We start from the raw sequence: 54,208 nt of genomic DNA, 5'->3' as shown, positions 1-54,208 counted from the left end.
AATTGGATCTTCTTGACGACTGTTGGATCGTTGATCCGGCCGACCCGGAAATCGCCGTCGTTCGGCACCGGCTTCGCCAGCAGCTTCTGCTTCTCCGGGTCGGTGACGAAGAACCCGGTATCGACCATGCCGAGCGGATCGAGCAGCTTTTCCCGCATGATATCGATCAGCGGCTTGCCGGCCGCGATCTCCATCACGCGCGCCAGCACGTCGGTGGAATGGCCATATTGCCAGAGTGCACCCGGCTGGTTGTGCAGCGGCAGTTTTGCGATCCGCTCGGCGAACTCGGCAAGGTCGAAATCGCCGGCATAGATATTCGCCTCCCGATAGGCTTTTCGCACCAGGCTGTCGCCGTAGAAGCCATAGGTGATGCCCGAGGTGTGGCGCATCAGGTCGAGCACGGTCATCGGCCGGTTGGGCGACACCAGTTCGAGCGACCTGCTGCCGTCTTCGGCCTTCTTCTCGACGCCGACCTTCACATTGGCGAAGGACGGGATGTATTTCGCGACGGGATCGTCGAGCTTGATCTTGCCCTCCTCGACCAATTGCATCGCGACCACCGAGGTAATCGCTTTGGTCATCGAGAACAGGCGGAAGATCGTCTTATCGGTGATCGGGGCCTTGCTGACCACGTCCTGAACGCCGAACGCTTCGTGAAAGACCGGCTTACCGTGCTGCTTGATCAGCACGGTCGCGCCGGCGATCTTGCCGGTAGCGACTTCGTTCTTGAAGAACTCGCTGATCCTCGCGAGCTTGTCCTGGTTGAAATGCGCGCCGGCTGGAATCTCGTAAATGCCCTCCGCCCGCGCCAGCGACACGGGGCCAAGCGACATCAGCGCGCCGCAGACCAGCGCACGCAATCCTGATCGTGAAATCATATCCCCTCCCCGGAACATGGCCCGCGGAGTGTACCGACCGCGTTGTCAGGCACAAGGGCTGCCGTATCGCGCCAGAACGGCCGTGTGAAGAGCGGCGCTTCTCTCCGAGAAACAACAGAATATGACGCGGGTGACCGAGGGCGTGGCCGGCAGCGTGTCGATGGTCGTATGAACTGCAATCGTCGCGGCCTGGTCAGCCGGGAAACGATACACGCCGGTGGAGATCGCGGAGAAGGCCAGCGAAGTCAGCCCGTTGGCCTGACAGAGCTCAAGCGCGCGCCGATAGCACGAGCGCAGCGCCTCCGCCTCGCCGCGGCCCCCGCCGTGCCAGACGGGGCCGACCGCATGGATCACATGGCGCGCAGGCAGAAGATAGCCCTTGGTGATCTTGGCATCGCCGGTCGGGCATCCTCCGAGCGTCCGGCATTCGGCGAGAAGCTCGGGACCGGCAGCGTCGTGGATCGCCCCGTCGACACCGCCTCCACCAAGGAGAGACGAATTTGCGGCGTTGACGATGGCGTCAACGCCGAGCGTGGTGATGTCGGCAACGATGACCTCGAGCTCGGCGCCGCCGATCCGGCGCGTCAGCCGGGCCATGCATCAAGCCGCGACGACGACGCCCTTCTCGGAGAGGAGCTGCTGCAATTCGCCGGCCTGGAACATCTCGCGGACGATATCGCATCCGCCGACGAACTCGCCCTTCACATAGAGCTGCGGGATGGTCGGCCAGTTCGAGTATTCCTTGATGCCGTTGCGCAGCTCGGCGGATTCGAGGACGTTGAGGCCTTTATAGCCGACGCCGATGTGGTCGAGGATCTGGACGACCTGGCCGGAGAACCCGCACTGCGGAAATTGCGGCGTGCCCTTCATGAACAGAACCACGTCGTTCGACTTCACTTCGTTGGCGATGAATTCCTCGATGCTCATATCCGTGTCCTTCTGGGGCGGAGCCCTTCTTTCACGTCGGGCCGGCTCAGCCGATCTAACCCGATATCTGTCATATATGTAGCCCAAACCGTTGTGCATCCAAAGTAAAATGGCGGCGAACGGTCGGCGGCGGCCGGTCTGAACCGCGCCGGTCCATAGGCTGATGACAACAATATCATCGCCGGGGAGGACTTTCATACCGTAACGGAGCCCCTATCTAGGACGAACCCTGGTCATGGAACCGGGAAACGCGAACAACGTTCTCTTGTCCTGTCTGGAGAAAACCGTGACGAAACCAGCCTCCGCTACGGCCGCCCCCCAGCTTTCGTCGCTGTCCTCCGATCCGGGCAAGTTCGCCCAGCGGCTTCAAGACGCGTTTCTGACCGTCCGCGACGAGACCGAGCGCCGCGCCGCCCCCCTGTCGCCGGAGGACCAACAGATCCAGTCCATGCCCGATGCGAGCCCGACGAAATGGCACCGCGCGCATACCACCTGGTTTTGGGAGCAATTCCTGCTCGGCGAGCACTGTCCTGATTACCGGCCCTTCCACCCCGATTTCGCGTTCCTGTTCAATTCCTATTACGTCAGCGCCGGCCCGCGTCATGCCCGGCATCGCCGCGGCGATATCACCCGTCCCAGCGCCGACCAGGTCGGCGCCTATCGCAACTATGTCGATGCGGCCGTCGTCAAATTCTTCCGCGAGGCCGGCTGGGACAAGCTGCGCGAGATCGCACCGCTGGTCGAGGTCGGGCTCAATCACGAGCAGCAGCATCAGGAATTGATGTTCACCGACATCCTGCACGCCTTCGCGCAAAACCCGGTCTCGCCGGCCTACGATGCGAACTGGCGTTTCCCGGCCGCGACCCGGGGCGGCGAGGACTGGCTGACGCTGAACGAGGGCATCCACACCGTCGGCCACGTCGACGACAGCTTCCATTTCGACAATGAGAAGCCGCCGCATCGCGCCCTCGTCGGCCCGGTCAAGATCGCCCGCCATCTCGTCACCAACGGCGAATGGCTCGCCTTCATGCGCGCCGGCGGCTACCGGACCGCAACGCTGTGGCTGATGGACGGTTTTGCCACCGTGAGCAACGAGGGCTGGGACGCTCCGGGCCATTGGCGCGAGGTCGATGGCGCCTGGCACGTGATGACGCTGGCCGGCCTCAAGCCGATCGATCCGAACGCGCCGGTCTGCCACGTCAGCTATTACGAGGCGGATGCGTTCGCGCGCTGGGCCGGAAAGCACCTGCCGACCGAGATAGAATGGGAGGTCGCGGCCCGCACGGGCCAGCTCAACGATGCTTTCGGCATTGTCTGGCAATGGACCCGCTCTTCATACGCGCCCTACCCCGGCTACCGCGCCGTCGAAGGCGCGCTCGGCGAATACAACGGAAAATTCATGGTCAACCAGTTGGTGCTGCGCGGCTCCTCGCTTGCAACTCCCGAAGGCCACAGCCGTATCACCTATCGCAACTTCTTCTATCCGCACCACCGCTGGCAGTTCACGGGGCTGCGGCTTGCCGGCTACGAGTAAAAAAACTTCCGACGACAAATGCGCGCCGGACAGCGCGTTCAGGAGAGTATCATGAATGTGCACGCCAGCGCTTTGGCCGAAGCCCATCTCCCCGACGAGCAGACGACTGCCTTCGCCCGCGAGGCGATCGAGAATCTCTCGCAGCAGCCGAAAAAACTGTCGCCGAAATATTTCTACGATGCGACCGGATCGGAATTGTTCGAGGCGATCACGCGCCTGCCGGAATATTATCCGACGCGCACCGAGCTATCGATCCTGAAAGAGCGCGGCAGCGAGATCGCGAAGATCATCCCAGAGCATGCGGCCCTGGTCGAGTTCGGCGCCGGCGCGACCACGAAGGTCCGGCTGCTGTTGAACCACTGCAAGTTTGCAGCCTATGTGCCGGTCGACATCTCCGGCGATTTCCTGAAGGCGCAGGCGAACGGCTTGAAGCGGGATTTTCCCGCGCTCGGCATCCACCCGGTGGCGGCCGACTTCACCACGCCGTTCGAGCTGCCCAGGGCGGTCGCGTCCATGTCCAAGGTCGGCTTCTTCCCTGGCTCGACCATCGGCAATTTCGAGCCGCAGGAAGCCGAGGGCTTCCTGAAGAGCGCACGCAAGATCCTCGGCCGCGGCGCGCAGATGATCATCGGCGCCGATCTCGAGAAGGACGAGCGGGTGCTCTTTGATGCCTATAACGATGCCGCCGGCGTCACCGCGCGCTTCAACCTCAATGTGCTGGTCCGCATCAATCGCGAGCTCGGCGGCAATTTCGATCTCTCCGCGTTCACCCATCGCGCGATCTACAATCGCGAGCGTCATCGGATCGAGATGCACCTGATCAGCAAGAAGAGCCAGACCGTGCGCCTGCTCGGCACCAGCTTCTCGTTCCGCGCCGGTGAGAGCATCCACACCGAGAACAGCTACAAATACAGCCTCGAGCGCTTTGCTGCGTTGGCGCAAGACGCAGGCTGGCGCGTGCGCGACAGCTGGACCGATGCGGCCAAGATGTTCTCGGTGCACGCGCTGGAGGTCGCCGACTAGGCCTTCCGCGCTTAGGCCTCGGTTGCCGACCCGAGCGACACCGATTCCCACACCGCAACGACAATCATGATCACGGACGTCGCGACCGACAGCCAGAGCGGCGAGAGGTCGGCGGCGAACCACCACAGCACCAGCAGCAGGATGATGCCGATGCCGTGGGAGAGCTGAAGGAAGCCGCGAATGGCGTGCTTGAACAGGATGGTGCCGACCAGGAATACCAGCGGCCCGCCGATCGTGCTCAGGATGATCCGCAGGTCGGAATGACCAGTGGGATGCTTCAGCACCAGCTCGTCCGAGACCGCGGTCAGGATGATGCCGGCGACGATCGGCATGTGCAGATAGGTGTAGGCGAGCCGCGCCAGCCGCCCGGATTCGGTGGACTTGGAGATGCGCTCGGAGCCGGCCTCCGCGCCCTTGTGGAAATAGACCCACCACATCGCGATGGCGCCGACCAGGGCCGAGACGAAGGCGAGGATGTTGCCCGCGGTCCAGGTCAGCTCAGCAAAAGTGGCGCCGTTGACGACGACGGCTTCGCCAAGCGCGATGATGACGAACAAAGAGCAGCGCTCGGCCATGTGCGCGCCTTCGACGGCCCAGGCCTCGACCGACGAGAAGCCCAGCTTCGGGACCCAGAAGCGTGCGGCCGGCGAGATGTACTCCCAGGTCACTGCTGCGATCCACAGCCATAGCCGGGTGTCTCCCTCGGACAAGCCGCCTGCGATCCACAACACAGCGGAGAGCGAGAGCCAGGTCAGGATGCGAATAGCGTTGTGCCGCACCGCGGTGCGATGATGCGGGGTCGCGAACAGCCAGAACGCCGTGCGTCCGACCTGCATGGCCGCATAGGCAATCGCAAACCACAGGCCCCGGCCCTCGAAGGCGGTTGGGATGGTCGTCGACAGCACGAGGCCGCCCAGCATCATCGCAAACAGCAGGATGCGGACCGGCGTCAGCTCGGGATTTAGCCAGTTGGTGACCCAGGCGGTGTAGACCCACACCCACCACACCGCCAGAAACAGCACCGCGACATGGACCGCGCCGAGCGGCGTGAAATGGTGCAGCAGCGTGTGGGAGATTTGCGTGACGGCAAAGACGAAGACGAGGTCGAAGAACAGCTCGGCATTGGTGACGCGGCCGTGCTGGTTCGGACCGATGACGCGAAACATTGCGCCGCGCGGGTTGTCCGCAGCCATCATCGTCCCCCGTCGCGCCGAGATCAGGTGCCGTTCAGATCAGGTGCCCGGCGCCCCGGGTCCGCCAGGTACCCCGGTTTGCAGCGCCAGGGCGTGCAGGACGCCGCCCATCTGCCCGCGCAGGGACTGATACACGATCTGGTGCTGCTGGACGCGGGACTTGCCGCGGAAGGATTCAGAGATCACGGTCGCGGCATAGTGATCGCCGTCGCCGGCGAGGTCTCGGATGGTCACCTCGGCATCGGGGATCGCTGCCTTGATCATCGCCTCGATATCGTGGGCGTCCATGGGCATTTCGGGTCTTGCTCCTTCTGGTCTCGAATCGCTTGCCGGGGTCCCCTCACCGGCACGGCCAAACTTAGCGTGGACGGCCTTCACCGTCACGCCGTCCGGCACTATATCCCTGATCGCAACAGGAAGGCACGACAAAGTGCCGCGCGCGGCAGGTTGATCGAAAAGGCGTGACATCATGAAGCTTCCAGGGCCCGACCACCCCATCACCATCACCCAAAATCCCCGGCGCGTCCGCGTCACGGCCGGCGACATCGTGATTGCCGAGACCAGCAAGGCGCTGACTCTAAAGGAGGCCAAATATCCGGCGGTGCAGTATGTACCGCGGGAGGACGCCAATATGGCGCTGCTCGAGCGCACCGACCGCGTCACCCACTGCCCGTACAAGGGCGACGCGAGCTATTACAGCATCAAGGCCGATGGCAAGACGCTGGACAATGCGATCTGGACCTACGAGACGCCCTTCCCCGCGATGACGGAGATTTCCGGCCATCTCGCCTTCTATCCGGACAAGGTGAAGATCGAGGAAGTGGGCTAGCCCTGGCTAGACGCCGCCGTCACGGCCGGGCTCGTCCGGCCATGACGAGTGTAAGCATGGATGCCGCGGGGCTACGCCCTGAAGATCGTGAGCCCCAATATTAGCAGCACCAGGAAGATCACGACGAAGACGTAGAACAGGAAGCGGGCGATATCGGCGGAGGCGGCCGAAATGCCGGTGAAGCCGAGCACACCGGCCACGATCGAGACAAGTAAGAAGATCAGCGCCCACTTCAGGATCGTCATCGCCGCCTCCGAATTGGTGCCGCCCCCTCGCGGCCCTCACACCTTTTTCGCGAACGCTAACTTCGCTGCGCGGAACTGGTTCCTATGACTGGGGGCGGCCCAAAGGGCCCTTGATGAATCTGGTTCCCGGCGGCACAGTCCGCACCGGGAGCGGGAGCGCGGGGCAACGATGATCACGATGTCACATTCAGCGACGATCGGCGCGGAGGCGCATGCTGCGCCCAAGAGCAAGGCGCGCAATTTGTCGCTCGATCGCGCCCGCACCTTCCTGACGCTGGTCGTGCTGCTGCATCACGCGGTGATCCCCTACACGCATTTCGGTCACACCGATCCGGCCTCCTGGGCCGGCTTCGACGTGATCGTGCTCGCCACTGACAGCTTCTTCATGGCGATGTTCTTCTTCCTGTCGGGACTGTTCACCTGGCCGGGCATCGCGCGCAAGGCGCCGTCAGTCTTTCTCCGCGACCGCCTGTTGCGCCTCGGGCTGCCGTTCGTGATCGCGGCCTTCACCGTCATTCCGCTCGCTTATTACGCGATCGCGCTGCGGCAGGAGCCGGAGCTGACCTTCGCTTCGTTCTGGTGGAAGACGGTGACGGCGGGCCCGTGGCCGAGCGGCCCGATCTGGTTCGTCTGGGTGCTGCTGGCGTTCGACCTGACGGCGAGCCTGCTCTACCGGGTCTCGGCGCATCTGGTCGATCCGGTCAACCGCATCTCGGTGCGCGGTTTCGAGCAGCCGGCCCTATTCTGGCTGCTGCTCGCGGCCATCAGTGTCATCGTCTACGTGCCGGCGCTGGTCTATTTCGGGGCCAACAAGTGGTTCGAGTTCGGGCCGTTCTCGGTGCAGGCGAGCCGCATCCTGCTCTATTTCGCGTATTTCTTCATAGGCGTCAGCGTCGGTGCGGCGAACTTCGACCGCGGTGTGCTCAGCGCCGAGGGCCAGTTGCCGAAAACCCGCTGGCTGTGGGTGGTCGTCACGCTGATCCCCTACTGCCTGATGTGGGGCATGATCTATATCAAGCGTGAGATCCTCGGGAATCCGGATCGGCTGCCGCACTGGTATCATGTGTTCTACGGCACCTTCGTCGTGCTGTTCTCGGCCTCGATCCTGCTCGCGATTCTCGCCTTCTTCCTGCATTCGAAGGCGCCGGGGTCGACCCTGCTCGACCGCATGCAGGCGGATGCCTACGGCATGTTCCTGGTGCATTATCCGATCGCGCTGTGGATCCAGTACGCCCTGTTCGACTATGCGTGGCCTGCGATCGCGAAGGCGGCGATCGGCTTCGTGCTCACGGTGATCCTGAGCTGGGGCCTGACTGCGGCGTTGCGGAAGATTCCGGGCGCGTCGCACGTGTTGTGAGGCGTAATCCGGGTCTGAGTATGCGGAAGCCGCTCAGGCCACCTTCCCGCCCATATACTCCGGCAGCCAGCGCTCGAACGACTGACGCAACACGTCGATCGCCACCGCCGCTTCACCTGAGATCGCAACCGCATCGCCACCAGTGGTGCCGATGCGCACGCAGGGCACCTCGCAGCCGCGCATCTTGGCGAGCACGCGGCCGGCCTCCGTTTCCGGCACGGTGACGAGATAGCGCGCCTGGTCCTCGCCGAACCAATAGGCCTGCGGAACGAGCGCGGTCGGTGCTGCGAGCAGTCTTGCGCCGATGCCGCTCGCCATCGCCATTTCGGCGAGCGCGACCAGCAGACCGCCATCGGAGAGGTCGTGCACGGCCGTCGCGGTGCCCGCATGGATCATGCCGCGCACGCAATCGCCGTTGCGCTTTTCGGCGCTAAGATCGACCGGCGGCGGGGCGCCCTCCTCGCGACCGCAGATGTCGCGCAGGTACACCGACTGGCCGAGCCAGCCATGGGTCTCGCCGATCAGCAGGATCGCTTCGCCCTCGGCTTTGAAGGCCAGGGAGGCAGACTTGGTGAAATCGTCGAGCAGACCGACGCCGCCGATCGAGGGTGTCGGCAGGATCGCCCGGCCGTTGGTCTCGTTGTAGAGCGAGACATTGCCGGAGACGACCGGGAAGTCGAGCGTACGGCAGGCTTCCGAGATGCCCTGCAGGCAGCCGACGAACTGGCCCATGATCTCGGGCCGTTCAGGATTGCCGAAATTGAGGTTGTCGGTGATCGCCAGCGGCTTGCCGCCGACCGCGGTGATGTTACGCCAGGCTTCCGCCACCGCCTGCTTGCCACCCTCGAACGGATCGGCCTCGCAATAGCGCGGCGTGACATCGACAGTGAGCGCCAGGCCCTTCGGCCCGTCCTGCACGCGCACCACGGCGGCATCGCCGCCGGGACGCTGCATGGTGTTGCCGAGAATGACGTGGTCGTACTGCTCCCAGATCCAGCGCTTGCTGCACATGTCCGGCGTGCCGATCAGCTTCTCCAAGGCCGCACCGAGGCCCATCGGCGCCGGCACGTCGCGGGCGTGCACGATCGGCAGCGCGGCGGAGGGGACATGCGGGCGGTCATAGACCGGCGCCTCGTCGCCGAGCTCCTTGATCGGCAGATCAGCCATGACGTCGCCGCCATGCTTGACCACGAAACGCTTGCTCGGCGTGGTGTAGCCGACGACAGCGAAGTCGAGCCCCCACTTCCTGAAGATCGCCTCGGCCTCTTTCTCCTTCTCGGGCTTGAGCACCATGAGCATGCGCTCCTGGCTCTCCGAGAGCATCATCTCGTAGGCGCTCATGCCGGTCTCGCGCGTCGGCACCGCATCGAGATCGAGATCGACGCCGAGGTCGCCCTTGGCGCCCATCTCGACCGCCGAGCAGGTCAGGCCCGCCGCGCCCATGTCCTGGATCGCGATGACGCAGCCCTTCTCCATGATCTCGAGGCAGGCCTCGAGCAGCAGCTTCTCGGCGAAGGGATCGCCGACCTGCACGGTCGGGCGCTTCTCCTCGGATTTGTCGTCGAACTCGGCCGACGCCATCGAGGCGCCATGAATGCCGTCGCGCCCGGTCTTGGAGCCCAAATAGACGATCGGCATGTTCACGCCGGAGGCAGCCGCATAGAAGATCTTGTCGGCATCGGCGAGGCCCACGGCCATCGCGTTGACGAGGATGTTGCCGTCATAGCGGGTGTGGAAGCGCACCTGCCCGCCGACCGTCGGCACGCCGAAGGAATTGCCATAGCCGCCGACGCCAGCCACCACGCCCGAGACGAGATGCCGCGTCTTGGGATGTTCCGGCGCGCCGAAGCTCAGCGCATTGAGGCAAGCGACCGGACGCGCGCCCATGGTGAAGACGTCGCGCAAAATGCCGCCGACGCCGGTGGTCGCGCCCTGGTACGGCTCGATGTAGCTCGGGTGGTTGTGGCTCTCCATCTTGAAGACCACAGCCTGCCCATCCCCGATATCGATCACGCCGGCATTCTCGCCGGGCCCCTGGATCACCCAGGGCGCCTTGGTCGGCAGACCACGCAAATGGATGCGTGAGGACTTGTACGAGCAATGCTCGTTCCACATCGCCGAGAAGATGCCGAGTTCCGTGAAGGTCGGCTCCCGCCCGATCAGCTTGAGGATGCGCTCATACTCGTCGGGCTTGAGCCCGTGGGCGGCAACCAGTTCTGGGGTGATCTTGGGTTCATTCTTCATGGATTGGGGCTTTCGGCAGCGTTTGGCCGTTCTTAGGAACATCGGGGGCTCACGAAAAGCCCTTTGTGGCGCATTTTCCCGCTGTCCCACGTTTTGCGGCAGGCGACCTGCGGGAACAGGAATTGCACGGCGCGGACGGATCGGATTTAAGGGCTAAAGACCCGCAATTGAAGGCCCACGTCCTTGCACGAATTGACCAAAGCCCCTCCGCCCCGCCGCCCCGACCTCCACGTCGCCACAGACGGCGAATTCAAGGGCTGGCGGACCTGGATTCGCGACAGTTTTGAATCCCATGTCGGCCCCTTCTGGCACCGGATCGAGGCGGACGGCAGCGTCCGCTGCGCCTTCCGGGTGGAGAGGAAGCACCTCAACGGCTCCGGCAACGTCCATGGCGGCTGCTTCATGGCATTCGCCGATTATTGCCTGTTTGCAATCGCCACCCATGAGCTGGATGGGCCTGCCGTGACCACCAATTTCGCCTGCGACTTCCTCGATGCAGCACGCGAGGGCGAGTTGATCGAATGCGTGGGCGAAGTGTCTCGCGCCGGCGGCTCGCTGATCTTCCTGCGTGGCAAGCTGGCCTCCGACGGACGGCCGCTGTTCACTTTTTCCGGGACGATCAAGCGGGTGAAGCGGAAGCCGCAGCCCCAGCCAAACGCATAGCTCGACGCCTTCCCTTTTCACGCTCCCTCGCCCAGAGTTGGTCAAGCGCTTGTGCGCCGGGGAGCAAGAACAAGGTGCCGCAGAGCACATCGGAGGCGGGTCGCACGACGGCGTCCGCATCAACGCCGTTGCCGTCAATCGCCACCACCGGGGCACGCAGCTGGCGCGACTTCGCGCTGCTGCTGGCGCTGGCCTGCTGCTGGAGCTCGACCTATCCGCTGGCCAAGCTGGCGCTGGACACGATCCCACCCATCACCTTCATCGCGGCGCGCTCGCTGATCGCGGCCGCCTTCCTGTTCGCGATCCTGTGGATGCGCGGCGTCACGATCCCGACCGACGCGAAAGCCTGGAAGCTGTTCGCGACCCAGCAATTGATCAACTCGACCTTTCCGTTCCTGATCATCACCTGGTCGCAGCAATATGTGCCGGCGTCGAACACGGTGGTGCTGGCTTCGACGACGCCGATCTTCGCCTTCCTGATCACATCGCTGATCACGCGGCACGAGCCGGCGACGCTGCTCAAGCTCGCGGGCGCGATCCTCGGGCTTGCCGGCACGATTCTCATCGTCGGCCTCGATGCGCTGCGCGGGCTCAGTCGCGAGATCATCGCGGAGGTCGCGATCCTCTTCGCCACCATCTCGTTTGCCTGCGCCACGATCTTCGGCCTGCGCCTGTCCGATTACGACCCGATGGTGGTGGCGGCCGGTTCGCTGCTGTTCGGCGGCATCATCCTGCTGCCGCCCTCGCTTCTCATCGACCAGCCCTGGACGCTGCACCCGACGCCGACCGCGATCACCGCCACCATCGTCATGGGCATCGTGTCGAGCGCATTGGGCTTGATGCTGTTCTATGTCTGCCTCGGGCGGCTCGGCACGCTCACGACGAACGCCCAAGGCTATTTGCGCATCCCGATCGGCGTCGGCCTCTCCGTGCTGCTGCTCGGCGAGAGCGTGCCGTCGAACCTCGCGCTGGGTCTGCTGCTGGTCATGGCCGGTGTTGCGGCAATGACGGTGCCGACCGAACGGCTGAAGCTGCGCTAGAGCGGGATGAGATGGGGCGTAGCGGCCGCCACGAGGAAGATGCGCCCCCTTCTTCCGCTCCATTTTTGTGACGAGCCCGACCCCTCCTGATTGAGCTGACTTTCGGTCAGGCGCTAGTGATGCGCAACCATAGCTGCGCCGCCTGAAACAAATGAATGATTGTCGATCGAAGGCTGGCCGCTACTTGGCCTCGTCCGCGAGCATTTTCCGGTATTTTTCCACGTCGCGCGTCACGAGCTTTTGCAGCACTTCCGGCGTGTGCTCGTCGGGATCGGGCGCAACGGTCGAGAGGTCAGCGAAGCGCTTCTTCACCGCGTCGGATTCCACAGCCGTGCGCGCGGCGGCATTCAGCTTGGCGATCACGGCCGGCGGGGTGCCCTTGGGCGCGAACAGGCCGTTCCAGCCCTGCGCCTCGAATTCGGCTAGGCCGGCTTCGGCTGATGTCGGCAGATCGGGCAAAGAGGCCAGCCGCACGGTCGAGCCGACCACGAGGCCCTTTACCAGCTTGTCGTTGATTGCTTGCGAGACGGAGGCGGCCGCATCGCAGACGCCGTCGATCTGGCCGCCGATCGCATCGGTCAGCGCGGGCGCGGCACCGCGATAGCCGACCAGCGTCGCGTCGATCCCGGCGGCGGTGACGAAGCTCTTGCAGATCAGATAGTTCGAGGAGCCGACGCCGGCATGGCCGAGATTGATCTTGCCTGGATTGGCCTTGGCGTAGGCGATGAACTCTTTCAGGTCCTTGGCCGGAAAATCCTTGCGCACGGCGACGACGCCGAACGTCTTCGCCACCATGGCGATCGGCACGAACGATTCCGGCGTGAACGGCAGCTTTGGATAGATCGTGTAGGTCGCCGCGTTGGTGCCGGCATTGCCGATCGCGATGGTGTAGCCGTCGGGCTCGGCGCGGGAGGCGCGTGCCAGCGCCGTCGAGCCGCCGGCGCCGGCGACGTTCTCGATCACCATGGTCTGGCCGAGCGCGATGCCCATCTGCTCGGCCACGGTCCGCGCGATCACGTCCGAGGTGCCGCCGGCCGCGAACGGCACGATCATGGTGATTGGACGCTTGGGATAATCCTGCGCGAACGCAACGGTCGCGAACGACAGCGCCGCGAGCGCGGCGAGCGAGCGCTTCAGCACGAACCAGATCACGCGGCTTTTTCCAAATGCTGGACGAGGCCGGCGAACAGGCCGCGGCCGTCAGTGCAGCCCATGATGTCTTCGACGTGGTTTTCCGGATGCGGCATCATGCCGAGCACGTTGCCCTTGTCGTTGACGATGCCGGCGATGGAATGCGCCGCGCCGTTGATGTTATGGGTCTCATCAACCACGCCCTCAGGGGAGCAGTAGCGATAGAGCACCCGCCCCTCGCCTTCGAGCCGCTTGATAGTCTCTTCGTCCGCCTCGTAATTGCCCTCGCCATGCGCGACGGGCACGCGGATCACCTGCCCGGCATTGTAGCCGCGGGTGAACGGCGTGTCGGAACGCTCGACCCGCAGATGCACGTCGTGGCAGATGAATTTCAGCCGCGCATTGCGCATCAAGACGCCCGGCAACAGGCCGGATTCGCAGAGGATCTGGAAACCGTTGCAGACGCCGAGCACGAGGCCGCCCTTGGCTGCATAGTCGCGCACCGCGTCCATTACGGGCGCGCGCGCCGCGATCGCGCCGCAGCGCAAATAGTCGCCATAGGAGAAGCCGCCCGGCACCACCACGAGGTCGGTGCCCGCAGGCAGTGAAGTCTCGGCGTGCCACACCATCACGGGCTCGCGGCCGGAGATCAGCCTCAAGGCACGCGCCATGTCGCGCTCGCGGTTGATTCCGGGAAAGACGAGGATGGCGGCTTTCATGGCGTAATGTTCCGACGGTGGCTGGAATCGAGATGGCAGGGAGGGCCAATTCGCCAAGAGACATAACGATTTGACGGGGATTTTACCAGTGCTAGCCTCGGCAAAGGGCCTTGTACACAGGCCATGGCCGCATGCGGTTTGGCCGCTCGAATTGCCCGGGATTGAAGCCATGAACGTCCCGTCGCTGTCCGCATCTCCTGCCGAACCGGTGTCCGCCGAGGGCGTCGTCGCGGCCGGCGCCTATGTCGACGGCCGCCGCGTTGCCAATATCGCCATCAGCGAGGCCTCGAGCTGGCGGGCCAAGCCCGGACACGTGGTCTGGATCGGCCTGCACGAACCCGACATGGCGCTCCTCGGCGCCGTGCAGAAGCAGTTCGATTTGCACGAGCTCGCCATCGAGGACGCCAACCACGCCCATCAGCGGCCCAAGATCGAGCAATATGGCGAGGCTCTGTTCATCGTCGCGCGCACCGCGCAATTGATCGAGGGCCGCATCGCCTTCGGCGAGACGCACATCTTCGTCGGCGAAGGCTATCTGGTGTCGGTGCGCCACGGCGCTTCGACCTCCTACACGCCGGTACGCGAACGCTGCGAAAGCTGCCCGCGGGCGCTGGCGCGCGGCGAGGATTACATCCTCTACGCCATCCTCGATTTCATCGTCGACAATTACTCGCCCGTGCTCGAAAGCATTCACGATGAAGTCGAGGCCATCGAGGACGACGTGCTCTCCAAGCCGATCAGCAAGGCGCAGATCGAGCGGCTTTACATGCTGCGCCGCGACCTGTTGCGGCTCAGGACCGCGATCGGCCCGCTGGTGGAGGTTTGCCGCCGGCTGGAGCACGACGAACTCGCCATGGTGCGCCAAGCCATGCAGCCGCTGTTCCGCGACGTCACGGACCACGTCCGCAACATCCAGGAGCGCATCGATTCCATGCGCGAGGTGCTGGCCTTCGCCTTCGAGGCGAGCCTGCTGGTCGGCCAGGCGCAGGAGACGGCGGTGTCCAAGAAGCTCGCCTCCTGGCTCGCGATCATCGCCATCCCGACTGCCCTCGCCGGCATCTACGGCATGAACTTCAAGCACATGCCGGAGCTGGAATGGGAATACGGCTATTACATGCTGCTCGGCGTGATGCTGACGGCATGCGGCGCGCTGTACTGGCGTTTTCGCAGCGTGGGATGGCTGTGAGCGGCACGCGCATTAGACGATCTCGACCCGATAATTCTCGATCACGGTGTTCGCCAGCAGCTTGTCGGCGGCTTCCTTCAGCGCGGCTTCCGCCTTGGCCTTGTCGGCGCCGGCGAGCTCGATGTCGAACACCTTGCCTTGCCGGACGCTGGCGATGCCGTCGACGCCGAGCGACTTCAGCGCGCCTTCGATGGCCTTGCCTTGCGGATCGAGGATACCCGTTTTCAAGGTAACGGTAACACGTGCCTTCACGTCAAAGATCCTCTTTCAGCTTTTCACCAGCACTGGGCCGGAGCCCTGCGGACGCTCGTTCTCCATGAGGATGCCGAGGCGCTTTGCGACTTCGGTATAGGCCTCGAGCAGGCCGCCAAGGTCTCTGCGGAAGCGGTCCTTGTCGAGCTTCTCGTTCGACTTGATGTCCCATAGACGGCAGGAGTCCGGCGAGATCTCGTCGGCGACGATAATCCGCATCATCTCGTTCTCGAACAGGCGGCCGCACTCCATCTTGAAGTCGACGAGGCGGATGCCGATGCCGAGGAAGAGGCCGGTGAGGAAATCGTTGACGCGGATGGCGAGCGCCATGATGTCGTCGATCTCCTGCGGCGTCGCCCAGCCGAACGCAGTGATGTGCTCTTCCGACACCATGGGGTCGTTGAGCTGGTCATTCTTGTAGTAGAACTCGATGATCGAACGGGGCAGTTGGGTGCCCTCCTCGATGCCGAGGCGCTGCGACAGCGAGCCGGCGGCAACGTTCCGCACCACCACTTCCAGCGGCACGATCTCGACCTCGCGAATCAACTGCTCGCGCATGTTGAGCCGGCGGATGAAATGGGTCGGCACCCCGATGTCGTTGAGGTGCTGAAACAGGTACTCCGAGATCCGGTTGTTGAGGACACCCTTGCCCTCGATCACCTGATGCTTTTTCGCATTGAACGCGGTGGCGTCATCCTTGAAGTGCTGGATCAGGGTACCGGGCTCCGGGCCTTCATAGAGAACCTTTGCCTTGCCTTCATAAATGCGACGCCGACGGCTCATTGGGATGTACCGTGTTTTGTTGAAATCCATGAATCTGGTGTGCTCCGGTTGACTAGGATTACGACCCACAGCGGAGCTGCCGTGAACGGCCTGGAACCTCTGGAAACAGAACAGGAACCAAACCTTCAGGCAACCTATCCGATTGGCTGTCCCAGCACAATCGATCCGGTCCATCCGACGCCGACTTATACCGCCTTGACTGCGGCTTAACGGCCCGTTGTTTTGCCGATATCTGCTATCTATGTAGGCATGCAGTCGGGGCGCCGCAACGGAAGGCTCCGCTCCATTCAGAGGGATTTGGAACAAGGCATGAGCGAGTTCGACAAGCGGCAGGAAGGTTTCGAGAAGAAGTTCGCCCTCGACGAGGAGCAGAAATTCAAGGCAGAGGCCCGCCGCAACCGGCTGCTCGGCCTGTGGGCGGCGGAAAAGCTCGGCATCACCGGCGATGCCGCCACTGCCTATGCCAAGGAGGTGGTCGCGGCGGATTTCGAGGAGGCCGGCGATGCCGACGTCCTGCGCAAGATCATGGCCGATTTCGCCGCCAAGAACGTTGCCGTCACCGAGCAGGCGATTCGCGCCAAGATGAGCGAATTGCTCGCAGTGGCGGCCGCCGAGGTGAAGGCGGGAAAGTAGACGCGAGGCGCATCCACACACACCATCGTTCCGGGGCGGTCCGCAGGTCCGAACTCAGGTGCGCAAGTGCGCACCTGAGAATCTCGGAATTCCGGATCGCCGCTGGCGCGGCGTCTGGAATGACAGAGCTGCATCACCCCTCCTTGAAGCCGTATTCCGGCACGTTACCGCTGGCGCCGTAATATTTGTACGGCAGGAACTTGCCGCTCATGGTGATCTTGACGCGGTCGCCCTTCGGGTTGGCGACGCGCTCGATTCCCATGTCGAAGTCGATCGCCGACATGATGCCGTCGCCGAACTCTTCCTCGATCAGCGCCTTCCAGGCCGGGCCGTTCACCATCACCATTTCGTAGAAGCGATAGATCAGGGGATCGGTCGGCGGCATCGGCGTGCCGGTGCCGCGCATCGGCACCTCGTTGAGCATCGCAACTTCCGCCTTCGACAGGCCGAACAGCTCGCCGGCGTTGGCGGCCTGCGGTTTTGTCAATTTCATCTGGCCGAGGATCGCGCCCGTTATCAGCACTTCGGAATAGCCGCCGATCTTCTCGCAGATGTATTTCCAGCTCCAGCCCTTCTCGCGCTTGATGTCGAGCAGCTTTTCGGTGAGGTCTTCGCGTTTCATGTCAGGGTCTCCTCTTGGTTCGGCATTGTGCCGGGCCTGCCGCTTTGGGAGGCACGAAGCGTGCCAATAAATGAGGCTAGCTGCTTCATGGCGGCGCCTCTCGTGACGGCAAGTCCGTGAATCCGCCTGACCGCCCGCTCGTCGATGATGTCCTCTCCGCGCGTTCTCCAGCGACTGCGATAAGAGCAACGTTATCGAAGACGTTGCTCGACGAAGCAGCCAATAGTCTTTGTTCGATGGTGGCACCCTGTCTGAGGCTACCTGCTACGAAGCGCTCGATCCTTCCGACATCAGCCCCTGCAGCCGCACCAGCTCCGCCTCCAGATCGCGCTCCACGTCCGCCGCCCGGATCTCCAGCACGCGATAATCCCGCGCCTCCAGCCAAGCCCGCCGCGACGCGCGATCTGCCGCAATGGCTTCCCCTTCGCCCGCGTTGACCAGCTCGATCGCGATCCGGTGCGGGAAGGAGACGAAGTCGGGAATGTGCCGCCCCACTGGGGTCTGGCGCTTGAACTGGCCGGCGAAGCGGCGGTCGCGGGTCAGCGCCTGCCACAGCAGGCGCTCGGCGTCGGTCGGGTTGCGGCGGAGCAGGCGCGCGAGCCCGCGCACAGTCGAGCCGCTGTCAGGCACGCTGCTGCCCTGCCCGTGCTCGGCCAAGAGCGCGCGCAGGCGCGTCGCCTGCTCGCCGTCGAGCACGCCGCCCTTGGCCGGGCCCTTGCGGCCTTCCGCGATCGCCATCACCACGCCGTGCAGCGTGTGCATGTCCTGCTTGGTCGGCTCCATCCGGGTGAAGATGTTGCGCAGGTTGACCAGCATGGTGTCCCGCTTCTCGGCCGGGCGCAAAAATTCCACCTTGTCGAGCTCGCGCACGAGGTTGTCGAAGAAGGCCTGCATCTGGTGCTGCGAGGCGCGTTCGGAGCGCTCGGGCATGCCGTGCGGCAGCTCGCCTGACGTGGCGCGCTTGAACCATTCATAGCCGACCAGCAGCACGGCCTGGGCGAGGTTGAGCGAGGCAAAGCCAGGATTGACCGGGAAGGTGATGATACGGTTGGCGAGCCCGACCTCCTCGTTGGTCAGGCCCCAGCGCTCCCGGCCGAACAGGATACCGGCCTTGCCCCCTGTGGCGATGTGACCCGATATCTCGGCCGCTGCCGCCTCCGGCCCGACCACCGGCTTGGCCTGGTCGTGGGCCCGCGCCGTAGTGGCGAACAACAGATCGAGATCGGCGACGGCCTCTTCCACCGTCTCGAACAGTTCGGCCTTTTCCAGAATGTGGTCGGCGCCGGCCGCGGCGCGCTGCGCGGCGATGTTGGGCCAGCCGTCGCGGGGATTGACGATGCGCAAGGCGGCAAGCGCAAAATTGCCCATGGCGCGCGCGGCCATGCCGATGTTTTCGCCGAGCTGCGGCTCGACCAGGATCACGATGGGACCGTCGAGGGAAAGCCCCGCTTTGCTCTTGTCAGTCCCCGACATCTCACTTCGCTTTCACGCTGTCTCTCAAGGCCTTGCAGAGGCCGCTTCAGGAGTTGATTCAAGCCGGCCCACCGGACCGGCCGCATCGCCGCTTGTCGTTTGCCTGTCCTGACAGAATTCTCAAGGGAAATAACGGCTTGGATTCGACTTTTGAATCTCGCCTGGAACGTCAGCCCGGCCCGGCCGGGGAGCCGGCTGCCGCTTCCCATCTGCGCAAGCTGGATGGGCTAAAAGTGCATAATCCCTTGGCTTTCGCCCGCCGCGCGGCGGTGCTAAGAGGCGCCGGATATTCCCGTGGCGCGCCCAAAGCGCCGTTCCCAAGAGGCTTCCCCGATCATGGCAAAAATCAAGGTATCCAATCCCGTCGTCGAACTCGATGGCGACGAGATGACCCGGATCATCTGGCAGTACATCAAGGACAAGCTGATCAACCCGTTCCTTGACGTCGAGCTGCTCTATTTCGACCTGGGGATGGAATACCGCGACCACACCAACGATCAGGTCACCATCGACGCCGCCGAGGCGATCAAGAAGGTCGGCGTCGGCGTCAAGTGCGCCACCATCACCCCTGATGAAGCCCGGGTGAAGGAGTTCAATCTCAAGCAGATGTGGAAGTCGCCGAACGGCACCATCCGCAACATCCTCGGCGGCGTGATCTTCCGCGAGCCGATCATCTGCAAGAACGTGCCGCGTCTCGTTCCCGGCTGGACCAAGCCGATCATCATTGGCCGCCACGCCTATGGCGACCAGTACCGCGCCACCGACATCAAGTTCCCGGGCAAGGGCACCCTCTCGCTGAAGTTCGTCGGCGAGGACGGCACCGTGATCGAGAAGGAAGTGTTCAAGGCGCCGGGCGCCGGCGTCGCCATGGAGATGTACAATCTCGATGACTCCATCATCGACTTCGCCCGCGCCTCCTTCAACTACGGCCTGCTGCGCGGCTACCCGGTCTATCTGTCGACCAAGAACACGATTCTGAAGGTCTATGACGGCCGCTTCAAGGACATCTTCCAGGATATCTTCGACCGCGAGTTCAAGAAGGAATTCGACGCCAAGGGCCTGACCTATGAGCACCGCCTGATCGACGACATGGTGGCCTCGGCGCTGAAATGGTCCGGCGGCTATGTCTGGGCCTGTAAGAATTACGATGGCGACGTGCAGTCCGACACGGTTGCGCAGGGCTACGGCTCGCTCGGCCTGATGACCTCGGTGCTGCTCACCCCCGACGGCAAGACGGTGGAAGCCGAAGCCGCCCACGGCACGGTGACCCGCCACTACCGCGAGCACCAGAAGGGCAAGGAGACCTCGACCAATTCCATCGCCTCGATCTTCGCCTGGACGCGCGGCCTGTCGCATCGCGCCAAGCTCGACAACAATGCCGAGCTCGCCAAGTTCGCGAACACGCTGGAGAAGGTCTGCGTCGACACCGTCGAAGCCGGCTACATGACCAAGGATCTCGCACTCTTGGTCGGCGCCGACCAGCGCTGGCTCTCGACCACCGGCTTCCTCGACAAGGTCGCCGAGAACCTCACGAAGGCGCTGGCAGCGTAAGCTGGCGTCTCGCCTCAACCGTCATTGCGAGCGAAGCGAAGCAATCCAGACTGCCTCCACGGCGGACACTGGATTGCTCCATCGCATCAGCGCAAAATAGCTCTGCAATTTTGTCGCGAGCTCCTCGCAACGACGACACTTGTGTCCGAGGAAGCATCATGCCGACCCCGTCCTCGCCGAACGGGGGACACGGGGTTTTAAGCGCCTGCCATCGCCTTTTCGATCGCCGAGAGCGCCGCGGCCGCATTGGCGCCGTCAGGGCCGCCGGCCTGCGCCATGTCGGGCCGGCCGCCGCCGCCCTTGCCGCCGAGCGCTTCGGACGCGATGCGCACCAAGTTCACGGCGTTGAAGCGCGCGGTCAGATCCTGTGTCACGCCGACCACGACACCGGCCTTGCCGTCCTCGGTGACGCCGACGATAGCGACGACGCCGGAGCCGATCTGCTTCTTGCCGTCGTCGGCAAGGCTCTTGAGATCCTTCATCTCGATGCCCTCGACCGCGCGCGCCATCAGCTTGACGTCGCCGACCTCGCGCACGCCCGCCGCCGCGCCGTTGCTCGATGACGCGCCGCCGCCCATCGCGAGCTTCTTGCGCGCGTCGGAGAGCTCGCGCTCGAGCTTCTTGCGTTCCTCCATCAGCGCGGCGATGCGCGCCGGCACGTCGTCGATGGAGGTGCGCAGCTCGTTCGCCGCAATCTTCGCCAGCGCCATGGTGTCATTGGCGTGCTTGCGCGCATAATTGCCGGTCAGCGCCTCGATGCGGCGCACGCCTGAGGCGACCGCGCTCTCGCTCGTGAGCGTGATCAGACCGATGTCGCCGGTCCGCTTCACATGCGTGCCGCCGCAGAGCTCGACCGACCAGCCGAGCGTGTTGGCGCCGCGCTCGCGTGCGGTCCTGCCCATCGAGACGACGCGGACCTCGTCGCCATATTTCTCGCCGAACAGGGCGCGCGCCCCCGCCTCACGGGCTTCATCGACGCCCATGATACGCGTGGTGACCTCGTCGTTCTCCAGCACCACGTCGTTGGCGATGTCCTCGACGCGGGCGAGCTCCTCCGCCGTGATCGGCTTCGGATGCACGAAGTCGAAGCGCAGCCGGTCGGGCGCGACCATCGAGCCGCGCTGAGCGATGTGGTCGCCGAGCACCTGGCGCAGCGCCTCGTGGATGAGGTGCGTCGCCGAGTGGTGGGCGCGGATCGACGCACGACGCGAATGATCCACCTCGAGCTGGAGCGCGGTGCCGAGCTTCACTTCGCCGCTCTCGACCGTGCCGATATGGACGAAGAGATCGCCGAGCTTCTTCTGCGTGTCGGTGATGCGGACCTTGATGCCGCCCTCGCCGAGCAGCACGCCGGTGTCGCCGACCTGGCCGCCGGATTCCGCATAGAATGGTGTCTGGTTCAGCACGATCGCGCCGGTCTCGCCGGCCTTGAGGCTGTCCGCCTCCTTGCCGTCCTTGACCAGCGCGGAAACCACGCCTTCGGCGCTCTCGGTCTCGTAGCCGAGGAATTCGGTCGCACCCAGCTTCTCACGCAGCGGGAACCAGATCGCTTCGGAAGCCGCCTCGCCAGAACCCTTCCAGGACTCGCGCGCCTTGGCCTTCTGACGCTCCATCGCATCAGAGAACGCCGCCTGGTCGACGCCGATGCCGCGCGACTTCAGCGCGTCCTGCGTCAGGTCCAGCGGGAAGCCGTAGGTATCGTAGAGCGTGAAGGCGACGTCGCCGTCGAACATGTCGCCCTTCTTCAAGGACGCGCTCTTCTCATCGAGGATGGCAAGTCCGCGCGACAGCGTCTTGCGGAAGCGGGTCTCTTCCAGCCGCAGCGTCTCCTCGATCAGCTTCTCTGCGCGGACCAGTTCCGGAAGGGCCTGGCCCATCTCGCGCACCAGCGCCCAGACCAGGCGATGCATCAGCGGTTCTTTCGCGCCCAAAAGCTGGGCATGGCGCATCGCGCGGCGCATGATCCGGCGCAGCACATAGCCGCGGCCCTCGTTCGAGGGCAGCACGCCGTCGGAGATGAGGAAGGCCGAGGAGCGCAGATGGTCGGCGATGACCCGGAACGAGGCGACGGTCTGCTCGTTCGGCCCGCTGCCGAGTGCGGACGCCGCCGCGTCGATCAAATTGCGGAACAGGTCGGTCTCGAACACGCTCTCGACGCCCTGGAGAATGCAGGCCATGCGCTCCAGGCCCATGCCGGTGTCGATCGAGGGACGCGGCAAGCCCACGCGCTCCTCCTTCGTCACCTGCTCGTACTGCATGAAGACGAGATTCCAGAATTCGAGGAAGCGGTCGCCGTCCTCCTCGGGCGAGCCCGGAGGCCCGCCCCAGATGTGCTCGCCGCGGTCGATGAAGATCTCCGAGCACGGGCCGCACGGGCCGGTGTCGCCCATCGCCCAGAAATTGTCCGAAGTCGGAATCCGGATGATGCGGTCGTCGGAGAAGCCGGCGATCTTCTTCCACAGGCCCGCCGCCTCGTCGTCGGTGTGGTAGACCGTGACGAGCAGCTTGTCCTTCTTCAGCCCGAACTCGCTGGTGATCAGTTTCCAGGCGAGCTCGATCGCGCGCTCCTTGAAATAGTCGCCGAACGAGAAGTTGCCGAGCATCTCGAAGAAGGTGAGATGGCGCGCGGTGTAGCCGACATTGTCGAGGTCGTTGTGCTTGCCGCCGGCGCGCACGCATTTCTGCGAGGTGGTGGCGCGCTGATAGGGCCGCTTCTCGACGCCGGTGAAGACGTTCTTGAACTGCACCATGCCGGCATTGGTGAACATCAAGGTCGGATCGTTGCGCGGCACGAGTGGCGAGGACGGCACGATCTCGTGGCCGTTCTCGGCAAAGAAGTTCAAAAAGGTCGACCTGATCTCGTTGACGCCGCTCATGTTCATCCAATCGGGTATGCTTGGGCCCGCTTCTCGCCATCCAAAACAGACGCTAAAGGCTGATATCTGCGGGCCAAAGCGCTTTTAGACAAGGCCAGCTTCGCTGTCCAGAAACTGTGCAAGGAGATGTGCAAGCAGATCAGTAGGTTGCCGCAGTCGCGCAATCCCGGTTGAAAGCCGATGCCGGCCGCGTTGACAGGCTTGGCCAGGCTGTGGTCTTTACCTATCTGTATCGTACGGCCACGTCGGGAGAGACCGGCTTTAGGCAGCCGGCGCCGAAGGAGCAACCGCCCCGGAAACTCTCAGGCAAAAGGACCGCGTGGCTTTGACAACATCTGGAAAGAGGCGCCGACGGGGGTTAAGACCCGGACAGCGTCCGCCGACGGGATAATACTCTCAGGCACAGCGACAGATGGGGCTTCGATGGGTTGCTGCCGGGGAATCGTCCCCGGGGAACCGCCGAGGGCCCCTGTAATGCCTGCACCCGACGACCACGATTCCCTCCTCCGACGTACCCCGCTCCACGCCCTGCATGTGTCCCAGAGCGGCAAGATGGTGCCGTTCGCGGGCTATGACATGCCCGTGCAGTACCCTGCGGGCGTGCTGAAGGAGCATCTCCACACCCGCGCCTCCGCCGGCCTGTTCGACGTCTCCCACATGGGGCAGATCGCGCTACGGCCGAAATCCGGCAAGGTCGAGGACGCCGCCCGTGCGCTGGAGCGGCTGGTGCCGCAGGATATCATTGCGATTGCACCGGGACGGCAGCGCTACGCCCAGTTCACCAATGCGGATGGCGGCATCCTTGACGATTTGATGGTCGCCAATTTCGGCGATCACCTGTTCCTGGTCGTCAATGCCGCCTGCAAGGACGCCGACGAGGCGCATCTGCGCGTGCATCTCTCCGAGGACTGCGTCATCGATCCGCTGGACGGCCGCGCGCTGATCGCGCTCCAGGGCCCGAAGGCGGAAACGACGCTGGCGAAATGGTGTGCAGAGGCGCCGTCCATGAAATTCATGGATGCCGGCCCGCGCGAGGTCGCCGGCCTCCCCTGTTTCGTCTCGCGCTCGGGCTATACCGGCGAGGACGGGTTCGAGATTTCCGTGCCCGCTGGCGATGCCGAGCGCCTCGCCAAGACGCTGCTCGAAAACCCGGACGTGCTGCCGATCGGGCTCGGGGCCCGCGACAGCCTGCGGCTGGAGGCCGGGCTCTGTCTCTACGGCCACGACATCGACACCACGACCACGCCGGTCGAAGCCGCGCTGGAATGGTCGGTGCAGAAGAGCCGCCGCAGCGGTGGGACGCGCGCCGGCGGCTTCCCCGGCGCCGAGAAGATTCTCGCCCATTTCGACCAGGGTGCATCCCGCCGCCGCGTCGGCCTGCGCACTGAGGGACGCGCGCCGGTGCGGGAGGGCGCGCTGCTGTTTGCGGATGCGACGGCGGGCGAGCCGATCGGCAAGGTTACATCGGGCGGCTTCGGCCCGAGCCTGAATGCGCCGGTGGCGATGGGCTATGTGCCCACGAGCCAGAGCGCGCTCGGCACCAAGCTGTTCGCCGAGGTGCGCGGCCAGCGCCTAGCCGTCGAGGTCGCCGCCATGCCCTTCGTGAAAAACACCTACAAACGCTGAGGATTCGACCATGACCACGACGCTGTACACCTCCGACCACGAATGGCTCGCCATCGAGGGCGACATCGCCACCGTCGGGATCACTGATTACGCGCAGCAGCAGCTCGGCGACGTCGTGTTCGTCGAGCTGCCCAAGATCGGCCGCGTGCTGAAGAAGGCAGAAGCCGCCGCGGTCGTGGAATCCGTCAAGGCCGCCTCTGACGTCTACGCGCCCGTTACGGGCGAGGTGCTCGAGACCAATCCCGCACTCGCGGCCGAGCCCGCGCTGGTGAACACGGATGCGCAGGGCGCGGCCTGGTTCTTCAAGATCAAGATTGCCGACAGAAACGAGCTCGGCGGCCTCATGGATGAGGCTGCGTACAAAGCGCATACGGCGTGAGATGAAGCAAGTAGCCGCCCCACACTCACTGTCATGCCTCGCGAAGGCGGGGCATCCAGTCGACGCAGCCGCTTCGGCTAGAGCCGAGGGGCCACGGCGTATTGGATCGTCCGCCCCTGTGCGCAAGTGCGCACAAGGCGGACGATGACAGCAACTCCTAGCGAGGACCCTATGATGACCGCGCAGCGCAAATCCAACGGCGACACCGCCGCCAGCTTCGTTCGCCGCCACATTGGCCCCTCGACGCGCGACGTCACCGCAATGCTCGAGGCCGTCAGCGCCAAGAGCGTCGATGCGCTGATGGGGGAGACGCTGCCGGCCTCGATCCGGCAGGCCGCCCCGCTCGATCTCGGCAAAGCCTTGAGCGAAACCGAGGCGATCGCGCATATGGGCGAGCTCGCGCGGCAGAACCAGGTCTTCACCTCGCTGATCGGTCAGGGCTATTCCGGCACGATCCTGCCCGCGGTGATCCAGCGCAACATCCTGGAGAATCCGGCCTGGTACACGGCGTATACGCCCTACCAGCCCGAGATCAGCCAGGGCCGGCTCGAGGCGCTGCTCAATTTCCAGACCATGATCTGCGACCTCACCGGGCTCGACGTTGCCAACGCCTCGCTGCTCGACGAGGCGACCGCGGCGGCCGAAGCCATGGCGCTCGCCGAGCGGCACTCACAGGTGAAGGCAAAAGCCTTCTTCGTCGACAAGGACGTGCATCCGCAGACGCTCGCGGTGATGCGCACCCGCGCCGAGCCGCTCGGCTGGAGCCTGATCGTCGGCGATCCCCTCACCGATCTCGCTAAGAGTGACGTGCTAGGTGCGCTGCTGCAATATCCGGGCTCGTCGGGCGCGGTGCGGGACCTGCGTCCCGCGATCGCGACACTGCGCGCCAAGGGCGCGCTCGCGATCGTCGCCGCCGATCTGCTGGCACTGACGCTGCTCGCCTCGCCCGGCGAGCTAGGGGCCGACATCGCGATCGGCTCGGCGCAGCGCTTTGGCGTGCCGATGGGCTATGGCGGACCGCATGCGGCCTATATGGCGGTGCGCGACGCGCTGAAGCGCTCGCTGCCCGGCCGCATCGTCGGCCTCTCCGTGGATTCGCGCGGGATGCCGGCCTATCGCCTCGCCCTCCAGACCCGCGAGCAGCACATCCGCCGCGAGAAGGCGACCTCCAACATCTGCACCGCGCAGGTGCTCCTCGCCGTGATCGCCTCGATGTACGCGGTCTATCACGGCCCCGAGGGCCTGACGCAGATCGCGCAAAATGTGCATCGCCGCGCGACCGTGCTCGCCACCGGCCTGCGCAAGCTCGGCTTTGCGCTCCAATCGGAGACCTTCTTCGACACGCTCAGCGTCGATGCTGGCGCCAAGCGTGCCGAGATCATTGCGCGCGCGACCGCCGAGACAATCAATCTCGGCATCAGTGAAACCGCGCTTCGCATTGCGCTCGACGAGACCACGACGCCTGCAACGGTGGAAGCGGTTTGGCGCGCCTTCGGCGGCACACTTGCCTATGCCGAGATCGACGCCGAGACGCGCGAGGCGCTGCCGGACGACTTGAAGCGCACGACCGCTTTCCTCACTCATCCGGTGTTCCATGCGCATCGCTCGGAGACCGAGATGCTGCGCTACATGCGCAAGCTCAGTGATCGCGACCTCGCGCTCGACCGCGCGATGATTCCGCTGGGATCCTGCACCATGAAGCTGAACGCGACCACCGAGATGATGCCGCTGACCTGGCCGGAGTTTGCGACGCTGCACCCGTTCGCCCCGCGCGAGCAGGCCGCCGGCTATCACGCGCTGTTCGCGCGGCTTGAAAAGTGGCTGTGCGACATCACCGGCTATGATGCGATCTCACTGCAGCCGAATTCCGGCGCGCAAGGCGAATATGCCGGGCTGCTCGCGATCCGCGGCTATCATGCCGCGCGCGGACAGAGCCACCGCAAGATCTGCCTGATCCCCTCCTCCGCCCATGGCACCAACCCGGCCTCGGCCGCGATGGTCGGCATGGACGTGGTGGTGGTCGCCTGCGACAAGAACGGCGACGTCGACGTTGGTGATCTCCGCGCCAAGGCCGAGAAACATTCGAATGACCTCGCCGCTGTGATGATCACCTATCCCTCGACGCATGGCGTGTTCGAAGAGCACATCCGCGAGATTTGCGACATCGTCCATGGCCATGGCGGCCAGGTGTATCTTGACGGCGCCAACCTCAACGCGCAGGTCGGGCTGTCCCGGCCCGGCGATTACGGCGCCGATGTCAGCCACCTCAACCTGCACAAGACCTTCTGCATCCCGCATGGCGGCGGCGGCCCCGGCATGGGCCCGATCGGCGTAAGAGCTCATCTCGCCCCGTTCCTCCCCGGTCATCCCGCGACCAAGGCGGATGCACCCGTCGGCCCGGTGTCGGCCGCGCCGTTCGGCTCGGCCTCGATCCTCACGATCTCCTACATCTATATCTTGATGATGGGCGGCGAAGGGTTGAAGCGTGCGACCGAAATCGCGATCCTCAACGCCAATTACATCGCAGCAAGGCTCGATCCGCACTTCCCGGTGCTCTACAAGAACGCCAAGGGCCGTGTCGCGCATGAGTGCATCGTCGATCCCCGGCCGCTGAAGACGACCTCAGGGGTCACCGTCGACGACATCGCAAAACGCCTGATCGATTACGGCTTCCACGCGCCGACCATGAGCTTCCCGGTGCCGGGCACACTGATGATCGAGCCGACCGAATCGGAATCGAAGGCGGAGCTGGACCGCTTCTGCGACGCCATGATCGCGATCCGGAAGGAGATCGCCGAGGTCGAAGCCGGCCGCTTCAAGATCGAGGCCTCGCCGCTGCGCCACGCCCCGCACACCGTGCACGACATCGCCGATGATGCATGGAATCGCGCCTACACCCGCAGCGAGGGCTGCTTCCCCGCGGGCACCTCGCGCAGCGACAAATACTGGAGTCCGGTGGGGCGCGTCGACAACGTCTATGGCGACCGTAACCTCGTATGCTCCTGCCCGCCGGTGAGCGATTACGCGCAAGCCGCGGAGTAGCGGCTTACGGCGCGATCAACGAACGGGTCTCGGCGTCCCAACGCCAGAGCCGTTCGTTGGTCAGCTCGGTACCGCCCCACCAACGTTTGATTGGGTTATGGCGCCACAAATCGTCTTCGCGGGCTACAAGTGAGCGCCCGAGTTCAGTCAGCGTGACCTTCCATTCGCTCCTGCCGAAGTAACGATCCTCATTGTCGAACGCCGGATCGCCCAACAAGACCGGGGGCGTCGAATGTTCCGCCAGTTCGATCAAGACATCGCGCGCTTCGTGTTCTTCGAGCACATCGCGAAGCAACCTCGCGTCGCAGACGAGCCTCGGGTCGGTGTGCCCATCGTTCACAAAATCCAGCAAATCCGTTTCGCTGGCAGCGAGTCCCGTGACGCTGTCCGGAAGCTCTTCAAGCATTGCTATCAGTGCCGATCGAAGTCTGGGCAGGATCATCAGGTCCGTCATCAGCAGATCGAAACAGGGTTGCGGCGTGTCAGCCCGATAGGCTTGCCAGGCGCGACTCGCGGTCGTCACATGGTTCTCGGCCACCTTGAAGGCCGGCAGCTTCCATTTTGCGACCGACGGCGGAGCATAGTTCGCAATGATGTCGTCCGTATGCACGAGGCTCAGCTTGGTCGTGATTTCCTTGTAGGGACGAAGCAGGTCGAGCAACCAGACGAGCACGAGCTGATCGTTCGGCCGTGGGTCGGCCCATATTTCAATGGAGTCGAATTTCTCGCAGAGCTGGAAGAAACCAATATCCGGCGAACCGAAGCCCATCAGCCGATCTCGTCCCACCCCGTCGAGCCAATGATCGCCTCTTCTGGAATGCTTCGCGGAACGTGCCTCCAGCCCCACCGCGAGCTCCTCTTCGGACGGCAATTGGCCCCAGACGAAGCGAAGGGAAAAGCCGAGGGCGATGTTCGCCAGGTTAGAGCGGCCAAGCACGGCGGCTGCTCCATCGTTTGTCGTCAGGATCATATGAGACAAGATCGCCTCTCAAAATTGATGCGCAATACGGGAGCACACTGAGCGATACGCACGCGTTAGTCAGGCGCAATCAACAACCGGATTTCGCGATCCCAGCGCCAGAGCCGTTCGCTGGTGAGAAGCGTTCCACCCCACCAGCGGTGAACCGGATTATGGCGGCAGAAATCCTCCTGCCTGCCAGCACCGCCTTTCCCAGATCTGTCAGCGACAAGCGGGATTGCTTGAATCGTGCGTGACGGAGAGCATCGTCATGCATGTCAAGCGAGAATGGCCCCTCGTCCAGCCCGGACACAGCCGGCACCGGACATCGCGCCAGTCCGTCGAGCAGCGCGCCCACTTCCCAGTAGCCGAAGACGCGACGCTCGTTGGGCTTCTGATGGCCTGGAAAGAGGTCAAAGGGCTGCACGCCGCCGGGCGCGACCAATTCCAGAATTCGTGTTTCCGTCGCTCCAAGACCGGTTGTGACGTTCGGAAGCTCTTCGAGCAGGTCAACCGCGCAAGGCTCGAACTGCGGCAGCAAGCTCAAATCGGCCTTGAGCAGATCGAACCAGGCCTGCGGCGTCAGGGCGCGATAGGCCTGCCACGCACGCCCAGCCAGTGCGAGGTGATCTGCCGTGGGCCTAGCAGCCGGCGGGTTTAGCTTCGCAAACCGCTCCGGGTCGACACCCCCCAGGGCAATGTCGAGGTGACGTATCGCGAGCTTGGAGACTGCCGCTCTCTCACCGCCGCAACGGTCAAGCAGCCACAGCAAAATCAACTGCGCATTCGGCTCAGGTCCTGGCCATAATTCGACCGATTCGCATTCGGCCATCAGCTCGATCAATCCACGCCCCGTCATCCCCGATTCTTCAAGACGCCAGGATGGTGTGTCGTCCAGCCAATGGAGGCCATGCGGCTGCGTTGTGCGTGGCGCAAAGAACGCCTCGAGTTCGGCATCCGACGCAGCGGTCCCCAGACCAGCCGATGCTCGATCGCAATGACAAGATCGGCGACACCGGCGCGTTGTATCCCGCCGGCAGTGGACGAGTCGGTTGTCACAATGAGCCGCGTCATGCCTCAGGGCCTCGTCAAACCAGGGCCGTACCGCCACAGCCGGTCGTTGGTCAGATGCGTGCCGCCCCACCAGCGATCGATCGGATTGTGGCGGCTGAAATCATCCTGATGTGCCAGGACAGCTTTACCGAATTCGGTCAGCGAAAGGCGGCTGCGCAGATAGACTTCATGCCGAGCCCTCAAATTCTTAAGGTCGATTGTGCGCAGTTCCTCGCCCAAACCGGCCACTGCGGGATTGGGGCCGAGCGCCAGCCCCTCGAGCAACCAACCCAGCTCGGTCTCTCCGAACACGAACGTGCGCCGATGCGAGCGCAGATGAAACAACGAAGTCGTGTTCCCAAACCCTCTGGAAAGAAGCTCCAGAAATCGCATCTCCGTCGCACCAAGCCCTGTCGAGGTGACGGCAATTCTGGCAGCAAATTGAGCAAAGCCGGCCTCAGCATCGGTAATGCACTGAGGTCGCTGCGGAGGAGATTGACGCAGCTTTCCGGTGTCGGTTCGCAATAGGCCCGCCACGCCGCCTCGGCAGTCCCGAATTCCCTGGCAGAGACATTAAAGGCGGGAATATGCGACGCAGACTTTCCCAGGTTATCGCCTCTCATCCCGATCAGATCGTCCGCCACAAGGCGCATTTTGAGTTTTTGCGCCGGCCAGGAATGAGATCTGATCACCCGGCCCAAGAGTCTCCGAACGTGCCGCAAAATAGGCCGCACGCATTTCAGGTGGAGGCACGGGTCCCCACTCAAGCGAAACGAGAACATTATGACGAATTCGGCCAGCTCGATCTGGCGAGAGCAAAGCCCGACGAACTGGTCAGGATCAGACGCTTCATCACACTACCCGATCACGACAACACAAAACGAAACGGGCGCTGACGACGTCGGCAACTCAACGTCCTCAGCGCCCGCTCCTCGCCAAAATTCTTCGCGGTAAGTCTTACTCCTCCGTCGGCTCCTCGCCGTCGGCGTCGCGCTCGGGGGTGCCGGCGAGAATCTGCTCGGCGATCAGGCCGGAGTTCTGGCGGATCGAGGTCTCGATCTTGGCGGTGATGTCGGGATTGGCCTTCAGGAACGCCTTGGCGTTCTCGCGGCCCTGGCCGAGGCGCTGGCTGTCATAGGAGAACCAGGCGCCGGACTTTTCGACGATGCCGGCCTTGACGCCGAGATCGAGGATCTCGCCCATCTTGGAGACGCCCTCGCCGTACATGATGTCGAACTCGACCTGCTTGAACGGCGGCGCCAGCTTGTTCTTCACCACCTTGACGCGGGTGGTATTGCCGACGACTTCGTCGCGCTCCTTGATAGCGCCGATGCGGCGGATGTCGAGCCGGACGGAGGCGTAGAACTTCAGCGCGTTGCCCCCGGTCGTGGTCTCGGGCGAACCGTACATCACACCGATCTTCATGCGGATCTGGTTGATGAAGATCACCATGGTATTGGACTTGTTGATAGAGGCCGTGAGCTTGCGCAGCGCTTGGCTCATCAGGCGGGCCTGCAAACCCGGCAGCGCATCGCCCATTTCGCCCTCGAGCTCGGCCTTCGGCACGAGCGCTGCGACCGAATCGATCACCAACACGTCGACCGCGCCGGAGCGCACCAAAGTGTCGCAGATCTCCAGCGCCTGCTCGCCGGTGTCGGGCTGCGAGATCAGGAGCTCGTCGATGTTGACGCCCAGCTTGCGGGCATAGACCGGGTCGAGCGCGTGCTCGGCGTCGATGAAGGCACAGATGCCGCCCTTCTTCTGCGCTTCCGCCACCGTATGCAGCGCCAGCGTGGTTTTGCCCGAGGATTCCGGCCCGTAGATCTCGACGATGCGCCCCTTCGGCAGGCCGCCGATGCCGAGCGCGATATCGAGCCCGAGCGAGCCCGATGACACCGCCTCGATGTCCATGGACCGGTCGTTCTTGCCGAGCTTCATCACCGAGCCCTTGCCGAACTGGCGCTCGATCTGGGAGAGCGCGGCAGCCAGGGCTTTACTCTTGTCCATGGAAGATCCTTCGACGATACGCAGGGCAGTGGCGGACATTGGGTCGTGCTCCTTATGGCGAGGATTCGCTAGGGGGACAAACGATTGAGAGGCGGGCCGACAATAAAAGCAATGTACCCCATTTGTTCTAGGTTCGCAATATGTTCTTTGCGAGGGTCCCTAATTCACTCTCCTAAATCGAAAAGGGGCCGCCTTTCAGCGACCCCTTTGCCGGTTGCAATCTCGTTTCGGGATGAAATGCCAGCCCCGGCGGGAGCCACCGTACCGGTATCACAATGCCAAGTGGATTCCGGGCAACTACCGTTCGTATTCCTGTCCTAATCTGCCCTTCCAGGATCTCTGGCCGTCACAAATCCTTAATCCTGAGGCACCGAACCTTTTCGCGGTCTCTGTGGTCTTCTTCGGGACGAGACTGCACCTCCGGAGCCTCTGCCCATGACTGAAGACACACACCGCGACGCCATCAGGCGCAATCCACTCCTAAAGGCCGCGCAGGAGGAGATGATCAAGTTCCAGCGCAAGGAGAACGCGTTCCGCAAGAAGGACCGCGACGAGCGCGCCGCCGAGCTGCGGCTGCCCCTGGACGAGATCAAGCTCCACTAGCGCTCGCCAGGGCCCGCTGCGCACGGCTACCGTGAACCCGAAGGGACCAACATCGCGCGTCGGGATGCGCTTCTCGCTCGATTAAGGTATCCAAATACCTCATGTAAGTCATTGATGGAATGACGAAATCATCCCACGGCCTACTGTGCATGGGGTTGTTTTTCCATTTTTGAAGGACAAAGCGCCGGTTCATCATCGGCAAACCGCGACGATACGGACCCCGGTCCCTCCCCGCACCTGCGCTTGCGCTGCCTTACAGCACCGCCAGCAGCACGAGGCTGATCACCAGCACGACGAAGCCAGCCGCCGTCGCGGCGGCGAATGACCGCTCTACGTTATCCATGATGCCACCCCGTTGCCGCCGTGCCACGTTCCCCCATGGCGCGCCGGACGGTGTGGAATCTTGCCGACCCGTGTGTCGCCAGTTGTGCGGCCGGATGTCGAAATTGGGACAGGCGCGGGGCCAGTCTGCGGCCTCGCGACCGCGACTTTCACTGACACCCGTCAGGCGCGTGTCAGCCTGATCGCCTATTCTCGTCGTGCTCGGTGGACCAACACTGGGCCTCCATACCCGGCCGACGACCCCGCTCCCTCGAGCGGGGTCTTCTGTTTGCGGCCCATGGGCGAAGGCGATTGCCGACCGGCCTCGATTTGGCCCTGTCAGGCTGTCGTAAGCCGAACCGGCTAGGGTCGCTTGGCTATGGTGTTGCAGCCCAGCACCTCAGCCTCCAACAACTTTCTCCCCCGCTTGGCTCTCCCCAGGCGGGGTTTTTTCATGCCTGCCGGCCGGTTCGCAGGTCCTTCTCCTCGCTCGTCAGCCGCAGCGAGACGGCGCGGATCGCGGGCGCAGCCAGCAGCACGATCGGCAGCATCGCGGCCCATGCGATCAGCCACGACACCACCCAGTGCCCGAGGAAGACCATCGCGCTCCCCGCGGGAAGGCTGGCGATGCCGGCCGCGATCAGCGAGGTTAATCCGGACTGGATGATACCGAAGACAAAATGGGAGTAGCGGCGGGGAATGCCGAGCATGAGGCGCCCATGGTTTGCGTGCCGTCATGAGGCCAAGCAAGGCACATGCCGCCGGCGCGGTGGACTCCGTGGTTCTCCGACCATGAACAGAGTTCCCTTCCCGCGCGCGAGGCCACGATGGGTTTACCGGCAGATTTGCTTGTCCCCGGAATATGATGGCGCCCAACATGCTGCAGGCATGGAAAGTGAATCGTGGGAGGTGACCATGAATCACAGGGGTGTCGAATTCACCGTCGCCAAGACGGCAATTCCCGGAATCTGGCACTGGCGATTCCGCATCGGTGAGCAGATCAAGACCGGCCGAACCGAGACGAAGATCGACCTGTTGGCGATTCGCCGGGTGCAGCTGCGCATCGACCGCGAGCTCAAGGCGATCGAGCGCAAGACGGCCTGAGCAAGACCGCCGGTGAGATCAGCGGCTGGTGCGGCGCTCGCGACGGGCGTATCCCGTAGCCGCCCGGAATTGATCTGATCGGGGTTTGGGATTGCACTGCGCGCCCGTGGCCTTGGGGGTTGGGCCGTCACGCGTGATCGGTGCCAGCCATGCCGCTCTACTTCTTTCGAATCCGGAACGGCCGCTATTCAGGATGCGCGGACCAGGCGAGCGAATTTGCCGATCGCGATTCGGCCTGGAAGGAGATGACCAGCGTCTGCGCCGACATGGCCGCCGGGATCGCCCGCAAGCTCCAGGAAAATTCCGAATGGCACATGGAGCTGCTGGACGAGGCCAAGGAGCCCGTATTCCGGATCCGCATCGTCGCAGAAACGCTCGAAAAGGTGAGACCCTAATCCGCGCTGGGCAGCCGCCGCATGGTGAATTCGATGTCGCCGCCGGGCAATTCGCGCCAGCTCTCGACTGCGCTCATATAGCCCGCCTTGGGGTAGCGGGCGAAGAAGGCCTCCGCCCTCGCCCGTGCCGCTGCGCGCGGCAGCGTGAAGGTCTCGCGCAGATAGCCGTCGCCGGTTGCATGGTCCGGCTTGCCGCCCATCTTGCGCCGGCGCGCCATCCGTTCGGCGAGATCCCGCGGACGATCGGCCATGTGCCGCCCTCCTCTACGCAAATACGCTCTTGCGAGATGTAGGAGGCCTGTGGGGCAAAGAGGAGTCCCCGGCCGGAGGCGTCTACCGCCTCCGACCGGCGGAAGGTCAATTGGCAGCCGTGCCGGATTTCTTCTTCGGCGCACTGGTCGCGGCCGAGGCCTTCGGCGCCGCCGACTGCTTCGGCGGATCGGAGCGCATGCCGCCCCAGGGATCGTTGGAGGCCTTGGAGTCCGGAATCTTCTTCAGTGTCTCCTTGTAGGCCTTTTCACGTTCGGCTTCTGCGGCCTTCTCCTCGGGGCTCTTGCTCGGACCGTCCTGCAGCAAATTGAGGTTGGGCATTTGCGCATAGGCCGGTCCCGCCAGCACGGCCAGCACCGCGGCCAAACGGAAAAGCTTCATCATTCACTCCTTGATCATCCACGAAGCGCGGATCGCCCGCGCCTTGTCGTCCTTGTGGCGGCCGACCGCAAGCTCAGGGCCGCATAGCCGCTAGATCCGGTCCGATCTGCACGATTTCGGCGCATGCAGCCAGTCGTCCCAGATCGGGCCGCATCTGGTGCAGCCGTTCAGCGCAAGGCCGAGCGCGGCCAGACAAAAGACCAGGACACATCGACGCAACATCATCCACCCGTACCCAAGCAAGGCCATCATATCGGGCAAAGTCGGGCATTTTCAAGCCGACGCGGCCGGCAGCAGACCCGGTGACTTTGCCGCGCCGATGCGCGCAGAATGAGACGAAACATCCGGCAACAATGGAGGGAACGACAGCAATGCAAACGCAGCCAGACGCCGAGTTCGGCATCACCGATGCGAAACGCATCCTCGGCGAGGTCTTTGCACCCTGGGTCCAGGATCTCGACCTCTCGGTCGAGCGCATCGAGCACGCACAGCCAGCGAATGCGCCGGACTGGCAGCCGGGCGCGCTCCTGCGCATGCCGTTCTCGGAACGGCTGTGCCGGAACGGCGGCGTGGTCTGCGGCCAGGCGCTGATGGCGCTCGCCGACACCGCGATGGTGATCGCGATCCTCGCCGCCAACCGCGGCTATCGTCCGATGACCACGGTCGACCAAACCACGCATTTCATGCGCGCAGCCTCCTCGTCGGACGTGCTGGCGGACGCGCGCGTGGTGCGGCTCGGCCGCACCATGAGCTTCGGCCGCGTCACGCTGCTCTCGGCCTTCGACAACAAGCCGGTTGCGATGGTGTCGAGCGCGTTCGCGATGCTGCCAGGGTGAGCGCGCGCGATGTGAACGATCGTTCGCATCGCCTCCACAACACGATCATGATCGCGTGACACGATGGCGGCGGCGCCAGCGCAGGCCCGTGATCACAAGCGCGACGACCGCGAGCGCGATCGCCGAGGACGCCGCAAAGAAACGTCCACCGGGACGATCGACGGTGCGTGACCACAATGACGGTCCCTCGCCCGGCCGCGCCAGACGAAACGCAACGACGCTGTCGCCGATCGACGTGCCTGCCTCGGAGTGGCCGCCGGCGCCGATCGCGACATATTGCTCCCCCTGCCAGAGATAGGTCATGGGGTTGGCGACGCCCGGGACGGGCAACCGGCCCTGCCACAGCTCCCTGCCGCTCCGCGCATCGAAGGCGCGCAAATAGGCGTCCATCGCTCCGGTGAAGACGAGCCCGCCTGCGGTGACCGCGAGCCCGTTGACGAGCGGCGCGCCCCAGGGCAGCGGCACGCCGAGCGGCGCAAGATCCTCGGTGGTGCCGACCGTCGAGCGCCAGAGGATTTTTCCGGCCTTCAGATCAACCGCGACCATCTCGCCCCATGGCGGCTTGTTGCAGAGCAGGCCGAGCGGCGACGTCACCATGGCGCGCGTCATCGCGAACGGCGTGCCACGCTGCTGGCCGAAATCGTGACCGGGCGGCGGATTGAACCCGACGGCGTCCGCGCGCGGAATCAGCTTGATGAGATGAACGGCGCGGCTGGTGTTGGCGTAGAGGACCTGGCTGACCGGATCGAAGGCCGCACTGCCCCAGTTCACCCCGCCACCGGTGAACGGAAACAACAGCGTGCCCTGCACGGAAGGCGGCGTGAACAGGCCCTCATTGTGAGCCTCCGCGAATTGGCGCTCGCAGGACGAGCGACGCAGTGCAGGTATTAGCGAGAGCGCATCGTCGGTCGAGATCGTCTGCGACGTTAGTGGCGGTACATGCGTCGGGAATGGCTGCGTTGGTGATAGCGCTTCACCTTCCGCGCCGCCCTGCGGCACGGCGCGCTCCTCGACGGGCCACACCGGCTTGCCGGTGTCGCGATCGAGCACGAAGACGAAACCCAGCTTGGTCGGCTGGATCACGACGTCGCGCTCGCCATCACCAATGTCGAGGCGCGCCAGCGTCGGTTGCGCCGGCAGATCGTAGTCCCAAACGTCGTGATGCACGGTCTGAAAGGCCCATACGAGCTCGCCGGTCTCAATCTGCAGCGCGACTACCGAATTGGCGTGCTCGTTATTGCCCGGCCGCCTACCGCCCCAGAAATCCGGCGAGGGCGACGACGTCGGCAGGAACACGAATCCGCGCCTGTCGTCGACCGACATCGGCGCCCAGACATTGGCGTGACCGGCTTCGATGCCATCGCGCTTGAGCGGCTCGAAGGTCCAGCGTGGCTGGCCGGTTCGCGCATCGAACGCTCGCACCTGGCCGCTCGGCGCGTCGACGCGGCGGTTGTCACCGATTGCAGACCCGACCACGACGACACCGCGGCCGACCGCCGGCGGCGAGGTGATCTGGAATTCGCCCGGCCATTCCAGGGTCATTCCGGTATCGAGCTTGATCTGCCCGCCATTGCCAAAACCGGCACAGGGAACGCCTGTCTTCGCATCGAGCGCGATTAGGCGGACGTCGTTCGTGCCCATGAAGATGCGCGCGCGGCAGGCAGCATCCGGCGGCGCCGTGTCGTCGACCCAATAGGTGACGCCGCGGCAGACATAGCGATTGGCCGGCCGCTGGTTGATCGCGATCTTCGGATCGTAACGCCATTTCTGCACGCCGGTGCCGGGATCGAGCGCGATGACCTCGTTGAAGGGCGTGCAGAAGATCAGGCTGTCTTCGACGAACAGCGGCGTCGCCTGGAATTTGGTTCGCCGCATCAGCTCGGGTGCGCGCGCTGTGAGATCGCCCGTGTGATATTCGAAGGCGCGGACGAGTTGGCCGACATTGCCGGGCGAAATCTCCCGCAATGGCGAGAAGCGCGAGCCGCCGGGATCGCCGCCCCAGCTCTCCCAGGCGAAGCATGGCGGCACGGCAAGCAACAGGAGCGTAACGAATGCGACCGCAGCGCGCAGGTGGATCCGCAACGCCCCGCCCCGTTCTATTTCGGCTTCTTGGTGGGCTCGCCAGGGCGGGCCCCGCCCCACGGATCGTACTTTTCCTTTGGCTCGGGAATGCGCTCGAGCGCAGCCTTGTAGGCCTTTTCGTCGACCTTGGGTTTGGTGTCAGCCGGCTTTGCACCCTCACTGGGCTGGCGCCGGCCCTGCGCCTCCGCCGATCCAGCTGCCAGCGCCAGCACCGCGGCCGCGATGACCAAAATCCTCATCCGTGCAATCCCCCTGATGTGGGATACAAACTAGCCCGCAATCCCGTATTCGCAAATGCCCCGGTTTCCGCGTCTTCAGCAAATTTTGAACGGAGCGGACTTCGCCGGATCGCATTCGTGCCTATCTGTTGGCCCGCAGGGGACCTTCAAGGGATGTTGCGGATCATTGCTCATGCCGCGCTGCTCGCCGGCGCGCTCGCGCTCGGTGCCTGTGGCTTTGCCGACAGCCGCGCGCCGGTGCCGGAGTTCATGCGCATGAAGGAGGCCGAGCAGCCGCCGCCCGAGCCGCTCCCGGACGTCAAGCGCCTGGTGCGCGAGCAGATCGACGTCGTCTTCCTCGCCACCTCCTATCCGCGCGAGGTGCACGTCGCCCCGCCTCATCGCGAGGTGCGAGGGCCGGGCTGGACGGCCTGCGTCCGCGCGCAGCTCACCTCCGCGACCGGCACGCCGCTTGGCGCCCAGACCTACATCGTGACCATCAACGGCGGAAAGGTCGTCGACCGCCGGCGGGCGGACGCCGACGACATCTGCGGGACCGAGACTTACGAGCCGATCTAGGAACAAATTGCTGTAACGAAGCTGCGGTTCCGGGAAAAACCAGCATCGCGGACGGGAACGATCACCGCCTCCCCTTCTTGTTACCGCCGAGGGCAGTTTCGAGGAGGACATGATGAGGATGTTGACTATTGCGCTGTTGGCGGGTGTCGGTGCTTTGGCAGCCGCATCGGGTGCGAAGGCTTCCGATATCTATACGAGCAGCGAGTACACCAATCCGGATCTCGTCCAGCAGGTACGACTTGTCTGTGACGACGCTGGCCGCTGCTATCGGACGCGCGGCGGTTCGCGCGTGATCGTGCGGGATTCCTATAACTACATGCCGCGCGAGCGCTATTACGAGCGTCGGACCTATCATCGCGATTGGGATGACGGACCGCGCGCCGGCGTCGGCATTCGCGCACCTGGCGTCAGCGTCGGCGTCGGTGTCGACGACCGCTGGTAATCCATGAACGCTTGATGGCCGGGACCGGACGAGACGACTCGCCCGGTCCCTTCATATCAGGTTTCGTGCGGATCGGCCGGCGTCGTGACGCGCGCCCTCGATGGCAAATGCGCGGTGAACCGCGCAAGCAACATGCCGGCAAACATCGCCGCGACGAAAATGAGGGCGGAGCTCGAGCCAAATCCGAGCGCCGTCAGCGCCGGTCCCGGGCAGAACCCCGCCAATCCCCAGCCAATGCCGAAGATCGCCGGACCAACAACTATTCTCCGATCGACGTCTGCTCGCGTGGGAAGATAAAATCGCTCGGCGAAAAATGGACGTCCCAGCCTCAGGACGCGATTGAACCCGACGAAAGTCACGGCCACAGCGCCGGCCATCACGAACGCAAGGCTCGGATCCCACGTCCCTGCCGGGATGCCGGCGGCATCGAGGAAATTCAAGACCTTTGCTGGATTCGACATTCCGGAGACGATGAGGCCGACGCCGAAGATCAGGCCGATCGCGAACTGAACGAAAATTGCCATCGCCGTCAGCTCCCGTGCCGCATCACGAAGACGGTCGCCATGCCTGCCGCCATGAAGACGATGGTCGCGACCAGCGAGCGCGCCGACAGCCGCGACAGGCCGCAGACGCCATGGCCGGACGTGCAACCGCTGCCCCACACTGCGCCAAATCCCGTCAGTAATCCCGCAACGATCAGCACCGGCGTTCCCGCCAGTATAGTCTGCTCCGGCAGGCCTCCGGTGGTGAGTCGAACCAGCACGGGCGCGAGGATGAGACCCGCGACGAAGGCGAGCCGGCCGGGGAATTCGCGATCCTCATAAGGCGGGAACAGCCGCGCCGCGATGCCGCTGACCCCGGCGATTCGTCCCGTCGCCCACATTAGAAGCACCGCGGACATTCCGATCAGCGCCCCGCCCAGAAGCGAGGCCAGCGGCGTGAAAGGTGTGGCGATCATCCTGATCCCTCCGGTCGAGCACCCCTCGCCCATCCGCTACAACCGGCGCAGTGCCGCCGGAATGTCAACGAGACGTTAACACGATCGCTCGAATTGACGCAGCATCCCAACGGTATCTTTCCAATCGTTGCGCTAAGCATGGCCGTAACGCGGCCTTGGCCTGCGTGAACGGGGAACGACGGGACGTGGTCGACATCGCGCAGCAGGCAGCGGTCAAGCCGCCATCGGCAAGGGATGCTGTGGCCGCGCGCGCGCTCGTTCCGCTCACCTCCATTGACCCCGGTCAATGGCGCGCGCTCGCGCAGCGGGCGGTCGAGCCGAACGGCTACTACTTGCCCGGCTGGGAGCTTGCCGTCAGCGCAACCGCGCGCGGCCGCAGCTCGGCCTCGGCACTGCCCGCATTCGACGGATCTTCGGCGCGGCTGATCGGACTGATGCCGGTGATCTCGCTGTGGCGCGCCTGGAAGATTCCCTTGCCCGCGCTGGTGAGCGCGCATCCCTATGGCACGCTGTGTAGCCCGCTGATCGACCGCGACGCCCCGATCGAGGCCGCTATGCGTCTGTTGCAGCAGGCGCGCGAGGCGGGAGCCCATGCGCTGGTGCTGAATGACATTGCGCTCGATGGCGCTGCGATGATCGCCCTCAATCAGGTTCTCAATCGCGACGGCCTGAGACCGCGCCTGCTCAGCTCCTACATCCGTGCCAGCCTCGATGCGACGCAAGACGGCGATGCGCTGCTGCGCGAAGCGCTCGGCGCCAGGAAGCTCAAGGAGCTGCGACGCCAGCGCCATCGGCTCGAAGAAAACGGCGCGGTCGTGTTCGAGGTCGCGCGAGGGCGCGACGAGATCGGGCCCGCGCTGGAAACGTTCCTGCAGCTCGAGGCCAGCGGCTGGAAGGGCAAGCGCGGCACCGCGCTGATCCAGCATGCGGGCGATGCGACCTTCATCCGCCGCGCCGTCGCGGCGCTGGCGGAAACCGCGCAATGCGAGATCATCACGCTGCGCGCCGGCACGACACCGGTCGCCGCCGGCGTCGTGCTGCGCCATCAGGACCGCGCCTTCTTCTTCAAGCTCGGCATCGACGAGCGCTTTGCAAGATATTCGCCGGGCGTGCAGCTCACGCTCGACCTCACTCGCCATCTCTGCGCTGATCCGGCCATTGCCAGCGCGGATTCGATGGCCAGCGCCAACCACCCCATGATCAACCCGATCTGGCGCGGGCGCTTCGCAATCGGCGACGTGCTGGTCCCGCTGCGGCGGAATGATCCGGTCGTCGCGCTCATTCATGCCGCGCTGGCCGGCCTCAACGTCGCGCACCAGGCCGCGCGAGGCGTGGTCCATCGGCTCCGCAAATAAGAGAAAGCTACTCCGCCGCCTGCGCGTTGACCTCCGCCGAGACCTGGCGGATGGCGCGCGCGAGCAGGTTCGGATCCTGCGCGCCGGAGACGGCGTATTTCTGTGCGAACACATAGGTCGGCACGCCGGAGATGCCTTTCTCGGCGGCCTCCTGTGCGTCCGCCGAAACGCGCGCGACATCCTCGTCGGTGGCAAGGCGCTTGCGCACGTCGTCGGCATCGAGGCCAACATCGGCGGCTGCCTGCACCAGCACGTTGACCTCGGTGAGGTCGCCGCCGTCGCGAAAATAGAGCTCCATCAGGCGCTGCTTCATCTCGGGCGCCTTGCCGATCGCCTCGGCCCAGAGGATCAGGCGATGGCAATCGGTCGTGTTGGGCTGACGCGCCACGAGCTCAGGCCGGTAGACGAGCCCCTCCTCGCTTGCGGCCGCGACGACGCGCCCGGCAATGCCCTTATAGGCCTCGACCGAGCCGAACTTCTGGGTGAGATAGTCCTCGCGGCTGATGCCCTCGCGCGGCACCCAGGGATTGAGGAAGAAGGGCCGGAAATTGAGCTTGACCGGAACATCAGGCACGAGCGCCAACGCGCTCTCGATGCGGTGTTTGCCGATATAGCACCAGGGGCACACCACGTCGGACACGACGTCGATCTGGAGCGGTTTTAGCGTGCTCATGGCGGCGCCTCCTTCGGGCAGTCTACGGGTCCGTCGGAAGATAAGCCGAACCAGAGGCCGCGCAAGGCGCCCGTCCCGCATGGCTCACGACTTCACCTCTGCGGTTATTGTAGGAAACGCAACCCGCCCCGATACTCGCTGCACGATCGAACCAGCGGGAGACTGCAATGACAGCCATTTTCAGGCCGGAAGGTCATCAATTTCGGGCTACGGAGCATGCCGGCGGTCCGTGGTCGCCGGACATGTTGCAGGGAAGCGCTACCACCGCGCTGATGGCCCGTGAGGTCGAGCGGCTCGCAACCGAATCGGGCTTTGCGGTGCGGCGCCTGACCTTCGATCTCTGGCGACCGGCAGGCCTGCGCGCCTTCAGGACCACCACTGAACTGCTGCGCGACGGGCGCAAGGCCAAGACCGCGCAAGTGCGGCTGATGGACGGCGAGACCGAGATCGGCCGCTGCACGGCGCTGCTGACGGCGCAGAGCGGAGAATCGCCGGTCGATCCCTTCGCGGCGCCCGTAGCGCTCGACCAGGCGCCCGAGGCAGGCACGCCGCCGCCGGCCTTCGCGCAGAAATGGAGCCGCTATTTCCAGAATGTGTCGGTGCGGCTGATCGAGGGCGCACTGGAGAAGCCGGGTCCGGCCGCCGCCTGGATGCGGCTCGACGCCGCGCTGGTCGAAGGCGAGCCGAACACGCCGCTGCTCCAGGCGGTGCAGGCCGCTGACTTCTCCAGCGGCGTCGCGCAGATGGTCGATATGCGCCAATGGACCTTCATCAATCCCGAGATCAGCCTCTATTTCGTCCGGCCGCCGGAGGGCGAATGGATCCTGATCCGCGCGGCGACGGGCGTCGGCGCCAACGGCGCGGGCCTGACCACGGCGACGCTGAGCGATCGCAACGGTCCGTTTGCCGAGGTGATGCAGGCCCTGAGCTTCGAGCGGCGTGAGGCCGTGCAGGCTCAGGCGTCCTGAGACGCAAGCGCGATCAGCGTCGTCTCGGACCCTGCATCCGTCGGCATGAACATCTCGACACGAAGCTCCTGGAGCGTGACGTCCTGCGGTGTGCCGAGCGTCAGGACCGCACCGATCAGGCCGATGCCGACCTCACCTTTGCGCAGGCGCACCTCGCACAACGGCCCCGGCACGGCCTCGTCCTCGAGTTGAGGCGCCGGCAGCTCCGGCAAGCGCATCAATTCGCGCCAGGTCGATTGCAGGGCATCGTCGAGCGGGGCGGCCATCGCTTCATGACGCGCCCGCGACAACAGCGCTGCCGCGACAATTGGCCAGTTCTCGACGAACGGCTTGAGCTCGTCCGGCGCGAGGAACATGCGCATATGGTTGAGCGGACGCTGCATACGTTCAGAGCCAAGCAGCATCGTCATCAGACGCGAGGCCGCGCGGTTGGCCTGTTTCACGTTCCAGCGCCGGTCGGTGACGATCGCGGGAAATGGCTCGTGACGGCTGAGCAGAAGATCGATGGCACGCCGCGCATCGGCAAGCTCGGGCGCGGCGAGGTCGCGCTCGCCATATTGCCGCGCGAAGCCGCCGGCCTCGAGCAGCGCATTGCGGTCGCGCAGCGACAAATCGAGCGCGGAGGCGAGCTGGAGGAGGATGTCCCGACTGGCCGCCGCCTTGCCGGTCTCGACATGACTGAGATGCTTGACCGAGATGCCGGCCTCGAACGCCAGCTCCGCCTGGCTCAACGCACGGCGCATGCGCCAGGCGCGCAGGAGATTGCCGACCGGATTGGCCGGCCGCAAGGACCGGGACGAGCGTGTATCCATCCGCCGATTATGCGGGCCCTCGTGCACCCTGTAAACGCGGCTAAGAAAGTGTGGCCGCCATCTGCTTCAGCCGCTCGGCAGTGCGCTCGTCCGCCGGGAAGAAGGTCTCCAGCGCCAGCTCCGACAGAGTGATGTCGACGGGCGTGCCGAACACCATGGTGGTGGAAAAGAAGCTCAGGATCTCACCCTGGTGGCGCAGCTTGAACGGGATCGCGACATTGTCGCTCGGCAGCGGCGCCGCACGCGCCGGGATGGGGTAGCTTTTTAGATCGTTATACAACTTGATCAGTTCAGGATCGGCGGTCGCCTCGCATTGCCGGTGCAGCCGCTCGAGCAGATGCCCGCACCATTCCGCAAGATTGACGGTACGCGGCGCCAGCGCCTCGGGATGAAAGGCAAGTCGCAACACGTTCAAGGGCTGGCCGAGCAGATGCTGCGGGATGCCGTCGAGCAGCGGCGCCACCATGCGGTTGGACGAGAGCAGGTTCCAATGCCGGTCCACCGCCAGTGCCGGATTGGGCTCATGTGCCTTGAGGACGATGTCGATCGCCTGGCGGGCTGATGTCAAGGCGGGATCCTCCAGCGGGCGCTGCGGGAACGCCGGCGCATAGCCGGCCGCGACCAGCAGCACGTTGCGTTCGCGCAAGGGCACGTCGAGGCGCTCGGCGAGCCTGAGCACCATGTCGCGCGAGGGCGCGGCGCGGCCGGTCTCGACGAAGCTCAAATGGCGCGCGGAGATCTCGGCCTCGCCGGCGAGATCGAGCTGGCTCATGCGGCGGCGCTGCCGCCATTCTCGCAAATGGTCGCCGATATGGACCGGTTGGCTGCGCTCAGTACGTGCCGTGGATGCATGTGCGTTCATGATCGAAAACCTAGCATGCGAATTTCGGCCCTTCCATTACCCGCGAGGTAATCGAATTGAGGCGCGGACGCGCGCATCGTCGGTCGCAACAGGAGATGACCATGATCGCGCTGCTGCTCTACCGGACCATCGCTGACCACGTCTTGCCCTGGGCCATGGCCTTCGCAACCCGGATGCTGGCGCGCAGCCTCAACGTCCCGGAGCCGCTCGTGCATTCGACCGGCGACTATGTCGTCGCGCAGGTCATCGCCTTCGAGCACGGCGTCGGCAGGAGCCTGTGCCCGTTCCGCCTCGCCCGCCTCGTCCGCGCCTGGTGGCGCGGATTGCGGTGATGTCCCTCGACCTCAACCAAGGAGAACCACGATGATCGAAGCGTCCACTTTCCTGCGCCGTGCACTGCTCGCCGATGCCGTCTTCAGCGGCGTCGCCGCGCTGGGTTTCACTTTCGGCGCGAGCACGTTCGCCTCGCTGTTCAACCTTCCCGAAGCGCTGCTGGGTGAGACCGGCCTCTTCCTGATTGCCTACACCGTACTGGTCGGCTGGCTCGCCGCGCGTGCATCTGTTTCCAAGGCGCTCGTGCTGCTGGTCGTGATCGGCAACGCGGCCTGGACGGTCGGCAGCATCGCGCTGCTGCTTTCAGGCGCGGTGTCGCCGAACCTCATGGGCGAGCTGATGGTTGTGGCGCAAGCCATCGCGACCGGCGTGTTCGCGGAGTTGCAATATGTGGGGTTGCGGAGGAGCGCGAGTGCGGTGGCGGCGTGACCTACCGATCACTGCCATTCCGGGCTGGTGCGGCAGCACCAGACCCGGAATCTCGAGATTCTCAGGTGCGCAAGGGCGCACCGTAGTTCGCTGCGCACCGCCCCGGAATCTTGGATTCCTACGCCCGCGCGCGGCCGTTCGTCTTGGCGACGGCGTGACCGTTGAGCTGGTTCTTTTTGGGAGCCTTCTTTTTCGCACTCTTGGCGCCCGCCTTCGCGGCCTTGCGCTCGGCCCGCGCCTTCGCCTTGGTGCGTTGGGCCCGCGCCTCGGCGCGCAGCTTCTTGCGCTTCTTCTCGCAGGAATCGCACTTGCAGCCGATCGGCTTCAGATAGGCTTTGAAATAGTCGGTGCCGTAGTCGTAGTTGATCTCGTCGCCCGGCTCGATGTTCTTGATGGCGCGGATGAAGACCTTGCGCTCGCGCGGGCGGACGTCGGACTCGGCGTTGGGCCGGCAGGAATGATTGATGTAACGGGCGAGATTCTTGCGCACCGATCCGTCGATGGTCCAGCGCCCGTTGAGCTCGAACAGATATTTGTTCTCGATCTCGTCGTGCGCCGGAATCCGCGAGTCCAGGATCGGCCCGAAATAGCGGATGATCCGGGTGCCCTTCTTGATCGGCTTGGTGGCAAAGAGGCCGAGCCCTGTCTTGGAACGGCCGACGCGATAAGGTTTGTTCGAGGATATGGCTGGCATGATCAAGAGAACGAGGACGCGAACGGGGCCGGAGCGGCCCAGGCGAGCCGCTCTTCTAGAACGATTCCGCGCCGCTGTCAGGTGCCTGGAGGCGCTTTTGAACCTTGCCCACAGTCAAGACGTCTGATGCTACGAAGTTCCAGCTGCATCGAAGCGTCATCATGATCCGCATCGTCACCACATGCCTATCCGTGTTGCTGATATGCGCCGCCGTCAATTGGGCCTGCGCCGAGTCCGTGGGCGGCATCTACACCTCGACCGCGCCGAAAGATTGCCGCCAGATCGGTAAGCCCAGCGCGCTCGACGGCAGCACCATGCGGGTCTGTCCGGGCAAGTCCGGCCTCGTAGTGCTGATCGCCGAGGATGATCTTCGCGAGGTCGTCTCGGTCGGCCGCAATCGCAAGGAAGCGGCCGAGGAGCCGGCGGCCAAAGTTTGGTTCGCTCCCTTCAATTCATCGGACACGACTGTCGAATGGCGAGCTGCGGGCGCCAAGCCATTTGCGATCATTCAGCGCTGGCACATCGCCGACAGCAGCGATCCCGACAAGCAGGGGCGGCCGAACACCAAAGCCATGCTGGTCGTGACCCGGCTGCCGCCGGGTCCGGTCTGTCACGTCGCCTATGTCGATGCGATCGCGAATCCCACCGCCAATGAGCTCGCGCGCAAGGCCGCCGACGATTTCGCCCGCGGCTTCAGGTGCGGCAAGGACGAGGTCAAGATCATCGGCACAAGAGGCCGCGCCGTCGAGCTCGCGACCATGCGCTAGGTCTTCGCCGGGGGCAAACAGCCGCCAGGCGGCAATTTCGTGGTCACGGGCGACGTCAGCATCGCCTCGAGCAGCCGTTCGGCCGTCGTTCCCTCGGGCAACCTCTCCAGGATATCTTCGAGCCGGCCATCGAGCAGCAGCATGGTGAAGCCGTGCACCAGCGACCAGGCCCGCGCGATCGCCGCGCCCTGGTTCAAGGTCAGCGCATCGCCGCTGATCTGCTCCTGGCGCATCATGCCGACGGCATTGGCGAGCCCGGCAAAGGAGGCTTCGGCCGCCTCGCGCAGCGAGGGCCTGGAATAATCGAGCCGCTCGGTGCGAAACATGATGCCGTACATGCCGGGATGCGCCTGCGCATAGGCAACATAGGCTTTCGGCCGCGCCAGTGCGTGTTCAAGCGGCGTGGACGCGGCATCGGATGAAGCTGCCATCGCCGCGTTGAATTGGCGGAAGCCGACCGCCGCGAGCTCGCTGAGCAGGCCCGTGAGGTCTCCGAAATGATGGGTGGGAGCGGCGTGCGAGACGCCCGCCTCGCGTGCCACCGCGCGCAATGTCAGGCCGGCAAGCCCGTCGCGCTCCAGCACCCGTTCGGCGGCCTCGAGCAACGCCTCCCGCAGAGCGCCGTGATGATAGGGTGTCTCAGCCTTCGCAACTGCCGGGCGCCGCGCGAGACGCGGCAAGACGTGCGAGGTCGACGATGTCTTCTTCGGGGGGCGTAGGCCGCGCGCCGCCCTGGTTTCGCTTTTGCCCATGCTCAAGCTATAAGGCGCCATATTGACAGTGTAAAGATTTCCCTTGACCGCAACGGCAATCGGCACTATCTGATCTTTACGATGTAAAGATAGGGAAGGATACGCCGTGCAGCAGGACGTCGTCACCGAGCAGCGCAACAATATCGCGCCAATTCCCTTCGAAGCCGACGCGGCGTACCTCAAGCTCATCGGCGAATTGCCGCGCGAGTTGAACGGCACGCTCTATCGCAACGGCCCCAATCCGCAGTTCTCGTCGCCCGGTGCGCACTGGTTTGTGGGCGACGGCATGCTGCACGCCTTCCACCTCGAGAACGCACGCGCGAGCTACCGCAACCGCTGGGTCCGCACGCCGAAATGGCTGGCCGAGCACGACGCCGGCCGCGCTTTGTTCGGCGGCTTCGGCCGCAAGCTGCCGGATGCCCCGGCGGATCTCTCTGACGGCGGCGTCGCCAACACCAACATCATCTTCCATGCCGGCAAGCTGCTGGCGCTGGAAGAAGCACACCTGCCGACGGAGATCGAGCCGGGTACGCTGGCAACGCGCGGCTATCACAACTACCAAGGCCGCATCGCCGGCAGCTTCACGGCGCATCCGAAGATCGATCCTGTGACCGGCGAACTCGTATTCTTCGGGTACAATGCGGCGGGACCGCTGACCCCTGCCCTCTCCTACGGAGCGATCGATGCGTCAGGACGGGCGACGCGCTTCGAGCGTTTCGAGGCGCCCTATGCCAGCATGGTGCACGACTTCATCGTCACCGCGAACCATGTGCTGTTTCCGATCCTCCCCATCACCGGCAGCATGGAACGCGCGATGAGCGGACGGCCGCCCTATGCCTGGGAGCCGGACAAGGGCGCCTATGTCGGCGTGATGAAGCGCAACGGTACGGCAAAGGATATCGTCTGGTTTCGAGCTGAGGCCTGCTACGTCTTCCACGTCATGAATGCGTGGGAGGACGATCAGCGCATCATCGCCGACGTCATGCAGTTCGAGGAGCCGCCGTTGTTACCGCGTCCCGACGGTCGGCCGACAGATCCGGAGAAGTCGCGCGCCCGCCACTGCCGTTGGACGTTCGATCTTTCGGGAAAAACCGACCGCTTCCAGCAGACTTATCTCGACGATCTCACCGGCGAATTCCCCCGCATCGACGATCGCCGCGCCGGACTGAAGAGCCGCCACGGCTGGTATGCCTGCGCCAATCCGCGGCTGCCGATGTTCGACGCGCTCTCAGGCATCGTCCATGTCGACGGCAGCGGTAGACGGCTCGGCCATTATCTGCTGCCGGCCGGCGACACCATCTCCGAGCCGGTGTTCGTCGAACGATCGAAGGATGCGGCCGAGGGCGACGGCTGGCTGCTCGCATTGGTCTGGCGCGCGCGAGAGAACCGCAGCGACCTCGCCGTGTTCAACGCCACCGATGTCGAGGCCGGTCCCGTCGCGCTTGTCCAGCTCGGCCACCGCGTGCCCGACGGCTTTCACGGCAATTGGGTTGGGGCGGCGTAACGCCCTCCTCGTCATTCCGGGCGCGCACTCGGCGAGCCCGGCATGACGGCGCGGATGCATCACCAAGAGGTTCCACATGCACGTGCCCTCGATCACAGCAGCCTGCCTCGCCGTTCTCGCTCTCTCCTGCGCCGCGCTCGCATTCGAGATGATCCGGCTGAAGCGAAGCAGCCATACCATCTTCAACGGCGGCATCTTGCTCGCCGCGGCTCTTTTGAGCGCCGCAGCGGCGCCGATCCTGTCGCGCCTCCCCTGGGCGGAATTGGCCGAGGAGGCGTCCGAACAAGCCACTGCAGCAATTCATCTTCTAGAGGCCGCCTTCGTCATTTTGACACTGTAAAGATTTCGCTTGACCCAATTTTCGCGTTCGGCTACGTATCTTGACGTTGTAAAGATCGGCCTGACGAGGTGGCACATGGCGATTTTCCTGATCCTCGCGCCCTACGCCGTCTTCGCGTTGCTGATGCTGGTGACCTCGGCGACGATCAGCGTGTTCGCGGCCTCCGCGATCTGCCTCGCCACCGTTGCAATCGATGTCGCGCGCGGCCGCTCGGTGAAGATCCTGGCTGCAGGCTCGGCGACCGTGTTCGCCGCAATCGGCCTCTATCTCGCGCTGGTCGATCCCGGGCTCGGCACGCTCGGGGTCAAGCTGTCGGTCGATATCGGCATCTTCGTCATTTCACTCGGCTCGATGCTGGCCCGCCGTCCCTTCACACTGCAATATGCGCTTGAATCGGTCCCGGCCGAAACCGCGGCAATCCCTGGCTTCCTTTACGCCAATTACGTCATAACCGGCGCCTGGACCGCAGCCGCGCTGTTGATGGCCGGCGCCAATCTCGTGCTGCTCTACGTCCCCGGGCTGCCGCTCTGGTCGAGTGTTGCGGTCGCCTTCGCCGCCCGCAACAGCGCAATCTACTTCACAAAGTGGTATCCCGAGTATCGCCAGATCAAGTACGGTACGCCCGCCCGCGCATTGCCCAGCGCCCGCTGAACAGGATCGACGATGAAGGACGTATTCGCTCGCCTCGCCTCCGACCTCTTTTCCGCCATCGTCTTCCTCGCCGTCTACCTCATCACCGATAACGTCATCCTGGCGACATCGGTGGCGATCGCCGGCGCGATCGCGCAGGTGATCTATGCCCGCGTCAAGGGGCAGCAGCTCAACTACATGACTTATGCGAGCCTCGCGCTCGTTGTTGGACTGGGCGCGATCACACTCTTGACCAATGATCCCCGCTTCATGCTGGCAAAGCCTGCGATCGCGCATTTCGCGATCGGACTCATCATGCTCAAGCGCGGCTGGATGCTGCGCTACATGCCGCCGATCGTCGTCGAGACCGTTCCGGAATATGTGACGGCTGCGGGCTATGCCTGGGCGGTGCTGATGTTCGCGATCGGCGTCGGCGTGATCGCCGTCGCCTCGACCGGCGATCTGAAGCTGTGGGCGTTCTATCTCACCGTCGTCGCGGGCGGCGCCAAGATCCTGGCATTTGCCGTGCAATACGTCGTTCTGCGCCTCATCGTCACCAGCCGCCGGCGCGCCGCTGCCCGCGCCTAATTGCCCCATCGGAGCGTTAGGCAGGAGCTGCGAGTTGGGTTATAGGCTCGCCACAGGACTGGCCGCGGATCGTCGCGGCCCGCCGGGATTTGTTCGGGAGACGGGAATGGCCGTGGACGGCAACTGGAATCTGACCATGACGACGCCGATGGGCGAGCGCCAGGCGACGCTCAGCCTGAAGGCCGCGGGCGGCACGCTCACGGGCACGCAGGGTGCGGAAGGTAGTACCGCCGAGATTTTCGACGGCAACGTCAGCGGCGACAACGTCTCCTGGAAGGTCTCGATCACCAATCCGATGCCGCTCACGCTCGAATTCACCGGCACCGTCTCGGGCGACAGCATCAGTGGCGAGATGGGCATCGGCCCGATGGGTAGCTTCCCGTTTACGGGCACGCGCGCTTAAGGCCGGTCTGCCGTCCGCTGACAGCGACAGGGCGCGCCTAAGCTTTCCGCATCGTCATGGCCGGGACTGCCTCGGCCATTCACGTGCTCGCGGCAGCAAGAAAGATCCGTGCAATCCCGGGCATCACGGACTTCCGTAAGGGCACATGCACGCTCACGAGCGCGCAAGCAGGGTGCAGCCGCTAGCCCAAATTCAATTCCTTGAAGAAATCATTCCCCTTGTCGTCGATGATGATGAACGCCGGGAAGTCGACGACTTCGATGCGCCAGATCGCTTCCATGCCGAGCTCGGGATATTCGAGCACCTCGACCTTCTTGATGCAGTGCTCGGCAAGGTTCGCCGCGGCCCCGCCGATCGAGCCGAGATAGAAGCCACCATATTTCTTGCAGGCCTCGCGCACGGCCGGAGCACGGTTGCCTTTCGCCACCATCACCATCGAACCGCCCGCAGCTTGGAATTGGTCGACGAAGGAATCCATGCGGCCTGCGGTGGTCGGGCCGAACGCGCCGGAGGCATAGCCTTCGGGCGTCTTGGCTGGTCCGGCGTAATAGACCGGATGGTTCTTGAAATAGTCCGGCAGCGGCTCGCCCCTCTCCAGCCGCTCGCGCAGCTTGGCATGCGCGGAATCGCGCGCGACGATCATGGTGCCGGTCATCGAGACCCGCGTCTTGATCGGGTACTTGGAGAACGTCGCCAGAATGTCCTTCATGGGCTGGTTGAGATCGATCTTGACGACCTCGCCGCCGAGCGACTGCTCCACCTGCGGCAGGTATTGCGCCGGGTTGTGCTCGAGCTCCTCGAGATAAACGCCATCCTTCGTGATCTTGCCGAGCACCTGGCGGTCGGCCGAGCAGGACACGCCAAGCCCGATCGGCAGCGAAGCGCCATGACGCGGCATCCGGATCACGCGCACGTCGTGGCAGAAATATTTTCCGCCGAACTGCGCGCCCACCCCCAAGCTTTGCGTCATCTTGTGGATTTCCTTCTCCATCTCGACGTCCCGGAAGGCATTTCCGTCGGGCGAGCCGTGGGTCGGCAGCGCGTCGAGATAGCGGGCGGAGGCGAGCTTCACCGTCTTCATGCAGAGCTCGGCCGAGGTGCCGCCGATCACGATGGCGAGGTGATAGGGCGGGCACGCCGCGGTGCCGAGCGTCAGGATCTTTTCCTTCAGAAACGCGAGGAGCCGGTCCTTGGTCAGGACGGACGGCGTGGCCTGGAACAGAAAACTTTTGTTGGCGGAGCCGCCGCCCTTTGCCATGAACATGAACTTGTAGGCGTCGTCACCCTCGGCGTAGATCTCGCACTGCGCCGGCATGTTGTTGGCGGTGTTCTTCTCTTCAAACATCGAGAGCGGGGCGACCTGCGAGTAGCGCAGATTGCGGCGCAAGTAAGCATCGCGCGCGCCCTCCGACAGCGCCGCCTCGTCGTCACCGTCGGTGATGACGTTGCAGCCCTTCTTGCCCATAATGATCGCGGTGCCGGTGTCCTGGCACATCGGCAGCACGCCGCCCGCGGCAATGTTGGCGTTTTTCAAAAAGTCGAGGGCAACGAACTTGTCGTTCGGGCTCGCCTCGCCGTCCTCCAGGATCGCGCGAAGCTGCTTCAGATGGCCCGGCCGCAGGTAATGGTTGATGTCGCCGAAAGCGGCCTCCGACAGCGCCCGCAGCGCCTCGCGCGAAACCACCAGCATGTCCTTGCCCAGAACCTTCTCAACCCTGATACCCTCGGACGAGATCTTCTTGTAGGGCGTCTCGTCCTTGCCCAGCGGGAACAGCGGGGTGTGCTTGTAGGGCGGCACGGGTTTTGACTCGTCGGGAAAGGCGGTGGGAGCGTTCATAGCGGATCTCGGGGTTTGTGGCCTCATAGGCCCTCGGCATAGAGGCGTTCTAAGCCCATTTTGGACGGAAAAGAAAGGGACCGGGGCGCATGGGAGAGGGTGGCTAGGGGCTCGGGAAGGCATTGGCACAGCACGTGGAAAGGCCGGCGCCCACCCTTGCGCTTCGCGCCCGCCGACGCTTGAATGCACGCCGCAAGGGGCTTTTCATCATGACATTGAACTTGAACCTCCGCGGCGCGATCCTGGTCGCCGCCGCCATCACCGGCCTTGTGGCTCTCACCTTCCCCGCGCGCGCCGACCGCTGCGACGACAGCGCCAAGGAGCTGGCGAACCAGATCGATCGGCTTAAGGTGAATTTCCGGGCCGCCAACATCGTCTATTTGACGCACCCGGCGGCCAGGGAGCTGTCCGTCGGCTGCCGCGGGGACAAATATTCGATCGAGCTCTATGCCAAGGGCGATCGCAAGCCCAAGCCAGAGTTCTATGCGCTGGTGGGGTCGATGGCGGCGATCGTCTTCACCGTGACGAAGGACGACACCACGACGGGCGCGACACGCTGCCTGAAGCGGATGGGCCTGTTGCGCGGCGACAAGATCAGCATGCGCTACCGGCGGCTCAACATGGAATGCAGCCGCACCAAGTCGGACGCGTCCATCGCGATCACGCGCGGCAAGGACGAATAGGCGGAGCCTTGCACGCTCTTGCCGCGGCGCCGCGGTGCGAGCATCACGATGTTGCTCGCCACACGTCGTCATTGCTGTGCATGTTCACTAATTCGCTGATTGGATCGCTCCAGCGGAGGACGATCCGATGCGCGACAACAGCTATGACCGGACGATTGAGCGCAA

General features: G+C 64.4%; 60 protein-coding genes and 1 riboswitch (1 of these 61 cut by a window edge). Of the genes, 29 read left to right on the top strand and 31 right to left on the bottom strand.

The window, feature by feature from the left end:
• The 3 genes in view from IVA92_RS33525 to grxD are tightly spaced (at most 45 nt apart) and all read right to left on the bottom strand, a layout consistent with a single transcriptional unit that may run on beyond the window.
• On the bottom strand, positions 1-878 hold the 5' portion of the coding sequence (locus IVA92_RS33525) for a serine hydrolase domain-containing protein (protein WP_247280691.1). The gene continues 409 nt to the left of window position 1, outside the view; only the first 878 of its 1,287 coding nucleotides appear in the window; the start codon lies at positions 876-878; the stop codon falls past the left edge of the window.
• Between the two features lie 45 nt (positions 879-923).
• Positions 924-1,475, bottom strand: coding sequence for an O-acetyl-ADP-ribose deacetylase (locus tag IVA92_RS33520; RefSeq protein WP_247280690.1), 552 nt, complete (start codon positions 1,473-1,475; stop codon positions 924-926).
• Between the two features lie 3 nt (positions 1,476-1,478).
• On the bottom strand, positions 1,479-1,805 hold the full coding sequence (gene grxD / locus IVA92_RS33515; RefSeq protein WP_247280689.1) for a Grx4 family monothiol glutaredoxin: 327 nt from the start codon (positions 1,803-1,805) through the stop codon (positions 1,479-1,481).
• Between the two features lie 235 nt (positions 1,806-2,040).
• On the opposite strand from grxD, the gene egtB reads away from it, so the two are divergent.
• Complete coding sequence (gene egtB, locus IVA92_RS33510) at positions 2,041-3,339, top strand: ergothioneine biosynthesis protein EgtB (protein ID WP_247280688.1); 1,299 nt, start codon at positions 2,041-2,043, stop codon at positions 3,337-3,339.
• Positions 3,340-3,390: 51 nt separating this feature from the next.
• The gene (egtD, locus tag IVA92_RS33505) at positions 3,391-4,362 is read left to right on the top strand and encodes an L-histidine N(alpha)-methyltransferase (protein WP_247280687.1); all 972 of its coding nucleotides are present in this window, start codon (positions 3,391-3,393) and stop codon (positions 4,360-4,362) included.
• A gap of 11 nt (positions 4,363-4,373) precedes the next feature.
• On the opposite strand, the gene IVA92_RS33500 is transcribed toward egtD, so the two are convergent.
• Both IVA92_RS33500 and IVA92_RS33495 read right to left on the bottom strand, forming a co-directional pair.
• Positions 4,374-5,555: a low temperature requirement protein A gene (locus IVA92_RS33500; RefSeq protein ID WP_247280766.1), complete on the bottom strand. Its 1,182-nt coding sequence runs from the start codon at positions 5,553-5,555 to the stop codon at positions 4,374-4,376.
• A 39-nt stretch (positions 5,556-5,594) separates the two neighbouring features.
• Positions 5,595-5,849: a BolA family transcriptional regulator gene (locus IVA92_RS33495; protein ID WP_028137365.1), complete on the bottom strand. Its 255-nt coding sequence runs from the start codon at positions 5,847-5,849 to the stop codon at positions 5,595-5,597.
• A gap of 175 nt (positions 5,850-6,024) precedes the next feature.
• On the opposite strand from IVA92_RS33495, the gene IVA92_RS33490 reads away from it, so the two are divergent.
• Complete coding sequence (locus IVA92_RS33490; RefSeq protein ID WP_247280686.1) at positions 6,025-6,384, top strand: DUF427 domain-containing protein; 360 nt, start codon at positions 6,025-6,027, stop codon at positions 6,382-6,384.
• A gap of 71 nt (positions 6,385-6,455) precedes the next feature.
• Here IVA92_RS33490 and IVA92_RS33485 read toward each other — a convergent pair whose 3' ends face one another.
• Positions 6,456-6,629, bottom strand: a complete 174-nt coding sequence (locus IVA92_RS33485; RefSeq protein ID WP_007612121.1) for a DUF1328 domain-containing protein — start codon at positions 6,627-6,629, stop codon at positions 6,456-6,458.
• A gap of 169 nt (positions 6,630-6,798) precedes the next feature.
• Between IVA92_RS33485 and IVA92_RS33480 the strand changes: the two genes are divergently transcribed.
• Positions 6,799-7,986: an acyltransferase gene (locus tag IVA92_RS33480; protein WP_247280685.1), complete on the top strand. Its 1,188-nt coding sequence runs from the start codon at positions 6,799-6,801 to the stop codon at positions 7,984-7,986.
• Between the two features lie 33 nt (positions 7,987-8,019).
• On the opposite strand, the gene purL is transcribed toward IVA92_RS33480, so the two are convergent.
• Positions 8,020-10,230, bottom strand: a complete 2,211-nt coding sequence (purL, locus tag IVA92_RS33475; RefSeq protein ID WP_247280684.1) for a phosphoribosylformylglycinamidine synthase subunit PurL — start codon at positions 10,228-10,230, stop codon at positions 8,020-8,022.
• A 183-nt stretch (positions 10,231-10,413) separates the two neighbouring features.
• On the opposite strand from purL, the gene IVA92_RS33470 reads away from it, so the two are divergent.
• Positions 10,414-10,893, top strand: a complete 480-nt coding sequence (locus IVA92_RS33470) for a PaaI family thioesterase (protein WP_247280683.1) — start codon at positions 10,414-10,416, stop codon at positions 10,891-10,893.
• A gap of 74 nt (positions 10,894-10,967) precedes the next feature.
• The gene (locus IVA92_RS33465; protein ID WP_247280682.1) at positions 10,968-11,933 is read left to right on the top strand and encodes a DMT family transporter; all 966 of its coding nucleotides are present in this window, start codon (positions 10,968-10,970) and stop codon (positions 11,931-11,933) included.
• Positions 11,934-12,113: 180 nt separating this feature from the next.
• On the opposite strand, the gene IVA92_RS33460 is transcribed toward IVA92_RS33465, so the two are convergent.
• Positions 12,114-13,085 (bottom strand): tripartite tricarboxylate transporter substrate binding protein BugD, encoded by a 972-nt coding sequence (locus tag IVA92_RS33460; protein ID WP_247280681.1) that lies wholly within the window; start codon positions 13,083-13,085, stop codon positions 12,114-12,116.
• Positions 13,082-13,783 (bottom strand): phosphoribosylformylglycinamidine synthase subunit PurQ, encoded by a 702-nt coding sequence (gene purQ, locus IVA92_RS33455; protein ID WP_247280680.1) that lies wholly within the window; start codon positions 13,781-13,783, stop codon positions 13,082-13,084. Before purQ ends, IVA92_RS33460 begins: the two co-directional genes overlap by 4 nt.
• Before the next feature lie 169 nt (positions 13,784-13,952).
• Between purQ and IVA92_RS33450 the strand changes: the two genes are divergently transcribed.
• Positions 13,953-14,969, top strand: coding sequence for a magnesium and cobalt transport protein CorA (locus IVA92_RS33450; protein WP_247280679.1), 1,017 nt, complete (start codon positions 13,953-13,955; stop codon positions 14,967-14,969).
• A 12-nt stretch (positions 14,970-14,981) separates the two neighbouring features.
• On the opposite strand, the gene purS is transcribed toward IVA92_RS33450, so the two are convergent.
• Both purS and purC read right to left on the bottom strand, forming a co-directional pair.
• Positions 14,982-15,221, bottom strand: a complete 240-nt coding sequence (purS, locus tag IVA92_RS33445) for a phosphoribosylformylglycinamidine synthase subunit PurS (protein WP_247280678.1) — start codon at positions 15,219-15,221, stop codon at positions 14,982-14,984.
• Between the two features lie 15 nt (positions 15,222-15,236).
• Complete coding sequence (gene purC, locus IVA92_RS33440; RefSeq protein WP_173015815.1) at positions 15,237-16,004, bottom strand: phosphoribosylaminoimidazolesuccinocarboxamide synthase; 768 nt, start codon at positions 16,002-16,004, stop codon at positions 15,237-15,239.
• A gap of 309 nt (positions 16,005-16,313) precedes the next feature.
• Between purC and IVA92_RS33435 the strand changes: the two genes are divergently transcribed.
• Positions 16,314-16,637, top strand: coding sequence for a DUF1476 domain-containing protein (locus IVA92_RS33435; protein ID WP_247280677.1), 324 nt, complete (start codon positions 16,314-16,316; stop codon positions 16,635-16,637).
• A gap of 133 nt (positions 16,638-16,770) precedes the next feature.
• Here IVA92_RS33435 and cynS read toward each other — a convergent pair whose 3' ends face one another.
• Positions 16,771-17,259 carry a cyanase gene (gene cynS, locus IVA92_RS33430; RefSeq protein ID WP_247280676.1) on the bottom strand — a complete coding sequence of 163 codons (489 nt, stop codon included), beginning with the start codon at positions 17,257-17,259 and terminating at the stop codon, positions 16,771-16,773.
• Positions 17,260-17,523: 264 nt separating this feature from the next.
• Positions 17,524-18,732 (bottom strand): TrmJ/YjtD family RNA methyltransferase, encoded by a 1,209-nt coding sequence (locus IVA92_RS33425; protein ID WP_247280675.1) that lies wholly within the window; start codon positions 18,730-18,732, stop codon positions 17,524-17,526.
• A gap of 336 nt (positions 18,733-19,068) precedes the next feature.
• Here IVA92_RS33425 and IVA92_RS33420 point away from each other — a divergent pair, with 336 nt between their 5' ends.
• On the top strand, positions 19,069-20,283 hold the full coding sequence (locus IVA92_RS33420) for an NADP-dependent isocitrate dehydrogenase (protein ID WP_247280674.1): 1,215 nt from the start codon (positions 19,069-19,071) through the stop codon (positions 20,281-20,283).
• A 197-nt stretch (positions 20,284-20,480) separates the two neighbouring features.
• Here IVA92_RS33420 and alaS read toward each other — a convergent pair whose 3' ends face one another.
• Positions 20,481-23,159: an alanine--tRNA ligase gene (alaS, locus tag IVA92_RS33415; RefSeq protein WP_247280673.1), complete on the bottom strand. Its 2,679-nt coding sequence runs from the start codon at positions 23,157-23,159 to the stop codon at positions 20,481-20,483.
• Positions 23,160-23,395: 236 nt separating this feature from the next.
• Positions 23,396-23,486, top strand: a riboswitch (glycine riboswitch).
• Positions 23,487-23,633: 147 nt separating this feature from the next.
• Between alaS and gcvT the strand changes: the two genes are divergently transcribed.
• The 3 genes from gcvT to gcvP all read left to right on the top strand — a co-directional run bounded on the left by gcvT (position 23,634) and on the right by gcvP (position 28,206).
• Entirely contained in the window at positions 23,634-24,785 is a 1,152-nt protein-coding gene (gene gcvT / locus IVA92_RS33410; protein WP_247280672.1) for a glycine cleavage system aminomethyltransferase GcvT, read from the top strand.
• A 10-nt stretch (positions 24,786-24,795) separates the two neighbouring features.
• Positions 24,796-25,164, top strand: coding sequence for a glycine cleavage system protein GcvH (gene gcvH / locus IVA92_RS33405; RefSeq protein WP_247280671.1), 369 nt, complete (start codon positions 24,796-24,798; stop codon positions 25,162-25,164).
• A 174-nt stretch (positions 25,165-25,338) separates the two neighbouring features.
• On the top strand, positions 25,339-28,206 hold the full coding sequence (gene gcvP, locus IVA92_RS33400; protein ID WP_247280765.1) for an aminomethyl-transferring glycine dehydrogenase: 2,868 nt from the start codon (positions 25,339-25,341) through the stop codon (positions 28,204-28,206).
• 4 nt (positions 28,207-28,210) lie between these two features.
• Here the strand turns inward: gcvP and IVA92_RS33395 are convergent, their stop codons facing one another.
• The 4 genes from IVA92_RS33395 to recA form a co-directional block, all read right to left on the bottom strand.
• Positions 28,211-29,176: a hypothetical protein gene (locus IVA92_RS33395; protein ID WP_247280764.1), complete on the bottom strand. Its 966-nt coding sequence runs from the start codon at positions 29,174-29,176 to the stop codon at positions 28,211-28,213.
• 79 nt (positions 29,177-29,255) lie between these two features.
• A complete protein-coding gene (locus IVA92_RS33390; protein ID WP_247280670.1) occupies positions 29,256-30,008 on the bottom strand; it encodes a hypothetical protein in 753 nt (250 codons plus the stop codon).
• A gap of 233 nt (positions 30,009-30,241) precedes the next feature.
• Positions 30,242-30,742 carry a hypothetical protein gene (locus IVA92_RS33385; protein ID WP_247280669.1) on the bottom strand — a complete coding sequence of 167 codons (501 nt, stop codon included), beginning with the start codon at positions 30,740-30,742 and terminating at the stop codon, positions 30,242-30,244.
• 432 nt (positions 30,743-31,174) lie between these two features.
• Positions 31,175-32,263, bottom strand: a complete 1,089-nt coding sequence (gene recA, locus IVA92_RS33380) for a recombinase RecA (RefSeq protein ID WP_247280668.1) — start codon at positions 32,261-32,263, stop codon at positions 31,175-31,177.
• A gap of 396 nt (positions 32,264-32,659) precedes the next feature.
• On the opposite strand from recA, the gene IVA92_RS33375 reads away from it, so the two are divergent.
• Positions 32,660-32,827 carry a hypothetical protein gene (locus IVA92_RS33375; protein ID WP_247280667.1) on the top strand — a complete coding sequence of 56 codons (168 nt, stop codon included), beginning with the start codon at positions 32,660-32,662 and terminating at the stop codon, positions 32,825-32,827.
• A 773-nt stretch (positions 32,828-33,600) separates the two neighbouring features.
• Here IVA92_RS33375 and IVA92_RS33370 read toward each other — a convergent pair.
• Positions 33,601-33,858, bottom strand: coding sequence for a DUF2798 domain-containing protein (locus tag IVA92_RS33370; RefSeq protein WP_247280666.1), 258 nt, complete (start codon positions 33,856-33,858; stop codon positions 33,601-33,603).
• Positions 33,859-34,063: 205 nt separating this feature from the next.
• On the opposite strand from IVA92_RS33370, the gene IVA92_RS33365 reads away from it, so the two are divergent.
• Both IVA92_RS33365 and IVA92_RS33360 read left to right on the top strand, forming a co-directional pair.
• Positions 34,064-34,252, top strand: a complete 189-nt coding sequence (locus IVA92_RS33365; RefSeq protein WP_247280665.1) for a hypothetical protein — start codon at positions 34,064-34,066, stop codon at positions 34,250-34,252.
• A gap of 149 nt (positions 34,253-34,401) precedes the next feature.
• On the top strand, positions 34,402-34,647 hold the full coding sequence (locus tag IVA92_RS33360; protein ID WP_247280664.1) for a hypothetical protein: 246 nt from the start codon (positions 34,402-34,404) through the stop codon (positions 34,645-34,647).
• On the opposite strand, the gene IVA92_RS33355 is transcribed toward IVA92_RS33360, so the two are convergent.
• Both IVA92_RS33355 and IVA92_RS33350 read right to left on the bottom strand, forming a co-directional pair.
• Positions 34,644-34,898: a hypothetical protein gene (locus tag IVA92_RS33355; RefSeq protein WP_247280663.1), complete on the bottom strand. Its 255-nt coding sequence runs from the start codon at positions 34,896-34,898 to the stop codon at positions 34,644-34,646. The two genes, IVA92_RS33360 and IVA92_RS33355, sit on opposite strands and share 4 nt — an antisense overlap.
• Before the next feature lie 106 nt (positions 34,899-35,004).
• On the bottom strand, positions 35,005-35,298 hold the full coding sequence (locus IVA92_RS33350) for a hypothetical protein (protein ID WP_247280763.1): 294 nt from the start codon (positions 35,296-35,298) through the stop codon (positions 35,005-35,007).
• 371 nt (positions 35,299-35,669) lie between these two features.
• On the opposite strand from IVA92_RS33350, the gene IVA92_RS33345 reads away from it, so the two are divergent.
• Positions 35,670-36,134 carry a PaaI family thioesterase gene (locus IVA92_RS33345; RefSeq protein ID WP_247280662.1) on the top strand — a complete coding sequence of 155 codons (465 nt, stop codon included), beginning with the start codon at positions 35,670-35,672 and terminating at the stop codon, positions 36,132-36,134.
• A 45-nt stretch (positions 36,135-36,179) separates the two neighbouring features.
• Here the strand turns inward: IVA92_RS33345 and IVA92_RS33340 are convergent, their stop codons facing one another.
• Complete coding sequence (locus IVA92_RS33340) at positions 36,180-38,174, bottom strand: pyrroloquinoline quinone-dependent dehydrogenase (protein WP_247280762.1); 1,995 nt, start codon at positions 38,172-38,174, stop codon at positions 36,180-36,182.
• 56 nt (positions 38,175-38,230) lie between these two features.
• Entirely contained in the window at positions 38,231-38,455 is a 225-nt protein-coding gene (locus IVA92_RS33335; RefSeq protein WP_247280661.1) for a hypothetical protein, read from the bottom strand.
• Positions 38,456-38,608: 153 nt separating this feature from the next.
• On the opposite strand from IVA92_RS33335, the gene IVA92_RS33330 reads away from it, so the two are divergent.
• Together IVA92_RS33330 and IVA92_RS33325 are read left to right on the top strand one after the other, a co-directional pair.
• Complete coding sequence (locus IVA92_RS33330; protein ID WP_247280660.1) at positions 38,609-39,013, top strand: hypothetical protein; 405 nt, start codon at positions 38,609-38,611, stop codon at positions 39,011-39,013.
• A 109-nt stretch (positions 39,014-39,122) separates the two neighbouring features.
• Positions 39,123-39,455 (top strand): hypothetical protein, encoded by a 333-nt coding sequence (locus tag IVA92_RS33325; RefSeq protein WP_247280659.1) that lies wholly within the window; start codon positions 39,123-39,125, stop codon positions 39,453-39,455.
• A gap of 56 nt (positions 39,456-39,511) precedes the next feature.
• Here IVA92_RS33325 and IVA92_RS33320 read toward each other — a convergent pair whose 3' ends face one another.
• Entirely contained in the window at positions 39,512-39,979 is a 468-nt protein-coding gene (locus tag IVA92_RS33320) for a YeeE/YedE family protein (RefSeq protein ID WP_247280658.1), read from the bottom strand.
• Positions 39,980-39,984: 5 nt separating this feature from the next.
• Complete coding sequence (locus IVA92_RS33315; protein WP_247280657.1) at positions 39,985-40,413, bottom strand: YeeE/YedE family protein; 429 nt, start codon at positions 40,411-40,413, stop codon at positions 39,985-39,987.
• 185 nt (positions 40,414-40,598) lie between these two features.
• Here IVA92_RS33315 and IVA92_RS33310 point away from each other — a divergent pair, with 185 nt between their 5' ends.
• The gene (locus IVA92_RS33310) at positions 40,599-41,768 is read left to right on the top strand and encodes a GNAT family N-acetyltransferase (protein ID WP_247280656.1); all 1,170 of its coding nucleotides are present in this window, start codon (positions 40,599-40,601) and stop codon (positions 41,766-41,768) included.
• A 7-nt stretch (positions 41,769-41,775) separates the two neighbouring features.
• On the opposite strand, the gene IVA92_RS33305 is transcribed toward IVA92_RS33310, so the two are convergent.
• Positions 41,776-42,441, bottom strand: a complete 666-nt coding sequence (locus tag IVA92_RS33305) for a DsbA family oxidoreductase (protein WP_247280655.1) — start codon at positions 42,439-42,441, stop codon at positions 41,776-41,778.
• A gap of 167 nt (positions 42,442-42,608) precedes the next feature.
• On the opposite strand from IVA92_RS33305, the gene IVA92_RS33300 reads away from it, so the two are divergent.
• Positions 42,609-43,409 carry a thioesterase family protein gene (locus tag IVA92_RS33300; RefSeq protein WP_247280654.1) on the top strand — a complete coding sequence of 267 codons (801 nt, stop codon included), beginning with the start codon at positions 42,609-42,611 and terminating at the stop codon, positions 43,407-43,409.
• Here IVA92_RS33300 and IVA92_RS33295 read toward each other — a convergent pair.
• Positions 43,397-44,221, bottom strand: a complete 825-nt coding sequence (locus IVA92_RS33295) for a helix-turn-helix transcriptional regulator (RefSeq protein WP_247280653.1) — start codon at positions 44,219-44,221, stop codon at positions 43,397-43,399. The two genes, IVA92_RS33300 and IVA92_RS33295, sit on opposite strands and share 13 nt — an antisense overlap.
• A 40-nt stretch (positions 44,222-44,261) precedes the next feature.
• Entirely contained in the window at positions 44,262-45,083 is an 822-nt protein-coding gene (locus tag IVA92_RS33290; RefSeq protein WP_247280652.1) for a helix-turn-helix transcriptional regulator, read from the bottom strand.
• 101 nt (positions 45,084-45,184) lie between these two features.
• Here IVA92_RS33290 and IVA92_RS33285 point away from each other — a divergent pair, with 101 nt between their 5' ends.
• Both IVA92_RS33285 and IVA92_RS33280 read left to right on the top strand, forming a co-directional pair.
• Entirely contained in the window at positions 45,185-45,415 is a 231-nt protein-coding gene (locus tag IVA92_RS33285) for a hypothetical protein (protein ID WP_247280651.1), read from the top strand.
• A 31-nt stretch (positions 45,416-45,446) separates the two neighbouring features.
• Complete coding sequence (locus IVA92_RS33280; RefSeq protein WP_247280650.1) at positions 45,447-45,845, top strand: hypothetical protein; 399 nt, start codon at positions 45,447-45,449, stop codon at positions 45,843-45,845.
• A gap of 118 nt (positions 45,846-45,963) precedes the next feature.
• On the opposite strand, the gene IVA92_RS33275 is transcribed toward IVA92_RS33280, so the two are convergent.
• A complete protein-coding gene (locus IVA92_RS33275) occupies positions 45,964-46,539 on the bottom strand; it encodes an SET domain-containing protein (RefSeq protein ID WP_247280649.1) in 576 nt (191 codons plus the stop codon).
• Positions 46,540-46,700: 161 nt separating this feature from the next.
• Between IVA92_RS33275 and IVA92_RS33270 the strand changes: the two genes are divergently transcribed.
• On the top strand, positions 46,701-47,306 hold the full coding sequence (locus IVA92_RS33270) for a hypothetical protein (protein WP_247280648.1): 606 nt from the start codon (positions 46,701-46,703) through the stop codon (positions 47,304-47,306).
• Here the strand turns inward: IVA92_RS33270 and IVA92_RS33265 are convergent.
• The gene (locus IVA92_RS33265) at positions 47,303-48,058 is read right to left on the bottom strand and encodes a TetR-like C-terminal domain-containing protein (protein WP_247280761.1); all 756 of its coding nucleotides are present in this window, start codon (positions 48,056-48,058) and stop codon (positions 47,303-47,305) included. The two genes, IVA92_RS33270 and IVA92_RS33265, sit on opposite strands and share 4 nt — an antisense overlap.
• Positions 48,059-48,164: 106 nt before the next feature.
• Between IVA92_RS33265 and IVA92_RS33260 the strand changes: the two genes are divergently transcribed.
• From IVA92_RS33260 to IVA92_RS33240, 5 genes are all read left to right on the top strand, one after another.
• Positions 48,165-49,562, top strand: a complete 1,398-nt coding sequence (locus IVA92_RS33260; protein ID WP_247280647.1) for a carotenoid oxygenase family protein — start codon at positions 48,165-48,167, stop codon at positions 49,560-49,562.
• 76 nt (positions 49,563-49,638) lie between these two features.
• Positions 49,639-49,902: a hypothetical protein gene (locus IVA92_RS33255; RefSeq protein ID WP_247280646.1), complete on the top strand. Its 264-nt coding sequence runs from the start codon at positions 49,639-49,641 to the stop codon at positions 49,900-49,902.
• 75 nt (positions 49,903-49,977) lie between these two features.
• The gene (locus IVA92_RS33250) at positions 49,978-50,553 is read left to right on the top strand and encodes a hypothetical protein (RefSeq protein WP_247280645.1); all 576 of its coding nucleotides are present in this window, start codon (positions 49,978-49,980) and stop codon (positions 50,551-50,553) included.
• A gap of 12 nt (positions 50,554-50,565) precedes the next feature.
• Positions 50,566-51,120, top strand: a complete 555-nt coding sequence (locus IVA92_RS33245) for a septation protein IspZ (protein WP_247280644.1) — start codon at positions 50,566-50,568, stop codon at positions 51,118-51,120.
• A gap of 106 nt (positions 51,121-51,226) precedes the next feature.
• A complete protein-coding gene (locus IVA92_RS33240; protein ID WP_247280643.1) occupies positions 51,227-51,523 on the top strand; it encodes a hypothetical protein in 297 nt (98 codons plus the stop codon).
• A 181-nt stretch (positions 51,524-51,704) separates the two neighbouring features.
• Here IVA92_RS33240 and IVA92_RS33235 read toward each other — a convergent pair whose 3' ends face one another.
• A complete protein-coding gene (locus IVA92_RS33235) occupies positions 51,705-53,360 on the bottom strand; it encodes a fumarate hydratase (RefSeq protein WP_247280642.1) in 1,656 nt (551 codons plus the stop codon).
• 209 nt (positions 53,361-53,569) lie between these two features.
• On the opposite strand from IVA92_RS33235, the gene IVA92_RS33230 reads away from it, so the two are divergent.
• On the top strand, positions 53,570-54,043 hold the full coding sequence (locus tag IVA92_RS33230) for a hypothetical protein (protein WP_247280641.1): 474 nt from the start codon (positions 53,570-53,572) through the stop codon (positions 54,041-54,043).
• Positions 54,044-54,208: the final 165 nt, after the last annotated feature.

Origin of the sequence: Bradyrhizobium sp. 154 (genome assembly GCF_023073875.1) — a bacterium.
GTDB lineage: Bacteria > Pseudomonadota > Alphaproteobacteria > Rhizobiales > Xanthobacteraceae > Bradyrhizobium.
Note: the sequence above shows the minus strand (reverse complement) of the source record. Positions and strands in the feature narration are given on the sequence as shown.

Excerpts from the sequence above, each read along its gene's own strand:
- alaS (WP_247280673.1), bottom strand. The coding sequence starts at position 23,159 with ATGAGCGGCGTCAACGAGATCAGGTCGACCTTTTTGAACTTCTTTGCC.
- IVA92_RS33395 (WP_247280764.1), bottom strand. The coding sequence starts at position 29,176 with ATGATCCTGACGACAAACGATGGAGCAGCCGCCGTGCTTGGCCGCTCT.
- IVA92_RS33300 (WP_247280654.1), top strand. The coding sequence starts at position 42,609 with ATGACAGCCATTTTCAGGCCGGAAGGTCATCAATTTCGGGCTACGGAG.
- IVA92_RS33230 (WP_247280641.1), top strand. The coding sequence starts at position 53,570 with ATGACATTGAACTTGAACCTCCGCGGCGCGATCCTGGTCGCCGCCGCC.
- IVA92_RS33255 (WP_247280646.1), top strand. The coding sequence starts at position 49,639 with ATGCACGTGCCCTCGATCACAGCAGCCTGCCTCGCCGTTCTCGCTCTC.
- IVA92_RS33240 (WP_247280643.1), top strand. The coding sequence starts at position 51,227 with ATGGCCGTGGACGGCAACTGGAATCTGACCATGACGACGCCGATGGGC.
- gcvT (WP_247280672.1), top strand. The coding sequence starts at position 23,634 with ATGCCTGCACCCGACGACCACGATTCCCTCCTCCGACGTACCCCGCTC.
- IVA92_RS33365 (WP_247280665.1), top strand. The coding sequence starts at position 34,064 with ATGAATCACAGGGGTGTCGAATTCACCGTCGCCAAGACGGCAATTCCC.
- egtD (WP_247280687.1), top strand. The coding sequence starts at position 3,391 with ATGAATGTGCACGCCAGCGCTTTGGCCGAAGCCCATCTCCCCGACGAG.
- IVA92_RS33315 (WP_247280657.1), bottom strand. The coding sequence starts at position 40,413 with ATGATCGCCACACCTTTCACGCCGCTGGCCTCGCTTCTGGGCGGGGCG.
- IVA92_RS33420 (WP_247280674.1), top strand. The coding sequence starts at position 19,069 with ATGGCAAAAATCAAGGTATCCAATCCCGTCGTCGAACTCGATGGCGAC.
- IVA92_RS33450 (WP_247280679.1), top strand. The coding sequence starts at position 13,953 with ATGAACGTCCCGTCGCTGTCCGCATCTCCTGCCGAACCGGTGTCCGCC.
- IVA92_RS33425 (WP_247280675.1), bottom strand. The coding sequence starts at position 18,732 with ATGTCGGGGACTGACAAGAGCAAAGCGGGGCTTTCCCTCGACGGTCCC.
- IVA92_RS33305 (WP_247280655.1), bottom strand. The coding sequence starts at position 42,441 with ATGAGCACGCTAAAACCGCTCCAGATCGACGTCGTGTCCGACGTGGTG.
- IVA92_RS33285 (WP_247280651.1), top strand. The coding sequence starts at position 45,185 with ATGATCGCGCTGCTGCTCTACCGGACCATCGCTGACCACGTCTTGCCC.
- IVA92_RS33335 (WP_247280661.1), bottom strand. The coding sequence starts at position 38,455 with ATGAGGATTTTGGTCATCGCGGCCGCGGTGCTGGCGCTGGCAGCTGGA.
- IVA92_RS33320 (WP_247280658.1), bottom strand. The coding sequence starts at position 39,979 with ATGGCAATTTTCGTTCAGTTCGCGATCGGCCTGATCTTCGGCGTCGGC.
- cynS (WP_247280676.1), bottom strand. The coding sequence starts at position 17,259 with ATGAAACGCGAAGACCTCACCGAAAAGCTGCTCGACATCAAGCGCGAG.
- IVA92_RS33295 (WP_247280653.1), bottom strand. The coding sequence starts at position 44,221 with ATGGATACACGCTCGTCCCGGTCCTTGCGGCCGGCCAATCCGGTCGGC.
- IVA92_RS33290 (WP_247280652.1), bottom strand. The coding sequence starts at position 45,083 with ATGAACGCACATGCATCCACGGCACGTACTGAGCGCAGCCAACCGGTC.
- egtB (WP_247280688.1), top strand. The coding sequence starts at position 2,041 with ATGGAACCGGGAAACGCGAACAACGTTCTCTTGTCCTGTCTGGAGAAA.
- purQ (WP_247280680.1), bottom strand. The coding sequence starts at position 13,783 with ATGAAAGCCGCCATCCTCGTCTTTCCCGGAATCAACCGCGAGCGCGAC.
- IVA92_RS33360 (WP_247280664.1), top strand. The coding sequence starts at position 34,402 with ATGCCGCTCTACTTCTTTCGAATCCGGAACGGCCGCTATTCAGGATGC.
- IVA92_RS33495 (WP_028137365.1), bottom strand. The coding sequence starts at position 5,849 with ATGCCCATGGACGCCCACGATATCGAGGCGATGATCAAGGCAGCGATC.
- IVA92_RS33280 (WP_247280650.1), top strand. The coding sequence starts at position 45,447 with ATGATCGAAGCGTCCACTTTCCTGCGCCGTGCACTGCTCGCCGATGCC.
- gcvP (WP_247280765.1), top strand. The coding sequence starts at position 25,339 with ATGACCGCGCAGCGCAAATCCAACGGCGACACCGCCGCCAGCTTCGTT.
- IVA92_RS33375 (WP_247280667.1), top strand. The coding sequence starts at position 32,660 with ATGACTGAAGACACACACCGCGACGCCATCAGGCGCAATCCACTCCTA.
- IVA92_RS33500 (WP_247280766.1), bottom strand. The coding sequence starts at position 5,555 with ATGGCTGCGGACAACCCGCGCGGCGCAATGTTTCGCGTCATCGGTCCG.
- IVA92_RS33520 (WP_247280690.1), bottom strand. The coding sequence starts at position 1,475 with ATGGCCCGGCTGACGCGCCGGATCGGCGGCGCCGAGCTCGAGGTCATC.
- IVA92_RS33370 (WP_247280666.1), bottom strand. The coding sequence starts at position 33,858 with ATGCTCGGCATTCCCCGCCGCTACTCCCATTTTGTCTTCGGTATCATC.
- IVA92_RS33275 (WP_247280649.1), bottom strand. The coding sequence starts at position 46,539 with ATGCCAGCCATATCCTCGAACAAACCTTATCGCGTCGGCCGTTCCAAG.
- IVA92_RS33330 (WP_247280660.1), top strand. The coding sequence starts at position 38,609 with ATGTTGCGGATCATTGCTCATGCCGCGCTGCTCGCCGGCGCGCTCGCG.
- IVA92_RS33350 (WP_247280763.1), bottom strand. The coding sequence starts at position 35,298 with ATGAAGCTTTTCCGTTTGGCCGCGGTGCTGGCCGTGCTGGCGGGACCG.
- grxD (WP_247280689.1), bottom strand. The coding sequence starts at position 1,805 with ATGAGCATCGAGGAATTCATCGCCAACGAAGTGAAGTCGAACGACGTG.
- purC (WP_173015815.1), bottom strand. The coding sequence starts at position 16,004 with ATGAGCCGTCGGCGTCGCATTTATGAAGGCAAGGCAAAGGTTCTCTAT.
- IVA92_RS33435 (WP_247280677.1), top strand. The coding sequence starts at position 16,314 with ATGAGCGAGTTCGACAAGCGGCAGGAAGGTTTCGAGAAGAAGTTCGCC.
- recA (WP_247280668.1), bottom strand. The coding sequence starts at position 32,263 with ATGTCCGCCACTGCCCTGCGTATCGTCGAAGGATCTTCCATGGACAAG.
- IVA92_RS33355 (WP_247280663.1), bottom strand. The coding sequence starts at position 34,898 with ATGGCCGATCGTCCGCGGGATCTCGCCGAACGGATGGCGCGCCGGCGC.
- IVA92_RS33345 (WP_247280662.1), top strand. The coding sequence starts at position 35,670 with ATGCAAACGCAGCCAGACGCCGAGTTCGGCATCACCGATGCGAAACGC.
- IVA92_RS33490 (WP_247280686.1), top strand. The coding sequence starts at position 6,025 with ATGAAGCTTCCAGGGCCCGACCACCCCATCACCATCACCCAAAATCCC.
- IVA92_RS33485 (WP_007612121.1), bottom strand. The coding sequence starts at position 6,629 with ATGACGATCCTGAAGTGGGCGCTGATCTTCTTACTTGTCTCGATCGTG.
- purL (WP_247280684.1), bottom strand. The coding sequence starts at position 10,230 with ATGAAGAATGAACCCAAGATCACCCCAGAACTGGTTGCCGCCCACGGG.
- IVA92_RS33235 (WP_247280642.1), bottom strand. The coding sequence starts at position 53,360 with ATGAACGCTCCCACCGCCTTTCCCGACGAGTCAAAACCCGTGCCGCCC.
- IVA92_RS33250 (WP_247280645.1), top strand. The coding sequence starts at position 49,978 with ATGGCGATTTTCCTGATCCTCGCGCCCTACGCCGTCTTCGCGTTGCTG.
- IVA92_RS33325 (WP_247280659.1), top strand. The coding sequence starts at position 39,123 with ATGATGAGGATGTTGACTATTGCGCTGTTGGCGGGTGTCGGTGCTTTG.
- gcvH (WP_247280671.1), top strand. The coding sequence starts at position 24,796 with ATGACCACGACGCTGTACACCTCCGACCACGAATGGCTCGCCATCGAG.
- IVA92_RS33265 (WP_247280761.1), bottom strand. The coding sequence starts at position 48,058 with ATGGGCAAAAGCGAAACCAGGGCGGCGCGCGGCCTACGCCCCCCGAAG.
- IVA92_RS33270 (WP_247280648.1), top strand. The coding sequence starts at position 46,701 with ATGATCCGCATCGTCACCACATGCCTATCCGTGTTGCTGATATGCGCC.
- IVA92_RS33245 (WP_247280644.1), top strand. The coding sequence starts at position 50,566 with ATGAAGGACGTATTCGCTCGCCTCGCCTCCGACCTCTTTTCCGCCATC.
- IVA92_RS33480 (WP_247280685.1), top strand. The coding sequence starts at position 6,799 with ATGATCACGATGTCACATTCAGCGACGATCGGCGCGGAGGCGCATGCT.